The organism is Bacillus cereus group sp. BfR-BA-01383, assembly GCF_022663495.1.
GTDB classification, from domain to species: domain Bacteria; phylum Bacillota; class Bacilli; order Bacillales; family Bacillaceae_G; genus Bacillus_A; species Bacillus_A cereus_AU.
On the sequence record NZ_JAKUFP010000021.1, the window covers coordinates 1 to 56,938 of the forward strand.

The following is a 56,938-nucleotide window of genomic DNA, read 5'->3' on the forward strand; positions in this document are numbered from 1 at the left end:
TGAAGTTCCCAGAAAAGGGTAAACACAAGGAAATGTTTGCGGGATTAGATGATCAGGCAAAAGAAAAAGCGAAATCAATCTTTGAGCAAGAAAAGTCCGGTAAATTAACACGTGAGCAAGCGAAAGAAGAATTAACAAAACTAGGTGTGAAACTTCCAGGGAAAGAGAAGCATGAAGACATGTTTGAGGGGTTAGATGAAGCGACAAAAGAAAAAGCGAAAGCAATTTTAGAAAATGAAAAGAAACAATTAGAGGAATTAAATGTGGATTTTCCGCATCATAAATTTTTTATGAAAAAAGAAGATAAATAATGGAGTTATGTATCTTTCGTAAGGGCAACTGAAAGGTACATATGCGAGGGGGCTGTCTTTGAAACAGCCTCCTTTTATTATTGTCGTTTTCGGTTGGTAAATCGGTATATTTCGGAAATCGTGGATATAATTTTTTTACAACCATATTGCTCCGAAGAGATGAGGGAATTAGAGAAATGTTGTAGCTTCTGTTATAATATAAGAAGAGAAAAATTTCTTATGTTATATAAAAAAATATATTGATTTTTTCTAACAATTCAATATAATGAACAATAACTACAAAATTCGACATCAAGAAGTGATGATGAGGACATGATCAATTTTTTACGATTCTCAGAGAGGGAAGCCTTTGGCTGTGAGCTTCCTAATACGGAAAAATGGATTACCACCTCTGAACTGCAGCAGTGAACGGATACCTAGTAATTGCTTGCCGGCAAAAACCGTTATTTAGACTTGAGAAATTGGTGAAGTGTGCAACTTTACGAATTGAAACAAGGGTGGAACCACGAATACAACACTCGTCCCTTTTTTAGGGAGGAGTGTTTTTTTATTTCATTTTTGCATCACACTAGGATTGGAAGGAGGATACGCAGCATGCATCATGATGAGAAGAACAAAATTGGTTTAACAGTAGCACTTTCTATCGTAGTAGGAACTATCATTGGATCTGGTGTGTTTATGAAACCAGGGAGCGTATTAGATTACTCGGGGAGTTCTAATATGGCTATTCTTGCTTGGGTAATTGGTGGTCTGTTGACGTTAGCAAGTGGTTTAACAGTAGCTGAAATTGGAGCGCAAATCCCGAAAAATGGTGGGTTGTATACGTATTTAGAGGAGATTTATGGAAGTTTTTGGGGGTATTTATCAGGCTGGATGCAAACAATTGTTTATGGACCAGCTATTATTGGAACATTAGGTTTGTATTTTAGTTCTTTAATGATCAATTTTTTCTCTTTAGATAAAGTATGGAATTTACCAATCGCAATTGGAACAGTTGTGTTCCTAGGCGTTGTAAATAGTATGGGAACAAAGTATGGAGGTATCGTCCAAACGGTTACAACGGTTGGGAAGATGATTCCGATCGTTTTAATTGTTGTGTTAGGTTTTTGGAAAGGGAATAGTGATATCTTTAACGTAGTTGTACCGATATCAGAAAATCAAAGTATCGGGATGGCAATATTAGCAACGTTATTTGCTTATGACGGCTGGATTTTACTTGCTTCGATTGGCGGAGAGATGAAGAATCCGACAAAGTTATTACCGAAAGCAATGACAGTTGGGATTTTAATTGTAACGGCTGCTTACGTATTAATTAACTTAGCGTTATTAAATGTATTGCCAGCAGCGAAAATTGTAGACCTTGGAGAAAATGCAACAGCGACAGCTGCGGGCATGTTACTTGGAGAATATGGCGGGAAAATTATTAGTATTGGTATTATTATTTCTATTTTCGGTTGTTTAAACGGAAAGATTTTAACGTTCCCACGTATTCCAATGTCAATGGCAGAGCGTGGACAGCTTCCATTTGCTAAGTTTATTGCAAAAGAAAATTCGAGATTTAAAACACCAGCAAATGCGATTACTGTTGAAATCATTTTAGGAATTATTTTAATGCTTATTAGTGATCCGAATAAGCTATCTGAGATTTCCGTATTCATTATTTATATTTTCTATGTAATGACGTTTATTGGTGTCTTCATTTTAAGAAAACGTAATAAGAATAAAGAGCGTGCATATAGTGTACCGTTATTCCCAATTGTACCAATCGTTGCGATTTTAGGTTCGTTCTTTGTAATTGGTAGTGCGATTATTAACGATCCGGTAAGTTGTTTCTTATCAATTGGAATTGTATTCACTGGGCTTCCAGTGTATTGGTATTTAAATAGGAAGAAAGAAACTGAATGATGGAAGGGTAGGCGTATAATACGTCTACCTTTTTTGCTGTAAAAAAATTGTACTTGCTTCCACTTTCCTTTTTGGTTACTATAGTCGTAGTAACCAAAAAGGAAAGTGTGGGGAAAGACTTGAATTTTCGTGTGTATATTTTAGCTATCGCGGCTTTTGTAGTCGGAACGGTTGAGCTAATTATAGGAGGAACGCTCGATTTAGTTGCCAATGACTTAGGAGTATCTATTAGTGCAGCTGGTCAGCTTATAACAATATTTTCAGTAGTATTTGCTTTGTCAGGTCCAGTTTTATTAGCAGTAACAGGGAAAGTGGAAAGAAAAACATTATATATTGGGGCATTATTAATTTTCTTAATCGGAAATATCATTTCAGCATTTAGTGTGAATTACGGAATGTTAATGTTCTCAAGGGTTATTTGTGCGGCGAGTGGATCGCTTATTATTGCACTATCTGTAACACTTGCATCTAGTGTAGTAGAGCCACATTTTCGTGCGCGTGCAATTGGAATCATTTTTATGGGGATTAGTGGATCGCTCGTACTTGGAGTACCACTTGGTCTTGTACTCGGAAATGCATACGGATGGCGTGCGCCATTTGTATTAATTTCGGTTTTAACTGTTATTGCGATCGCTTGTATTTCATTGTTCTTAACGAAAGTACCAGCGACATCGGTATTATCAATAAGAGAACAAATCGCTACGTTAAAAGATAAGAAAATTGTAAGTGCACAGTTAACATCATTCTTATTTTTAACAGGTCATTTAACACTATATGCATATTTAACACCGTTTTTAAAAGATGTCATGCATGTTGAAGCGAATTGGATTAGTGTGTTTTACTTTATTTTCGGAATCGCAGCGGTAATTGGAGGCGGCTTTGGAGGCTGGCTTGCTGATAAATGGGGATCGAAGAAAAGTATTATTTCCATCATTATCGTATTTGCTTGTGCAATCTTTATTTTACCAATGATGACATTCTCATTCCCGCTCTTCATTATTATGATGGGACTTTGGAGTATGCTTAGCTGGGCTATTTCACCAGCACAGCAAAACTATTTAATTGAAATTGCACCAGAATCAGCTGGTATTCAGCAAAGTTTAAATAACTCTGCGCTTCACTTAGGAATTGCGCTCGGTTCAACAGTAGGCGGAGTTGTTATTGAAAAATCATCTGTTATATATAACGCTTGGGTAGGCGGTGGCTTTATTATATTAGCACTGCTTTGTGCGATTTTCTCAATTACGAGAGGACGCTCGAATCAGTTTGCGAAAGAAGAATCTATCGTTTGATAGGTTCTTTTTTATTTGTAAAAAATTGCAGGTTTTAGTAGAGAAATGGAGAAGGGTGTATATAGCGAGGTGATAGTATATGGATTATTCAATTATTGGTTTTATATTCACAGTACTTCCATTATTTGTAGTTGTTTTTGTTTTTAGATGGGTTCGCTTCATCTATCAAAATTCAGAGAAACAAGTAGAGCAAAATGAGAAAATTATTGAGCTGTTGATGGAGATAAAGGAACAAAAAAAGCCTTAATATAGCCGATTTATTTGAGTGTAAACTTTACAAAACGTACACATTATTTTGTGGCTCCTTCTGTTATATTTAGGAAGATTGTATTTTTAGCTAGGAGGGTTACAAATGGGTTTATTTGATATGTTTAAAGGTGACAAAACTCGTACAGAAAATGGGATGGAACCACACTTTGCATTTGCTACATCTTTACTTTATATGATGGGTGCAGATGGAGAATATGATAATGAAGAATTAGGACAATTATTATCTGTTTTAGGTGGTAAGAATAAAGGCGGCACGATTTATGTAGGTGGAAATAACGATGACCTACTTGAGAAGGCTATTAAGTATATTCGTAAAAACAGTTTAGATACATTTTTACAAGAAGCAGCACCTTCTCTTACAGATGCACAGAAAATGTGTATTCTTGTTAACTTAATCGATTCATCTCTTTCTGATGGAGAGGCTGAACGTGAAGAACAAGTAATGTTCGGTAAGTTTTTACAAGCTTTTGATATTTCAGAGGAACGATTTAAGCCATTCTTTGAAGTAATTGTATTGAAGAATGACCGTTCTGTATTTACAAATCAAAACCATCCGAAAAACAAACTACATAAAGTTGAATTAGCGAAAGCATAAAAAAAAGAGCTGTACCAAAAGAGTATATAAAACTCCTTTTGGTACAGCTCCTTTTGTATGCGGAATTCCTTTTGGAATGTGTTAGTACCTCAACTTCATCAACAAACTCTTAATTTCCTCATCTTCCATAAAGAGATCATGGTGTTTCTGGGTAATCTTTGCAAGTGCAACGTCGTGATAGAAAAATTCTGTAAAGAACTTTACGAAAGGTTGTGACATTGTTTTCATTGCTTGCCATGATTCTTGCTCTACACCAGCAAATAAAATTTCTCGGTCGTCAACAATGAGTAGCAAGTAGCGCTCTAATGCGTTAGGTTCTTCGGTTGGGATTAGAAAATGCATGTTTTCTAACTCTGTTTCTACTTTTCCAACTATGAGGGACTCGATTTGGACACCTTGTTTTGCTTTTTGTTCTAGTAAAGGAAGATATTCTAAAAGAGTGTCATTCCAAGCTGAAATTCGGATGGATTTTGTAGCACCTTCTATAAGTTCTTTACTTTGTACTTTAATAGAAGATTGCATCTTTAAGCTCCACACACGATCATCAGTAAATGATTTTTTTGATATATTCGTTTCCAGTTCTTTAATATTTGATTGGAATTCTGTCGTTAATTTTTCAATTGCTAGCTTTAGTGGTAACGCTGTATATAACTTTTTCTTTTCTGAAACAGAATCCATTACCATTCCTTTATCGATGAGGCGTGCCAGCACTTCATATATTTTTGCTTTTGGAACACCAGAGTGTTTCACAATTGTTGTGGCATCTAACGGTTCATTACTTGATGCGACAACTTCATAAGCTTGGCTTTCATATTGTGAGAAACCGAATTTTTGTAACATAGTTCCCTCCGAACGAATGTGATTATATAGTTTAAGGATAATGAACTATTTGTTTTTGCACAAGTGGTAGTAGCTTTTCTAATCAGATTGAGATGAGAATTAATTTCAATTTTTTAATTGTATCTATTATACTTAATATAGTGATTAATATGATTACAATACAACGAGAAGGTGATGCTTTGGGGAAGATGTTGAGAAGTTTACGTTTAAAAATTGCAGTAGTATTTTCGGTACTTATTTCTATGATGTTTGTCATACTAGGTACAGCTGTGTATCAGCTACAGAAGGAGAAGGAAACGCGTTCCCTCGATCAGTATTCTCAAAATACGATGGATCTTGTAACAGAGCAGTTAACTGCATTTATGCAGCGAATTGAAGAAGACATGGGGCATTATGGGAGTCATGATGATATTCAAAACATGTTACAAGATGGAGTTACTCCAGAAGAGGGGAGTTTTATTTTAAAAGAATTTTCAAGATTTAAAAAGAATCATCCTGATATTTTAGATGTATACATTGGGACGAAAGATAAAAAAACGTTAAGTGCAAACCTTGCTGACGGAGGCAAAGTACCAGAAGGATATGATCCAACAAGTCGTCCATGGTATAAAACATCAGAAGCAGATACAAAATCGATTATTTGGGGACAACCACAATATGAAATCGCGACAGGTAAGTTAAGTATTGGAGTTTCAAAAGCCATTGTCGGACAAGATGGTTCAGTGTTAGGGGTTGTAGCGATGGATGTATCACTAGGAACGATTCAAAAGCTACTCCATAATATTCAATATAATAATGGCGGAGAAATGTTTATTGTAAATGATAAAAATATTGCCATTGTATATCCAGAGAAAGTAGGAAAAGATGTTTCAAAAGAACCACTTGTAAAAAGTTTAAATAAAGATGAAACGGAATTTGTGGTGACGACATTGGATGGGAAAGATGTAGTAGCCTATAGTCAAGTGTTTGATAAGATGAAATGGAAAATTGGGATTGTATATCCGAAAGAGTCAATTGATAACTTACTCGTAGAAACAAGAACTACAGTTATTATAATGGCATGTATAAGTTTATTAATTGGAATAGTAGCTTCATACTTATTCTCAAGAAGATTAGCAAGACCATTACAATTATTAACGAATCACGTTCAAAAAGTAGCAGAAGGTGATCTAACGCTGCAAATGAAAGTTACAAGTAAAGATGAAGTTGGAGAGCTGACGAAGCATTTTAATCATATGGTTGAGCAAATGAATGAAATGGTAAGTAAAATTAAAAATAGTGTATCAACAGTGCAACAATCAACGAATAATCTACATTATTTAACGAATGAAACGGTAGCGGCTAGTAGAGAAGTTTCAGGGGCAATGGATGATGTGAGCGGAGGAGCTTCTACTCTTGCTAATAGTGTAGATGAAGTTTCAGCGCAGCTCGAGAACATGGCGCAGTCAGTAGAGCAAATGGATAGATCTGTTGGGGAAATAAAAGGAGTGGCCGGCAAAGCGGAAGTAGCATCTAAACAAGGATTAAATACGATGCAGAATCTAGTTCGCACAAGAGAAGACTCATCCTCTATCGTTGTTCATACAGAGGAAGCATCTGGTAGGTTAGAGCAAAGAGTCGGGTCAATTCAAAATGTTGTAGAGCTTATAAAAGGTATTTCGGATCAAACGAATTTACTAGCTTTAAATGCGTCGATTGAAGCAGCGCGTGCGGGTGAGCAAGGTAAGGGATTTACGGTTGTTGCTGACGAAGTTCGAAAATTAGCTGAACAATCGAAAGAGGCAACCGGTGAGATTGCAACAATGATTAGCGATGTACAATTAGAAGTAACACGAGTTGTAGAAGTCGTGAGCAAATTGAAAGATATTGCTGATATACAAAATAAAGTGACGACAGAGGCAGAGGCTGAATTCCGTACAATTATGTCAGTTGTAAATACTATTAGTACTTCAGTTGAAAAAATTGTAGAAGAGGTAAATAATATAGGCCACGAGCAAGGAGAAATTACAGAGGTAATGAACACCATTGCTGGTACAAGTCAAGAAAGTGCAGCTGTTTCTGAAGAGGTAAATGCTGCAACTGAATCCCAAGTGAATCATCTAGAAAAGGTAGCTCATACGATGGAAAGTTTGACAGAGAATATGAGGGACTTAGAAAGATTAGTTGAGCAGTTTAAAGTAGAGGGATAACATATTATTAAAATGATAAAGATTTTGGTAAAATAGACAATGGATATATTAAGAAGCGATTTATAGGAGGCAAGTTACTATGGCAATTGTTGACGTATCGATTATTCCAGTAGGAACAGGTAATCCAAGTGTTAGTGAATATGTAGCAGAAGTACAAAAGGTGCTAGAGAAAAATGCAGATCGCGTGAAGTATCAATTAACACCGATGAATACAGTTATTGAAGGAGATCTTCCTGTCATTCTAGAAGTAATTCAACAAATGCATGAAGTTCCATATACGAAAGGTGCACAGCGCGTTGCGACAACAATTCGTATTGATGATCGTCGTGATAAAGTAAGCACAATGGAGAAGAAATTAAACTCTGTTCGATCAAAATTATAAGAAAAAGCAGCGATCTTCGCTGCTTTTTTCATATGGGAGGGAAATAAAATGAATGAAAAATTTAACGAGCAATTTGACGGATTGCTAGAGAAATACACGGAGCTATTACTGGGAGAAAGTAGTGAAGAGCGAAAAGAGCAGGTGCAGAAATGGGCACTGTATTCTTATATCGCTAAGACGATGCCAGCTTTAGTGAAGCATTGGAATGAGACGTATCCGGATGCGAAAGAAGAGATGGTACAGTTAATTACGGATATTAAAAAGCTGAATGAAGAGAAGCGAAATGAGCAGTAAGAAAACCCAAAGGTGAATGTTACCTCAAGTTTTCTTCATTAATATCCTTATATAATTTACATGGAATATAAAGGGTTTTATAGGCATGTCGAATATTTTCGGCATGCCTATTTTGGGCCTAGTAAACCCGTTTTTTCTAAATGTCGAAAAATATTTTCTTCATATTTACAAGCGAGAATATAAGGTTTTAAATATTTTTATAGTATTTTATAAATTATCTAAATAATTATTTGTATCAAATAATTTTAAAGAATGATATAATTTTGAAGAGGGGTAAAAAACAGATAAAGTACAGTCATAGGGGTGAATTACATGGAACAATTAATGCGAAATTCGTTTCTTTTCTTGTCAAAAAATAAAGCGCTAACAAAACTGGCTAAAAAGTACGGTTTGCGCTTTGGTGCAGGTCGTTTTGTCGCAGGGGAGACGATTGAATTAGCGACAGCTGCAATTCAACAATTAAACAAGCAAGGTCTTTGTGTAACGATCGATTATTTAGGTGAATTCGTTGATAATGAAGCAGAAGCAAATGAAATGGCTTCCCAATCGATTGAAGCGATCCGTGCAATTGGAAGAGAAGGTCTTGATTCGCAGCTTTCTTTAAAAATGACTTCTATGGGATTAGATATCTCTGATGAAATCGTAATGAACAATATGCGCCGTATTTTAGAAGCTGCAAAAGAAAATGGTGTGTTTGTTACAATTGATATGGAAGACTATACACGTTGCGGAAAAACAATTGATATCTTTAAACAATTAAAATCTGAATACGATAATATTGGTACTGTTATTCAAGCTTACCTATACCGTACAGAAAAAGATATTGAGGACTTAAACGCTTATAACCCTAATTTACGTCTTGTAAAAGGGGCTTATAAAGAACCTGAAGAAGTGGCGTTCCCGGAAAAGAAAGATGTAGATGACAATTATAAAAAAATTATTAAAATGCACTTATTAAATGGAAATTATACTGCAATTGCTTCACATGACGAAGCGATTATTGAATATACGAAAAAACTTGCCGAAGAACACAACATTCCTAGGGATCAATTTGAATTCCAAATGTTATTTGGTATTCGTACAGAGCGTCAACTTGAGCTAGTAAAAGAAGGCTACAAAATGCGTGTGTATGTGCCTTATGGAAACGACTGGTATGGCTATTTCATGCGTCGTCTAGCAGAGCGTCCAGCAAACGTTGCGTTCGTATTAAAAGGTATGATCAAAAAATAACCAAGGAGACTATACTCCTTGGTTATTTTAATTGCTGAAATGCGTAATGTGCCATTTTCTTCGTATCAGGATATAGCTGTGTACGAGTAGATGATAATACGACGTTAATGACGCGTTTACCGTCTTTTTCATCGACTGTTACGACCGTATATTTTCCGAGTGTTGATAGACCGCTTTTACTTCCAATCGCATATGGATCGTTATATAGTTCTTCTCGTCCATAGTTTGCGATTTTTGGAGAGCGTTCTGAAGTATGTAGAGTTGTACGTGTTGAATTCATATATTCTAAAACAATCGGGTACTTTAATGCTTCTTTCGTAATAATAGCAATGTCATATGGTGATACTTTATTTCCGATTGCATCAGCACCGCTTGCATTTTTGAAAGTTGCATGTTTCGTACCGAGTTCCTTCGCTCTGGCATTCATCATTTTCACAAACTCATTTTTTGATCCTGCGATATGTTCTGCAATTGACTCGGCAACTGGGTCTGCACTAATAATAAGCATAAGTTTTAATGCCTCATTACGCTTTAATTTTTCACCCGCGTGGAGCTTAATTTTCGCACTTTGACTTTCTGTTTTAATCGCGTTTTCTGTAATTGTAATTTCTTCATCTTCTTTTACATTCTCTAGTAAGAGAAGAGTTGTCATCATTTTGGCTATACTAGCCGGATAAGAGCGTTCGTCTTCACGTTTCCCATACAAAATCTCACCTGTGTCTGCATCGATTGTAATGCCGTATTGCCCTGTAATAGTAGGTTGATCCGCTCTTACGGTTTGTTGTCTTTGTGCATAAGAGAAGAAAACCATCCCTGTAAATAGTGTAGCAATCATTACAATCATAACTATTGTTCTTTTCATCATCGTTCCCTCTTTTGTTTTCCATATGTACAAATAAATTGGGCAGAAAAAGCAGCCATTAATCATTATGCCACGTTCTCTGCCCAAAAATATAGCGTTATTTTTCGCCCATATTATGCTTTTTATATTGTTGGTTATTGCCTTGACGGCCTTTTTCCACACCGTGATTATGCGGACCTGCGTTTCCAGTTACGCTTGCTGCACTAATTCCAGCTTTTGAGGGGTTCTTCTTAAGTTTTGCCATATATATTCCTCCAATTTCGTCAGATTATAAAAAGGAAAAGTGCATTGTAGTGAAGAAAATACACATGTATAGCATAGCCAAATGAAAGAAATATATTTATTTCAGAAAATTTTATCAATAAATATATTGCGAAAATTCAAACGTTATCATATATTTATTAGTAGAGGCTCACTCATTGATTGCGACTTATGTCGAAAAATTGAATGAGCATTCATTCAAGAATAGGGGGAGAAATGGATGTTCCAAATTAAAAAGGCTGCTGTTCTAGGTTCAGGTGTAATGGGTTCAGGAATTGCGGCACACTTAGCTAATATTGGTATTCCGACATTATTGCTTGATATTGTACCACCGGCGCTTACGAAAGAAGAAGAAGCGAAGGGACTTACATTAGAACATAAAAGTGTGAGAAATCGTTTTAGTAATACGGCTTTGCAAAAACTATTAAAGCAAAAACCAGCTCCTCTGACAGTGAAAGGTAATCTAGCACTGATTGAAGCAGGTAACTTAGAAGATGATCTTGAGCGTCTTGCTGATGTAGATTGGATTATTGAAGTAGTAGTTGAAAACTTAGATATAAAGAAGAAACTATTTGAAAAAATAGATGTTGTTCGTAAACCAGGCTCAATTGTGAGCTCAAATACATCAGGCATTTCAGTTGAGAAAATGGCAGAAGGTCGTTCAGACGACTTCCAGAAACACTTCTTAGGCACACACTTTTTTAACCCACCACGATATTTAAAACTTCTAGAGGTAATACCGACGAAAGAAACAGATCCACAAGTATTAAGCTTCATGAAACTATTTGGCGAAGACGTTCTTGGAAAAGGCGTTGTTATCGCAAAAGACACACCAAACTTTATTGGAAACCGCATTGGTACGTACGGTTTACTTGTAACTCTTCAAGAGATGATAAAACGCGGCTATAGCATTGGGGAAGTTGATTCTGTAACGGGTCCATTAATTGGTCGTCCGAAGAGCGCAACGTTCCGTACATTAGATGTTGTCGGTTTAGATACATTCGTACACGTTGCAAATAACGTATATGAAAACGTACAAGAAGAAGAGCGTGATGTATTTAAAGTACCAGCGTTCATGCACGACATGCTTGAGAAAAAATGGCTTGGAAGTAAAACAGGTCAAGGTTTCTTCTTAAAACAAGGAAAAGAAATTTTAGAGTTAAATCCTGAAACGATGGAATATGAAGCGCGCAAAAAATTAAAAGCTGCATCCGTAGAGTTAAGTAAGCAAGAAAAAGGATTAGCAAATAAATTGAAAGCGCTTGTATACGCAAAGGATCGCGCAGGAGAGTTGTTATGGAACATTATCACACCAACTCTTTTATACTCTGCAAAGCTTCATAAAGAAATTGCTGACGATATCGTTGCAATTGACCAAGCGATGAAATGGGGCTTCGGATGGGAGCAAGGACCATTTGAAATTTGGGATGCAATCGGCGTTGAAAAGTCCGTTCAAAAGATGGAAGAAAACGGCGTAGTCGTTCCTACTTGGGTGAAAGAAATGGTAGAGAAAGGTTTTGCCACTTTCTATAAACATGATAATGGCGATAGCTACTATTACGATAATGGTGAATATAAGCTAATTGAACGTAACAAAAAAGTAATTTCTCTTAAGCAATTAAAAGAGAAAAATGGCGTATTAAAGAAAAATAGCGGAGCGAGCTTAATTGATTTAGGCGATGGCATCCTTTGCTTAGAATTCCATTCGAAGAGCAATGCAATCGGTATGGATATTACGCAAATGATTAACTACGCTGTTGATGAAGTAGAGAAAAATTATAAAGGTCTTGTTATCGGTAACCAATCGAAGAATTTCTGCGTTGGTGCAAACCTTGCAATGATCTTAATGGAAGCACAAGACGACAACTACTTTGAAATTGAGTGGGTTGTGAAAAACTTCCAAGATGCAATGACGAAAATTAAGTACTCTTCGAAACCAGTTGTAGCAGCGCCTTATGGTATGACGCTTGGCGGAGGTACAGAAGTATGCTTACCAGCTGCTAGCATTCAAGCATCTAGCGAAACGTATATGGGCTTAGTAGAAGTTGGTGTTGGCTTAATCCCTGGTGGAGGCGGTAACAAAGAGCTATACATTAAACACTTAAATAAAATGGCAAACGGCGTAGAATTCGACTTACAAAAAGTTGCGAATAAAGTATTTGAATCCGTAGCGATGGCGAAAGTTTCTACATCAGCACAAGAAGCTGTATCGAACAACTTCTTAGGCGATAAAGACGGTATTAGTGTGAATGGTGATCACTTACTATACGATGCGAAGCAGAAAGCACTTGCTTTATATGAAGCTGGCTATAAAGCGCCGATCCGTAAAAAGATACCGGTTGTTGGTGAAACAGGATATGCAACTCTTGCACTTGGTGCAGAAGCGATGCATTTATCTGGTTACATTTCAGAGCACGATCTTCACATTGCGAAGAAACTTGCATATGTCATTGCGGGCGGAAAAGTGCCATACGGAACAGAAGTTGATGAGCAGTATTTATTAGATGTAGAACGTGAAGCATTTATTAGCTTAGTAAGTGAGATGAAATCACAAGCAAGAATGCAGCACATGTTAGTAAAAGGAAAGCCATTACGTAACTAATAACGAGGGGAGATATCGTTCATGAGAGAAGCTGTCATTGTTGCCGGAGCAAGAACACCAATTGGAAAAGCAAAGAGGGGTTCATTAAAAACAGTTCGTCCTGACGATCTAGGGGCGTTAGTAGTAAAAGAAACGTTAAAGCGTGCGAATTATGAAGGACCAATCGACGATTTAATTTTCGGTTGTGCGATGCCAGAAGCAGAACAAGGTTTAAATATGGCTCGTAATATCGGCGGGCTAGCAGGACTTTCTTACGATGTTCCAGCTATTACGATTAACCGTTACTGTTCTTCAGGTTTACAAAGTATCGCTTACGGAGCAGAGCGTATTATGCTTGGTCACTCTGAAGCTGTACTATCAGGCGGAGCGGAATCAATGAGTTTAGTTCCAATGATGGGACACGTTGTTCGTCCGAATAGTCGCTTAGTAGAAGCGGCTCCAGAATATTATATGGGCATGGGACATACAGCAGAGCAAGTTGCTGTGAAATATGGAATTTCTCGTGAAGAGCAAGATGCATTCGCGGTAAGAAGTCATCAACGTGCTGCAAAAGCATTAGCTGCAGGGAACTTTGCTGATGAAACAGTATCTGTAGATGTAACGTTACGTACTGTTGGATCAAATAACAAACTGCAAGAAGAAACAATCATTTTCGCACAAGACGAAGGTGTAAGAGCAGAGACGACGCTAGACATTTTAGGTAAATTACGTCCAGCATTTAACGTTCGCGGTTCTGTAACAGCTGGTAACTCTTCACAAATGAGTGACGGAGCAGCATCTGTACTATTAATGGATCGTGAAAAAGCAGTGAGCGATGGCATGAAGCCACTTGCGAAATTCCGTTCATTTGCAGTAGCTGGCGTACCACCAGAAGTAATGGGAATCGGCCCAATTGCTGCAATTCCAAAAGCGTTAAAACTAGCAGGATTAGAGCTATCTGATATCGGCTTATTCGAACTAAATGAGGCATTCGCTTCTCAATCAATCCAAGTTATTCGTGAACTTGGTTTAGATGAAGAAAAAGTAAACGTAAACGGTGGTGCAATCGCACTTGGACATCCACTAGGCTGTACAGGAGCAAAACTAACACTATCTCTTATTCACGAAATGAAACGCCGCAACCAACAATTTGGTATCGTAACAATGTGTATCGGCGGCGGAATGGGAGCAGCGGGAGTGTTTGAATTACTATAAAAAAAGGTGCAGGTGACTCGTTCAGAACAGGAGGGCGTTGGAAGCCCTGACGAAGAGGCGCTTTTTGCCTCACAGGAGGCGGCTCGTTCAGAACGAGAAAACGCTAATACAAAGAATGGAAGCAACAAAGGTTTATAAAAAATAAATGGGAGAGCCAGCTTCTTTCAAAAAGAGAGAAGCGGCTCATGAAAATATGAAGGAGGAAATTTTCATGGAAAAAACAGTAGGAAGTGCGGTTAAAGGCGGTAGCTTTTTAGTTGATGAGATTACGATTGATCAAGTGTTTACGCCAGAAGATTTTTCATCTGAGCATAAAATGATTGCAAAAACGACAGAGGAATTTATCGTAAATGAAGTTCTTCCAGAGCTTGAATATTTAGAGCAACATGAGTTTGATCGTTCGGTTCGTCTTTTAAAAGAAGCTGGGGAGCTTGGTTTATTAGGGGCTGACGTACCAGAAGAGTACGGCGGAATTGGCCTTGATAAAGTAAGTTCAGCGTTAATCGCAGAGAAATTCTCTCGCGCTGGTGGCTTTGCAATTACTCACGGTGCTCACGTAGGTATCGGATCTTTACCAATCGTATTATTCGGTAACGAAGAGCAAAAGAAAAAGTATTTACCATTACTTGCAACTGGTGAGAAATTAGCTGCATACGCATTAACAGAGCCAGGTTCAGGATCTGATGCATTAGGCGCAAAAACAACTGCACGTTTAAATGCAGAAGGTACACATTACGTATTAAATGGTGAAAAACAATGGATTACAAACTCTGCATTTGCTGACGTATTTGTCGTATATGCAAAAATAGATGGTGAGCATTTCTCAGCATTTATTGTAGAGAAAGAGTATGCTGGCGTATCTACAGGCCCTGAAGAGAAAAAAATGGGTATTAAATGTTCTTCGACTCGTACGTTAATTTTAGAAGATGCGTTAGTACCGAAAGAAAACTTACTTGGTGAAATCGGTAAAGGTCATGTTATCGCGTTTAACATTTTAAATATCGGTCGTTATAAATTAGGTGTTGGTACAGTTGGATCTGCGAAACGTGCAGTAGAAATTTCAGCACAATATGCAAACCAACGTCAACAGTTCAAACAACCAATTGCTCGCTTCCCATTAATTCAAGAGAAACTTGCGAATATGGCAGCGAAAACATATGCAGCTGAAAGTTCTGTATATCGTACAGTAGGGTTATTCGAAAGCCGCATGAGCACATTATCTGAAGAAGAAGTAAAAGACGGTAAAGCAGTAGCAGCTTCTATCGCTGAATATGCAATCGAGTGCTCTTTAAATAAAGTATTCGGTTCTGAAGTATTAGATTATACAGTAGATGAAGGTGTTCAAATTCACGGTGGTTACGGATTTATGGCAGAGTACGAGATTGAAAGAATGTACCGCGATTCTCGTATTAACCGTATTTTCGAAGGAACGAACGAAATTAACCGCTTAATCGTACCAGGTACGTTCTTACGTAAAGCGATGAAAGGTGAATTACCACTTCTTCAAAAAGCACAAAAATTACAAGAAGAGTTAATGATGATGATGCCAGAAGAAGTAGGCGATGAGCCATTAGCACTTCAAAAATATTTAGTAAGTAACGCGAAGAAAATCGGTTTAATGGTAGCTGGATTAGCTGCTCAAAAATATGGTAAAGCATTAGATAAAGAGCAAGAAATTCTTGTGAATATCGCTGACATCGTAAGCAACCTATACGCAATGGAATCAGCTGTTCTTCGTACAGAAAAAGCAATTAAAACAACTGGTCTTGAAAAGAATAAACAAAAAGTGTTATACACTGAAGTATTCTGCCAAGAAGCATTCAACGAAATCGAAGCAGATGCGAAGGAAACACTTATCGCAGTTGAAAACGGCGACATGCTGCGCATGATGTTATCATCATTACGTAAATTAACTCGCCACACACCACTTAATGTAATTCCGAAGAAACGTGAAATCGCTGCGAAAATCTTAGAAGATGAGCGTTATACAGTTTAATAGATGAGAGGGAACCAGTAGCCTTGTGGCTGCTGGTTTTTTATTGTTGGATTCTTGAAAAGAGTTGTTTTACATATGTATTTGTAAAACGGCTTTTTTTAATGGAGGTAAAGGGGATGCAGTTAATAAGAGTAGGAACCGTTCATCAAATCGCATTTTTACCGCGTCTATTTCCAATTAACTGTTACTTTGTCGAAGAAGAAACGGGATTAACTTTAATTGATGCAGCTTTACCGTTTTGTGCAAAGAAGATTTTAGAAGCAGCGCGGAAAATAGGAAAACCGATTACGAATATCGTTATTACACATGCGCATGATGACCATATAGGAGCCCTTGATCTATTAAAACAAGAATTGCCGGATATTCCGGTCTATATTTCCAAAAGGGATGCTTGTTTACTTGAAGGAAATAAGGCACTGCAAAATGGAGAACGAAACACGCCGATAAAAGTGGGAGTGTCAAAACAGATAAATACGGTTCCGGATATTCTTCTTCAAGAGGGAGATCGAATTGGTTCTCTTGTAGCAATTGCGGCTCCAGGTCACACACCAGGATCGATGGCCTTTTTAGACACGAGAAATGATGCACTCATTGTTGGAGATGCGTTTCAAACGAGGGGAGGAGTGGCGGTTGCAGGACAGTTGAAGTGGCTTTTCCCGTTTCCTATGTTTGGGACTTGGGATGCGGAAACGGCCTTGGAAAGCGCTCAGAAATTGCTGGAATATAAGCCAACTATATTGGCGACAGGGCATGGGAAGATGATGAAAGATCCATTAGTGCAAATGCAACGGGCGATTGAAGAAGCGGAGCGGAATTTAACAAGGAAGAGCCTCAAATAATTTAGAGGCTCTTTTTTACTAGATGATATTATTTTGTGGGTTTTAAGTATGTGTATAGCGCTAATAGGAAACCGAAAAACATAAATATAAAAGGGTCTTGGCTTTGGTTAGGGGCATAGCTATCTTGCACCTTGGTAAGAAAATCATGTGTTTTCATGTTTATCTCTCCTTTTATTCATAAGGTTTGGTATGAAGTGGGAATCATGATGTGGAAGTAAGAAGTTTTCATTTTGTAATTATTATATAACAATATAATTCCTAAAACTATAGAATACAAAGCGTTCATAATATGTAAAATTGCATATTATTCTTTTTGAAAATTTCGTTATATTATCTATATATTTGCATTGAGGGATTTTTGTTGAGGTAAATGAAAACAAATGGAGGAATAGTATGAGTAAAACGGTGTTAGAAGCGTATAGTGTGGAAAGGAAAATAGATAATATAACATATAAAAATCTATTTGTAATGATAGCAATCATTTTAGGATGCGTACTTCTAGGAGGGTTATTCCTTGGTTTAGCTTTTGGGATTTATGGTGAGGAAGCGTTGCGTGATAATTTAGAAGGGTACTATTTCCTTTTATTAGATGCAGCTGTTGTTGCTATCGTTTTATTAGCTTATAAACCAGTTCTTCATTTTATTAAATATATTTGGGATTTATCCGTTTTGAAGAATGGGAAGACATATTTATATCTATTAATTGGTTTTATTGTTATTGCATTATCACAATATTTAATGTTATATGTGTTTAGTTTTGAAAGTGCAGCAGAACAACAGAAACAATTAGGGAGCTTAGAGCTTCAAAATAGCATACAAAGTATTATATATGTGTTAAGTGTTGTTATAATTACACCGGTTAAAGAAGAAATTCTATTTCGAGGTATTTTATATCGATTTTTAGAAAAGAAATATAATTTTTTAGTTGGTATCATTATTTCTTCCTTCATTTTTGGGATTCTTCATGGAGGTCTTCTAATTACGGCAACGATTATGGGGATTGTATTTGCGATGTTATACAAAAAGACGCAATCTATTATACCTAGTATTATTTTACACATTGTATGGAACTTGCTTGTGAGTATAAGTATGATTGTATCTCTATGAAATTGAATAAATAACCAGTATAAAAGATGAATGGCTTAGCTATTCATCTTTTATTTTGTATGCACGTGAAAAAGTTAATTCATGTATACAATCAAAAAAGAGCTAAATACTAACAGCGAACGAATAAAGAAAGGTAGGAGTATTCTATGCAGAATTTAACAGAACTTGAAGTGGAAAATTTACGTCATTTAATTGGTGGACACGCAACGATTATTAACAAATTGGACCAGTATGCACAGGCTTGTACAGATCCAGAGTTAAAACAAATGCTACAAAAGGATGCGCAAGATGCACGAAATACGAAACAGCAATTAATGACTTTCCTAGGATAGGAGGAAGAAAAAGATGAATGAAAAAGATATGGTAAATGATTATTTAGCAGGATTAAATGCAAGTTTAACAAGTTATGCAAATTATATTTCTCAGTCTGATAATGAACAGTTACATCAAACATTAATTCAAATTCGTAATCAAGACGAGGCGCGTCAACGTAATATGTATGAATACGCAAAGCAAAAAAGTTATTATAAGCCAGCAGCACCTGCGAATCCGGTGATTGTGCAGCAATTGAAAAGTCAATTAAGTGCGGAATAGCGTGCTGAAAAAACGAGCGAATGAAGTCGCTCGTTTTTTTTGTTTTGTACATGTCAATAAATACATAATAAATATTTTTCCAGTTGTAACAAATATGACGAAAGTTAAATATAACAATTCACAGAAAGGACAAAAGTTTGTTCGATATTTCACAAAGTATCCATGGTTTCTATCGTGAGACTCTCTATAATTAGGAGTGTAAAGAAGAAAAGAACAAAAGAAGAAAAGAACAAAAGAAGAAAAGAACAAAAGAAGAAAAGAACAAAAGAAGAAAAGAACAAAAGAAGAAAAGAACAAAAGAAATAGATTACATAATCAATTAGGAGAGATTGCTATGAAGAGAAACACAAGAAAAATTGCAATTATCGGTACTGGATTAGTGGGATCAAGCTGCGCGTATTCTATTGTAAACCAAGGAATTTGCGAAGAACTATTGTTAATTGATATAAATCATGAACGTGCAGTTGGGGAAGCGATGGATTTATCACACTGCATTAACTTTACAAATACAAGAACAAAAGTATATGCAGGAAACTATGAAGACTGCAAAGATATGGACATCGTTATTATTACAGCAGGGCCAGCACCAAAGCCTGGACAAAGTCGTTTAGACACTTTAGGAGCAAGTGCAAAGATTATGGAAAGTATTGTTGGCGGCGTAATGGAAAGTGGATTTGATGGTATTTTCTTAATCGCATCGAACCCAGTTGATATTATTACATATCAAGTGTGGAAACTATCTGGATTACATAGAAATCGTGTGATTGGTACAGGTACATCATTAGATTCTTCTCGCTTAAGAACAATTTTATCTGAAATGTTACATGTAGACCCTCGCAGTATTCATGGATATTCACTAGGAGAGCATGGGGATTCTCAAATGGTTGCTTGGTCACATGTAACTGTTGGAGGAAAGCCAATTCTGCAAATTTTAGAAGAGCAAAAAGAGCGTTTCGGTGAAATAGATTTAGATGAAATTGTTGAGAAGACTGCGAAAGCAGGATGGGAAATTTATAAACGAAAAGGTACTACTTATTATGGAATCGGAAATTCTCTAGCATATATTGCTAGCTCAATCTTTAATGATGATCACCGTGTAATTGCTGTATCAGCTATTTTAGATGGTGAGTACGGTGAATACGGTATTTGTACAGGAGTACCAGCTATTATTACTAGAGATGGTATGAAAGAAGTTGTAGAACTAAATTTAACTGAGGATGAAGAATCTCGATTCGCAAAATCAAACGATATTTTACGCGATTATATGAAAACAATTGGCTACTAACTTATAGGAGAAGGTGAAACAAATGAAGGAATATATAATGTCTCGTGTATTTAAAGCATCCGCTGGAATCGCACAGGGTATTTTCGTATCCCTCGGAATTGGTTTACTGATCGAAAATATAGGAAGAATTGTTGATATCCCATTACTTATTACAATCGGAGTTGTTGCAAAATCACTTATGGCACCAGCAATTGGAGCCGGGATTGCTTTTATGCTCGGTGCGAACGGGCTCGTAATCTTTTCGGCGATGGTAGCAGGAGCAATTGGAGCTGGTTCAATTTCAATTACTGAAGCTGGTCTCATCATTACAACAGGTGAACCAATCGGTGCATTATTAACAGCGACTTTAGCAGTTTATATTGGCAAACGATTAAGTGGAAAAACTGCTTTAGATATGATGCTCGTTCCATTTGCAGCAATATTAGGTTCTGGTATAGTCGGTATTTGGTTAGCACAAAATATTAGCCCAGTTTTAAATACAGTTGGAGCATTCATTAAAGATAGCTCAGCTGGTAGCCCGTTCATCGCTTCTGTCGTGATTGCTGTAGTTTGGGGGCTGTTACTTATCTCCCCAGCTTCATCAGCTGCGTTAGCGATAGCGCTTAGCTTAGATGGCCTTGCAGGAGGTGCAGCACTTGCAGGATGTGTTGCTCAGTTTATCGGATTCTCTGTTATTTCAGCAAAAGAAAATAATTTAGGTGGCATATTAGCTCAGGCACTTTGTACTCCAAAAGTACAGTTGCCGAACATTACTAAAAATCCAATGATTCTCGTCCCAACTGTCGTCGCCAGCGCTATAGTCGGCCCAGTATCAGCATTAATTTTCCACCTGGAAGCAGGGAAAGAAATTGCAGGTCTTGGATTAAGCTCTCTTATCGCACCAATTAATTTAATTTCCAGCCAAGGATGGGAAGTTGTCCCAGCGATGATAATCACTTATGTCATCATTCCAGTAGCTGTTTCTTATATACTTTACATCGCTCTTAAAAAAGCAGGTCGTATTCACTCTGGTGATATGACTGTACCGCAATCTTAATTTGAAAATCTCCTTAATAATAGATAAAAGCAGACTGAAGAAGCCACAGTCTGCTTTTTTGTTATGTTACATTTTATAGTTTTGTTTTACTGGAACTCTTATTGGTTCTTTTGCTAACAATAGCTGAACACCGAAGTATAATATGCTTGCAAGCGTCATTCCAGAAACGGCATCTACAAATGCGTGTTGCTTCGTAAATAGCGTTGATAAAATGATAAGTGTACCGAAGAAAGTAAGAATGTAATATTCAAAAGCATGTTGTTCTCTACGTTTAAAGGCAGCTAACATAATCACAAATGTAGTAAGGACGTGAATGCTAGGGAAACAGTTTACTGGTTGATCGATACTATAAATATAGCGGACTAGTTCGGAAAATACGTCTGTTCCAACGACGGTTGGACGAGGTACAGTTGTTTGCCAAAAATAATAAACAGAAAAACAAGCAAGCTTACCAAGAACTACACTACTTAAAGTAACGTAATATTGCTTTCTATCAGCAAAACAATAATAAATAAGTGCACCGTATAAGTATGGGAACCAAAGTAAATAAGGAATAATAAATGCTTTCACAAATGGAATCCAATCATCTACTACTGTTGTGACGTCTACTGCGTGAACAGCTGATTTATTTAATACATCGTAAAGGGGACTTACGAGTACGAGTAGAAATATATAACTTAACGGAAGAAAAGATGAAAGTTTAAATTTCTTCATGACAATCTCCTATGTTTTTTAGTAATGTAAGTAAATTCAATTGATTATAATATAGAAACACGAATGGAGCTATCGATTTTACTTACATTTTCTTGAATTCACCTTACGTTTTTGTCACTTGACTAAAAGAAGGGGAGGGTGCTAAATGAAGCGTTTATCATATTTCTTAGTTTTTATATTGTTATGCCTAGTCAGTGCTGGATGTGCAAAGGATAACGAAGGAGAGAAATTAGAATATAACGGGAGAGCACTAGTAATTGGAGTTGTTGGTGAAAAGCCGAGAGATACGTTTAGAAATATAAAATTTGAAAGTGTAAAGTTAGAAGAGATACAGAAGAAATCAGCAAAAGTTGATGGATTTCTAATAATGAAGGAGCACTTTCAAGAAGCTTCAAAAGAGCAGTATAAAGATTTATTTTCATCTTTAAAGAAACCAGTATTTTTTATCGGTTTACAAGATAAATCATATTCAATTTTTATCACAAAAAATGTAGAGTATAAAAGCGCACCAAAAGATATAAATGCTATGTATACGCAAGGTTTTGCGAATATTGGGAGTGGTGAAGGGCAACAATGGGGAGTTGGTTTATCAAATGGTGGAAATACAGAAGAAAGTATTCATAATATGTATATCGTAGTATTTCAAACAATTGCAGATTATTTGAATAGATCATGAGAAGCCTTTATGTAGAAGGCTTTTTATTTTTTTAATAAACGTTTGTTTAAGAAGTATGTTCGGTAAAAAGAAGGAATGCAGTTTAAGGGGGATATAGAAAAATAGGAAATTAATCAAACGTTTGTTTAAGGTGTATGTTCGGTAGGAAAGAATCGATGTAGCTCAAGGGCTACCATAGGAGACTAGGAAATTAATCAAACGTTTGTTTAAGAAGTATGTTCGGTAGGAAAGAATTGATGCAGCTCAAAGGTGCACATAGAAAAATAGAAAATTAATCAAACGTTTGTTTAAGATATATGTTCGGTGTAGTTGGCGAAAAGATTCTAAAAAAAAATTATATGTTTATTTTCCCTTGAAAATGGCGGAAAAATAAGAAAAATTCGCAGGATTATTAAAATTTATCACGAAATAAGTAAAAGTTTAGCGAATAATCGTTTGAAATAATAAAACGTTTTCTATATGATAAAGGTAAAGGTTAGTAAAAAAGTAGGTGAATTTATGACAGTAACATTTTATTCATATCCAAAGTGTGGCACATGTCAAAAAGCAAAGAAATGGTTTGAGGCAAACGATGTAGCATATGAGATGATTCATATTGTTGAAAATCCACCGTCAAAAGAAGATATACGTAATTTACATGAAAAAAGTGAATTACCATTAAAAAAATTCTTTAATACAAGTGGAATGCGTTACCGCGAACTTGGTTTGAAAGATAAGTTAAAAGATGCAAGTGAAGACGAAATGTACGAACTTTTAGCATCTGATGGCATGTTGATTAAACGTCCAATCGTAACAGATGGAACGAGTGTAACACTTGGTTTTAACGAAGAGCAGTTTGAAAGTGTGTGGAAAAAGTACCAATAAGGTATTTTTACATAATTAATACATTCACTGGAGGTACAGTCATGAGCATTCCAAATAATTTACGTTACTCTGAAGAACACGAATGGGTAAAAACAGAAGGTAATGAAGTTGTTATCGGTATTACTCACTTTGCACAAGGTGAGCTAGGCGATATCGTATTCGTTGAACTTCCTGAAGTAGGTGCAACAATTGAAGCTGACGAGCCATTCGGAAGCGTAGAATCTGTTAAAACAGTTTCTGAATTATACGCACCTGTAAGTGGTAAAGTTGTAGCAGTAAACGAAGAATTAAGTGACCAACCAGAACTTGTTAACGAATCTCCATACGAGGGTGCATGGATGGTTAAAGTTGAACTTTCTGATGCAAGCCAAGTTGAGAAGTTATTAACTGCAGAAAAATATGCAGAAATGACGAACCAAGACTAATTATAGTCGAATAAAAAGGACAGCCTTTGTGCTGTCCTTTTTATTTTGTGTTACATAATGAATTTGAAAGCACATATATATTAATTATTATATAGGAGAAGGTTTTTGAAAAAAGTTTTTTCACTGAGGATGCGATTCTTCCTATGAAGAAAAAAGCATCTTCTGTACGAAAGAACCTTAGCCAACAGGGCTGAACAGTCGCCTCCGCTTTTCTTTTGCAAAAATAAACAGGAAACAACATGAAAATAACGAATATACTATATACTAAGTTAAAGGTTGTATAGTATATGGTGATCGGGTGATGACATATGATTTATGTAGAAAAAGTCATTATTGTAGAAGGTAAATCAGACAGAAGAAAGATTGAATCTATTATTCGTGAACCGGTGGAAATTGTTTGTACAAATGGTACAATTGGTTTATCGAAAATGGATGAGCTCATTGATCAGTTTTTTGATAAGGAAGTGTATGTACTAGTGGATGCTGATGATGCTGGAGAAAAGTTAAGGAAACAATTTCGCAAAGAATTTCCACAAGCAGAGCATATTTATATTGATCGCTCGTACCGAGAAGTGGCAACTGCGCCGTCTTCACACTTAGCAAATGTATTATGGGGAGCTGACATTGACGTTTATACAGAATATTTACGGTAAGGAATGATAGAAGTGATTGACTGGACAGGAGCCGAAGCTACAGCCCTAATAGAAAATGAAGAAAAAACAGTGTTATATGTGTATACTCCAATGTGTGGAACATGCCAATTGGCAAAAAAGATGTTAACGGTCGTTGAGATGACAATTGAAGATTTGAAAATTGGAATGTTAGATTTAAATTATGCCCCGCATTTAGCAAAAGAGTATGGGATCGAAAGTGTACCGTGCTTACTTGTTTTTGAAAATGGGACACTAATGAAGAAGATATATGCATTTCATTCGGTTGAATATTTATATACGGAATTAAAGTAGGCGGCAAAGTTTTTGCCGCCTCGACATATTTCTTGGGAAATATGTCGAGAACCAGGATGGTTACAGTATTTGTCGAGCGAAAGTAACAGGATTGCTCTTTAGTAAGAGGGAATGGTATGTAATAGAAAGTGATATGAAGGATGTGATTTAGGGTGAAATTATATTCTTTGCTGCAATCATTTGTAAATTACGCTAATGGTCAATATCATTTAGAACCGCTTTTAAGACAAGGAGAAAAAACTGTTAATTTTCGCTTTGGAGATGAGAGTTATTCATTACAAATTTCAAGAGACTATATAGAACTGTTGAAAGAGGAAAGAGGAACGGAACAAATTGTTTGTGTGGATGAAGAGGATGTAGAGCAATTGGTGAACGGAAATGTACGATTGCAAATGCTAATAAACGATGGACGTGTACAATATTTAGGAACATATCGAACGATGCTATTGGTTGAATCGATGTTCCATATATGTAAACCGATGTCAGTAGGTGCTTAAAATTCTGAAGGTTCATTTTTTGCGAAAATTTCTGTTGACATGGTGTGTGGATGTTGATACAATTCAATTCATAAAATATAGACAATTTCATAAATTACAAATCAGACGAAAATTAAATCTGATTTCTCTTATCAAGAGAGGTGGAGGGACTGTGCCCTGTGAAGCCCGGCAACCGTCAACTTATGTTGAAATGGTGCCAATTCCTGCAAAGCAAATGCTTTGAGAGATGAGAGAGAGGGATAATGTTGTTATATACGCATATAAACCTTTCTGCTTCTCTAAAGCGGAAAGGTTTTTTTGTTGTTTGAATGTGGAGGACATTCAAATAATAAAAGGAGTTATAACGATGGACTACACGCATCAAAAATAAAAAATTGCGGAGTCGATCTAAGGTTTTATGAAATCTAGCTCCAGCGGCTAGAACAGTCGGTCGTTTCATCCCCTCCTATGAGGCAAAAAACGCCTCTACGTCAGGGATTCCAACGTCCTCTTGTTCTAAACGAGCCGCTTGCGCTTTTTATTTAAAAAAGGGGTGAACATCATGATCTTATTAGAAAATGTAAGGAAAATATATAAGGCAAAAAGCGGTGATGTCACTGCTGTAGATAACGCCAATTTAAAAATAGAAAAAGGCGAGATATTTGGTGTTATCGGATATAGTGGCGCCGGAAAAAGTTCTTTAATCAGGTTGTTTAATCAGTTAGAGAAACCAACTTCTGGCCAAATTACAATTGCAAATCGTGTCATTTCAGCAATTACAGGAAGTGAGCTTCGGAAGGCAAGGCAAGAAATCGGAATGATTTTTCAGCACTTCAACTTACTTTGGTCACGAACTGTGCGGGAAAATATCGCATTCCCACTTGAGATTGCAGGCGTTGATAAGGAGAAGAGAAGAAAACGTGTTGATGAGTTAATTCATCTTGTTGGGTTAGAGGGAAGAGGGGACGCATACCCATCTCAGTTAAGTGGTGGACAAAAGCAACGCGTCGGGATTGCAAGAGCATTAGCTAATAATCCACAAGTACTTTTATGTGATGAAGCAACGTCAGCTCTTGACCCAGAAACGACGGATCAAATTTTAGATTTACTTCTAGATATTAATAAGCGTCTCGGTTTAACAATTGTACTAATTACACATGAGATGCATGTAATTCGAAAGATTTGTAATCGCGTTGCCGTAATGGAGAGAGGAAAGATTGTAGAAACGGGTCCAGTACTTGACGTATTCCGTAATCCGCAGCAGGACATTACGAAACGATTTGTACAGCAGTTAACGGATTCTGAAGATACAAATGAAACGATTGAAAGTTTAATTGAAAAATACCCAGATGGAAAAGTGATTCGCTTGCAGTTTATCGGTGAAGCTGTAGAAAGACCGGTACTTCAAAGATTAATGCAGCGCAGTGATATAGAAGTGAGCATTTTGCAAGGAAATATCGCACAAACGAATAACGGTTCTTACGGTAGTTTAGTCGTTCATTTAAATGGTGAGGAAACTGCGATCCAGCAAGCGATAGAAGGAATTCATCAAGATCAAGTAGAGCTGGAGGTGATTGCACATGGATAAGTTACTCACAAATGTTGATTGGAATCAAATGTTAGAAGCAACTGGTGAAACGTTATATATGACGGCAATCGCAGCTCTTGCCACATTTGTTTTAGGACTTATTTTAGGATTGTTACTTTTCATGACAGCGAAAGATAATTTATGGGAAAACAAATCGATTAATACGGTGATTGGAGCGTTCGTAAACATATTCCGTTCTATACCGTTTATCATTTTAATTATTTTATTAATCCCATTCACAAAAATCCTTCTTGGAACAATTCTTGGAGCGAGTGCGGCATTGCCAGCTTTAATTATCGGAGCGGCACCATTTTATGCAAGAATGGTTGAAATCGCACTTCGTGAAATTGATAAAGGTGTAATTGAAGCCTCAAAAGCAATGGGGGCAAAAACAAGCACAATTATTTTGAAAGTGTTAATTCCAGAATCATTACCAGCCTTAGTATCTGGTATTACGGTAACGACAATTGCTTTAGTAGGCTATACGGCAATGGCGGGAGTTGTTGGTGCTGGTGGCCTTGGGACACTTGCTTACTTAGAAGGGTTCCAACGAGGAAATAACGATGTAACAATCGTTGCAACAATTTGTGTATTACTCGTTGTATTTTTAATTCAATGGATTGGTGATAGTGTAACGACTCGAATAGATAAAAGATAATAAAAAACGGGAGGGCATTTCAAATGAAAAAATTATTACTTACGGCACTTATTTCAACTTCAATTTTTGGGTTAGCTGCTTGTGGCGCGAAAGATAAAGATGAAAATAAACTTGTTGTTGGTGCTTCTAACGTACCGCACGCTGAAATTTTAGAAAAGGCAAAACCGTTACTTGAGAAAAAAGGAATTGAATTAGAAGTGAAAAAATTCCAAGATTACGTGTTGCCAAATAAAGCGTTAGCGGATAAGGAATTAGATGCAAACTACTTCCAGCACATTCCGTATTTAGAAAAAGAAATTAAAGATAAAAAATATGATTTTGAAGTAGCAGGAAAAATTCATTTAGAACCAATTGGTGTGTATTCTCAAAAATATAAAAGCTTAAAAGAGCTTCCAGACGGGGCGACAATTATTATGAGTAACTCTGTTGCTGACCATGGACGTGGTTTAGCAATTTTACAAAAAGAAGGTATTTTAAAAATTAAAGACGGAGTAGATCCAGTTAAAGCAACTCCAAAAGATATTGCAGATAATCCGAAAAACTTGAAATTCAAAACGGATATCGAGCCTGGTTTACTACCACAAGTGTATAACAATAAAGAAGGCGATGCAGTTTTAATTAACTCGAACTATGCGATTGATGCGAAATTAAACCCAGAAAAAGATGCAATTGCGATTGAAGGAAATGATTCACCGTATGCAAACGTAGTAGCTGTTCGTAAAGGCGATAAAGATAAAAAAGAGATTAAAGCTCTTGTAGAAGTGCTGCATTCTAAAGAAATTGAAGATTTCATTAATAAAGAATATAAAGGGGCAGTTGTTCCTGTAAAAGAATAATCGTTTGAAGAAGGGCTGGTGTATGCCGGCTCTTTTTTCTAACTACATAAATATAGGGGAGAAGGGGACATCATATGAAAAAGATTATACTGTCAGTTGTTACAGCACTATCTGTATTTACATTAGCTGCCTGTGGTGGGAAAGATGAGAATAAGCTTGTTGTTGGAGCTTCTAACGTGCCACACGCTGTTATTTTAGAGAAGGCACAGCCGATATTAGAGAAAAAAGGTATTAAGTTAGAGATTAAAAAGTTCCAAGATTATGTGTTACCGAATAAAGCGTTAGCGGATAAAGAAATTGATGCGAACTACTTCCAGCACATTCCATATTTGGATAAAGAAATTCAAGAAAAAGGATATAAAATTGTAAATGCAGGAAAAATCCATTTAGAGCCAATGGGCATTTATTCTAAGAAGTATAAAAGCTTAAAAGACCTTCCAGATGGCGGAACAGTTATTATGAGTAATAACGTAGCAGAGCGTGGCCGTATGCTAGCCCTATTACAAAAAGGCGGCGTTATTAAATTAAAAGATGGTGTAGATGTTGTTAAGGCGACAGTAAAAGATGTTGTGGAAAATCCGAAAAACTTAAAGTTTAAAACAGATGTAGAACCTGGACTTTCACCGAAGCTGTATGAAAATAATGAAGGCGACGCTTTGTTTATTAATTCAAACTATGCAATTGATGCGAAATTAAATCCAACAAAGGATGCAATTGCGATTGAAGGATCAGACTCTCCGTATGCAAATATTATTGCCGTTCGTAAAGGTAATGAGAAGAAAAAAGAGATTAAAGAACTAGTAGAAGTACTACATTCAAAAGAAATTCAGGACTTTATTAATAAAGAATATAAAGGTGCTGTACTCCCGGTAAGTGAATAAATATAAGGGAAGGACTGGTAATTTCCCAGTCCTTTTTTCTTTATATAAATAAGAAGAAAGGTGTATCATATAAAGGTGAGAAGGAAATACTTATATACATTTGTGAAAAAATTGTTACTTTTTTTCGTCGTTTGCGATATCATTTTATTTGATATAAAATTAGAATGAGAATAAAATGAGAATATGAACGTTTTAGGAATTTTTAAAATGTATATATAGGATTAATGGAGGTATTGAGATGGCTGGTTCTACATTAACGGTTAAAGACTTACACGTATCAATTGACGGCAAAGAAATTTTAAAAGGTGTAAACCTTGAAGTAAAAGGTGGAGAAATCCACGCAATTATGGGACCTAACGGAACAGGTAAATCAACTTTATCTTCTGCGATTATGGGTCACCCAAAGTATGAAGTAACAGAAGGTAGCATCATCATCGACGGTGAAGATGTATTAGAAATGGAAGTAGACGAGCGCGCGCAAGCAGGTCTATTCCTAGCAATGCAATATCCAAGTGAAATTAGCGGAGTTACAAACGCTGACTTCTTACGTTCTGCAATTAACGCACGTCGTGAAGAAGGCGATGAAATTTCTCTTATGAAATTTATCCGTACATTAGATAAAAACATGGAATTCCTAGAAATGGATCCAGAAATGGCACAACGTTACTTAAACGAAGGTTTCTCTGGCGGTGAGAAAAAACGTAACGAGATTCTTCAATTAATGATGATTGAGCCAAAAATTGCAATCTTAGACGAAATCGACTCAGGTCTTGATATCGATGCATTAAAAGTTGTATCTAAAGGTATTAACCAAATGCGCGGCGAAGAGTTCGGTTGCCTAATGATTACGCATTACCAACGTTTATTAAACTACATCACTCCAGACTTCGTTCACGTTATGATGAACGGTCGTATCGTTAAATCTGGTGGCCCTGAGCTTGCACAACGTCTAGAAGCTGAAGGTTACGACTGGATTAAAAAAGAATTAGGTATTGAAGACGAAACAGCAGAGCAAGAAGCGTAAGAGAGGAGCATAAACATGACAATCGGTACATTACCTTTCGATCAAGAAACAATCCGTCAGCGCGCAAGCGAAGTAAACGAAGCTGCTTGGTTGACTGAGTTCCGCTTACAAGCTCTTGCACAAGCAACTGAACTTCCAATGCCAACGCCTGATAAAACGAAAATTGAAAAATGGGACTTTATCGGAAAAGGCGACGCTGCTAAGCAAGAGCCTGTAAGTTCTTTAACAGAGCTTCCAGAAGCAGTGAAAAACTTAATCGATGAAAATAACAGCGTATTAGTGCAACGTACTGGTACAACTGCGTTCGTTTCTTTAGCAGACGAAGCAAAAGAAAAAGGTGTTATTTTTACAGACATCATAACAGCTGCAACAGAGCATGTTGAACTAGTACAAAAGTACTTAATGAAAGACGGCGTGAAGGTAGACGAGCATCGTCTAACTGCACTTCATGCTGCATTAATCAACGGCGGTGCATTCGTATATGTTCCGAAAAACGTTGTTCTTGAAACTCCACTTCAAGCTGTATTCTTAGTAGACGGCGAAGAAGCTAACGTATATAACCACGTATTATTCGTAGCTGATGCGAACAGTACTGTAACTTATGTAGAAAACTACGTTGCAAATGAAAATGCTAAAGGTATTGCAAATATCGTAGCAGAAGTAATCGTGGAACAAGGCGCACAAGTGAAATTCGGTGCGGTTGATCTATTAGCAAAAGACGTAACAACTTACGTTAACCGCCGCGGAGTAGTAGGACGCGACGGCCGCATTGATTGGGCTCTAGGTCTTATGAATGACGGAAACACAATCTCAGAGAACGTTACGAACTTAATGGGCGACGGATCATATGCTGATACAAAAACAGTAACAATTGGCCGTGGTAACCAAACACAAAACTTTACAACTAAAGTTGTTCACTTCGGTAAACACTCTGAAGGTTGGATCTTAAAACACGGTGTACAAAAAGATAGTGCAACATCTATCTTCAACGGAATTGGTAAGATTGAACACGGTGCATCTAAATCAAATGCACAACAATCTTCTCGCGTTCTTATGTTAGACGAAAAAGCTCGCGGTGATGCGAACCCAATTCTTCTAATTGATGAAGATGATGTAATGGCAGGTCACGCAGCTTCAGTAGGCCGCGTAGATCCATACCAATTATACTACTTGATGAGCCGTGGTATTCCAAAACGCGAAGCAGAACGTTTAGTCATCCATGGATTCTTAGCACCTGTAGTAAATGAGCTTCCAATTGAAGGAGTAAAGGCACAGCTTGTTGAGGTAATTGAAAGGAAAGTTCGCTAATGAATATTCATGAAATACGCAAACAGTTTCCAATTCTTGATCAAAAAGTGAACGGCAAACAACTTGTTTATTTCGATAGTGCAGCAACTTCTCAAAAACCAATTCAAGTCATTGAAACGTTAGAACGTTACTATAAAGAATATAATTCTAACGTGCATCGCGGTGTTCATACGCTCGGTACGAAAGCTACCGACGCGTATGAAGGTGCACGTGAGAAAGTTCGCAAGTTTATCAATGCGAAATCAATGGAAGAGATTATTTTCACGCGCGGAACGACAACTGCATTAAATACAGTAGCGGCTAGCTATGGTCTTGAAAATGTAAAAGAAGGCGATGAGATCGTTATTTCTTACATGGAGCACCATAGTAACATCATTCCGTGGCAACAAGTTGCGAAGAAAACTGGTGCAACGTTAAAATACCTTCCGCTTCAACCAGACGGTACAATTTCTTTAGAAGATGTTCGTCAAACAGTTACACCGAACACAAAAATCGTTTCTATTATGCAAGTATCAAACGTACTTGGAACGATTAACCCTGTAAAAGAAATCGGAGCAATCGCACATGAAAACGGCGCAATTATGGTCGTTGACGGTGCGCAAAGTACACCTCATATGAAAGTGGATGTACAAGATTTAAACTGTGATTTCTACGCATTATCTGCTCATAAGATGTGCGGACCTACAGGTATCGGCGTATTATATGGTAAGAAAGAATTGCTAAACAATATGGAGCCAATTGAATTTGGCGGTGAAATGATTGATTTCGTAGATTTACAAGAATCTACTTGGAAAGAGCTTCCGTGGAAGTTTGAAGCAGGTACACCGATTATCGGTAATGCAATCGGACTTGGTGCGGCAATTGATTTCCTAGAAGAAATCGGTCTTGATAATATTGAAAAGCATGAGCATGAATTAGCGCAATACGCTTTAGAAAGACTATCAGAAGTAGATGGCGTTACAATTTATGGTCCAAAGCATCGCGCTGGTCTTGTTACATTTAATATTGAAGACGTACATCCTCATGATGTAGCGACTGTATTAGATGTAGAAGGTATCGCGGTTCGCGCAGGACACCACTGTGCACAACCGCTTATGAAGTGGCTAAAAGCTTCTTCAACAGCACGTGCGAGCTTCTATTTATATAATACAAAAGAAGAAATTGATACATTTGTTGAATCGCTAATCAAGACAAAGGAGTATTTCACAAATGTCATTTAATAATTTAGATACGTTATACCGTCAAGTTATTATGGATCATTATAAGAATCCTCGTAACCATGGCGTGTTAGAAGATAGTGTTACCGTTAACTTGAACAATCCAACTTGCGGCGATCGTATTCAACTTACGATGAAAGTAGAAGAAGGTATTGTACAAGAGGCGAAGTTTGAAGGAGAAGGATGTTCAATCTCAATGTCTTCAGCTTCGATGATGACACAAGCAGTAAAAGGAAAGAAAATCGAAGAAGCACTTCAGCTTTCGAAAATTTTCTCTGACATGATGCTAGGAAAAGAGTACGATGACAGCATCGATTTAGGAGATATTGAAGCATTACAAGGCGTATGCAAGTTCCCAGCACGTATTAAATGTGCAACATTAGCGTGGAAAGCGTTAGAAAAGGGCTTAAACGAAGATAAGTAATGTTAAAGGTTCCTAAAAACGAGGTTATCTAAGGAGGGACACACCAACATGGCGAAGCAACTGCCAGATATCGGCGATTATAAATATGGTTTCAAAGACAAAGACGTTTCGATTTTCCGTGCTGGACGCGGTTTAACAAAAGAAATCGTAGAAGAGATTTCACGTATGAAAGAAGAACCACAGTGGATGTTAGACTTCCGTTTAAAATCACTGGATAAGTTCTATGAAATGCCAATGCCACAATGGGGCGGCGACTTAAACGACTTAGATTTCGATGAAATTACGTACTACGTAAAACCATCTGAGAAATCTGAGAAGTCTTGGGATGAAGTACCTGATGAAATTAAAGCGACATTTGATAAATTAGGTATTCCAGAAGCTGAGCAAAAATATTTAGCTGGTGTATCTGCACAGTACGAATCTGAAGTTGTATACCACAACATGAAAGAAGACCTAGAAGCTCTAGGAATCGTATTTAAAGATACAGATAGCGCATTAAAAGAGAACGAAGACATTTTCCGTGAGCATTTCGGAAAAGTAATTCCACCAACAGACAACAAATTCTCTGCATTAAACTCTGCAGTTTGGTCTGGTGGATCATTCATCTACGTTCCAAAAGGTATTAAGGTGGATACACCACTTCAAGCGTATTTCCGTATTAACTCTGAAAATATGGGACAATTCGAGCGTACGCTTATCATCGTAGACGAAGGCGCACACGTACACTACGTAGAAGGTTGTACAGCACCTGTTTACACAACTAACTCACTTCATAGTGCGGTAGTAGAAATCATCATTAAGAAAGATGCATATTGCCGTTACACTACAATCCAAAACTGGGCGAACAACGTATACAACCTAGTTACAAAACGTGCGGTTTGTGAAGAAAACGCAACGATGGAATGGATTGACGGTAACATCGGATCTAAATTAACGATGAAATACCCAGCAGTTATCTTAAAAGGCGAAGGCGCTCGTGGTTTAACATTATCTATCGCGATTGCTGGTAAAGGCCAACACCAAGATGCTGGTGCGAAAATGATTCACTTAGCACCAAACACGTCTTCAACAATCGTTTCTAAATCGATTGCGAAGCATGGTGGTAAAGTAACTTACCGTGGTATCGTACACTTCGGACCAAAAGCGAAAAACTCTCGCTCTAACATCGAGTGTGACACGTTAATCATGGATAACCAATCTACATCTGATACAATTCCTTACAACGAAATCAAAAACGATTACGTTTCACTTGAGCACGAAGCGAAAGTATCGAAAGTATCAGAAGAACAATTATTCTACCTAATGAGCCGCGGTATTTCTGAGCAAGAAGCTACAGAAATGATCGTAATGGGCTTCATCGAGCCATTCACTCGCGAACTTCCAATGGAATACGCAGTTGAAATGAACCGCCTAATCAAGTTTGAGATGGAAGGTTCTATCGGTTAAATAGAAATGAGAAAGCGTCCTGCTATGCAGGGCGCTTTTTTTATGTTGTGTGGGTTCGGCTCGGGAGGACAGATACCCAGGTGGGTGTTTAACTAAATATATCAACGCTTTTTCAAATATATCGATCACAACTCGGAATATATCAACGATTATTTCAATATATCGACGTTTCGACAAGGAATATCGATTTGCCAACAAATTACGACAAAAGAAACACCTCATATACCCCTCAACATGCGAAAATAGGAGAGGAGCACCTATATGACTAGAAGCAAGGCAAAGATACTGACAAATCCACAGAAGAATCCACAGAAGAACCTCCCAACAAACTCCCTGAAAAATCTCCCTCAAACTAATCAACAGATTAGAAAAAGTAATATAAGATTTCTCATATTAAAAGGGCAATCTTTTGCTTTTTCTCACAATGCGAGTACAATGTAAAATAGCAAGAAAAGACGAAAAGTATTTACAGGATTATTGCGTACGTATAGCGTAAATGGCAGTAAGGAACTGAGAGGAGGTTTTTTCTCTGAATATAAATAAAGAAACAATCATCCACCTTTATCATACAAACGATATACATAGTCATTTTGAAAATTGGCCGCAAATTTCTCGGTTTGTACAAGAGGAGAAAAAGCGAAGACAGGCAGCGGGAGAGACTGTTTTAACTGTGGATATTGGCGATCATGTGGATCGTTTTCATAGTATTTCGGAGGCGACAAATGGGCTTGGAAATACAAAGCTTTTAAATGAGGCGTTATATGATTATGTAACGATCGGAAATAATGAAGGAATTACGTTGGCGAAGGAGCATTTGAACCGTCTGTATGATGATGCTGGGTTTGAGGTTCTAGTCGCGAATTTATTTGAAAAAGAAGGGATACGTCCAGCGTGGGCGAAGCCTTATAAATTGCATACAACGACAGATGGAATTACGATTGCTTTTATCGGATTAACGGTAGCATATCCCGAGTTTTATCAAATGTTAGACTGGCACATTGAAGATCCAATCGAGCATTTAGAATCCATTTTGGAAGAAGTGAAAGATGAGGCACATATTACTGTTGTACTTTCTCATCTTGGAAAAAGCATGGATGAGTATATGGCGGAGCATTATGATATAGATGTGATTTTAGGGGCACATACGCATCATTTATTTGAGCGTGGCGTTCTAATGAATAATACTTTACTTTGTTGTTGTGAAAAGTGGGGACGTTACGTTGGTCACGTGCAGCTTACTGTGGATAAAGAGACGAAGAAGCTGTTGAAAAAAGACGGTAGAGCGATTAAGACAGAACGGTTAGGTGCTTATAGCGAGTCGTTATCCACAATTGAAATGCTACAGGAAGAAAGTAAGCATATTATGGCAGAGCCTGTCGTTCATTTAAAAGAGTCATTGCCGGTAGAGTGGTTTCATGAGACGACGTTTGCACACATGTTAGCAAGTGCGCTGAAAAAATGGTGTGGTGCAGAGATTGGAATGGTGAATGCTGGTGTACTTCTTGAAGGATTAGGAGAAGGTGTTGTAACACGAGGAGATATTCACAGAATTTGTCCACATCCAATTAATCCATGTGCGTTGAAAGTGCCAGGGAAGACATTAAGAGAAGTGATTTTGAAAGCACGCCGCCCGAATATGGAGAATCTTGAGGTGAAAGGATTCGGGTTTCGTGGAAAAGTAATGGGGAAAATGATTTATGCTGGTGTAGAAGTAATTCCAGATACGATTCCTGGGAATAAAATTTTACTGGAAGATGTATTGATTAACGGAGAATCGCTCGAATTAGATCGTATATATACGGTAGGAACGATTGATATGTTTACATTTGGATACTTATACCCAGAGCTATCCACACTTTCCCATAAGCAATATTATATGCCAGAACTACTTAGAGATGTGTTAACAGACATGTTGATAACTCATACATCTTCTGTGAAACTATAGGCTAGTTAACTTGTAACACTCATTTTTCTCTTTTCATACAGATAAGAAAGAGAGGAGTGTGAACTATGGTTAATGTAGAGCCTATTATAATTGATAACTATACGTTTATTGCGGTTAGCGTCAAACTCCCAAAGACGAATTTGCTAGCTGTAATGAGCGATAAAGGATATATTATGTGTGGTGCATTAGATGTAGGTCTTTTAAATGAGAAGTTAGGTGATCGAGGTATTATTGCTGGTCGTGCGGTTGGTGTAAGAACGATTGAACAACTTCTTGAAGCACCATTAGAATCGGTAACGACTGGAGCGGAAGCGTTAGGCATTCCAGTAGGAACGATTGGAAAAGAAGCATTATTAAAAATGAGATAAGCATATATCGTCCCTCCTTCTTGCATAGAAATGATATAAGAAGGAGGTTTTTTTTATGAGTATATTTCGCTTGAGAAATTCGCGGTTTCGAAGGGGGCCTATTTCCTTTCGGTACATACTGCTTATGTCGTTTATTCTTTTTGTGATATTACTTGTGCAAGGAGTATGGATTGTGAATAGCAGCATTCAGCCGACCTTAATTAAATATGGGGAAGTAGAGACGCATAAAATGGCAACAGCGGTTATGACGAAGGCGGTAAAAGACAGAATTAATGAAGGATTCGATGTTGATTCATTAATGAAAGTACAAAATGATAAAAACGGGAAAGTATCCACAATTAATTTAAATACAAAGCAAGTAAATGAAATCGTCACATCAACGACCACATACATAGAAAAATATTTACAGCAAGTAGAACAAGGGAATTTGAAAGAACTAGGTCTTTCTGAAAAAAACGGAGCGACGATGGCAGTTCCTTTTGGTCGTGTAACGGATAATGCGCTTCTTGGTAATATAGGGCCAGATATTCCAATTGACTTCACTACAATTGGTCATGTGAATACGGATATAAAACAAAAGATTGAGCCGCACGGGATCAATACGACAGCGATTCAAATTGTTATGGAGATGGAAGTAACATTGCAAGTCATTATTCCATTTCATACGAAAGAAATAACGGTGAAGAAAGATGTCCCAATTGCAACGCGTATCGTGCAAGGGGAAGTGCCTACTTATTACGGAAGCGGCGGAGTTGTTGTACCGGATAAAAAGAAAACAGATAGTTAGCTGTATATAAAAAATAACCGTAGCAATATGCTACGGTTATCGTTTTGTATTCGCTCGTTCTTTTCGTTCCCAAAGACTTAAGTGCATGTATGGATCGAAAGCCCATTCTGTATAACCATTGTCTTTATACATGCCGAAATGTAAGTGAGGTGGGAATTTTCCAGCTGTGCCGGGAGGTCCGTAGCCGGTACTACCAACAAATCCGATTACTTTTCCTGGCTCGACAATTTGTCCGAGCTGTATTTCTTTTGAGAACCCGCCTAAGTGAGCGTAATAATGGTAATTATTATGAAGGTCACGAATGCCGATGCGCCATCCACCAAGACGATTCCAGCCTTTCGTTTCAATAATGCCATAGCAAGTGGACCTTACTGGTACACCATATCTAGCGAAAATATCTGTTCCTTCATGAATACGTCTTCCGCCAAAGCTTCTACCAGCACCAAAAGTACTACGGTAGCTGTGGTCACTATGAATCGGGAGAGGGAAGGCATTTCCTTCCAAATTAATACGTCCATACTGTTTATAAATTCGGGCGTATTCGGTAATTAAATCAACTGTTTTTGCACGTCTATAATATTCCCAAAGCATAATTTTAATATGGTCTTCTGACGTTCCTTGTTTCTTTAAAATAGTCGCTGCTGTATGCAGAAGATCACGGTCGTTATTTGCATTTGCTAAACCATCTTTATCACCATCTAAACCAATTCCCCCGAATAAAGAAATGATGTGGGGGAGTGTGTCATTGTTATTAGCAGGTCCAGCCCAAATTTCTGGTTTGAAATAAAGGGAAATGATGGCATCTGGTTTTTTCGGAATATCTTTTCTTACGCTCCGGATATTTCTTTCATATTGATCCATTGCAGCTAAATAATACCAAGGAATGCCTGAAGATTGCTCTGTTTCTTTATATAGTGCCATGCGCTTTTCATATATGCTTTGCTGATTATCTTCACCGTAAGCGATGTTTTGGTGGAGAAGAAAGCAAATAGAAAGCAAAAGAGAAATTTTTCGAAGCATGAAATAGACTCCTTTCACAACATCACTCTTTTTAGTGTGGGATATACGGAGTATTTCATTATAGGGAACGATTGGAAAAAATCTTAGAATCTTCATTTGAGCAAATCGCTTTCATACGTTAGAATAGATATGTTACATTGAAAGAAGCGAACACGGTAAACTATTTCATATTGTGCGGAGTTGATAACCATGACAAAACAAACAGAATATAAGCGCAAGCCCGAATGGTTGAAAATTAAGTTAAACACGAATGAAAACTATACAGGCTTAAAGAAAATGATGCGTTCTAAGAATCTTCATACCGTTTGTGAAGAGGCGAAATGTCCGAATATTCATGAGTGCTGGGCTGTAAGGAAAACAGCAACATTTATGATCTTAGGTGCGGTTTGTACACGTGCTTGTCGTTTTTGTGCAGTTAAAACAGGCTTGCCAAATGAGCTTGATTTACAAGAACCAGAACGCGTAGCAGATTCAGTAGTACAAATGGGCTTAAAGCACGTTGTTATAACAGCGGTTGCACGTGATGATTTAAAAGACGGCGGAGCAGCTGTTTTTGCTGAAACAGTACGCGCTGTACGTCGTAAAAATCCATTCACGTCTATCGAAGTATTACCATCTGATATGGGTGGGGTAGAAGAAAACTTAAAAATGTTAATGGATGCAAAACCAGATATTTTAAACCATAACATTGAAACGGTACGTCGATTATCTAACCGAGTTCGCGCTAGAGCAAAATATGACCGTTCATTAGAGTTTTTACGTCGAGCAAAAGAAATGCAGCCTGATATCCCAACTAAATCGAGCATTATGGTGGGCTTAGGTGAAACAAGAGAAGATTTAATTGAAGCAATGGATGACTTACGTGCAAACAATGTGGATATTTTAACTCTTGGACAATACCTACAACCATCTAAGAAGCATTTACCAGTTCTTAAATATTACCCACCAGCAGAATTTGCAGAGCTAAAAGAAATTGCACTTAGCAAAGGATTTAGCCACTGTGAAGCTGGCCCACTTGTGCGTTCTTCTTACCATGCGGACGAGCAAGTACGTTCGGCAAAAGAAAAAACAGCAGAAGCGAAATAATGAAAAAAGAGAGCTAATCATTAGCTCTCTTTTTGTTTGTACTCTAAAACGGTATTTGGGCATGTTAATAAAATCTTTTTTAATTCTTCTGTGGATAATTCAATTGTAAATTCAGGTACACCAGGTGTAATTAAAATTTTAGTATACGTATAAATGGAACTGTCCACAATAATCGTTACATCTTGTGAATAACCGAAAGGAGCTACACATCCTGGAGTACAACCAGTTTCCATTCTTAATTCATCAGGAGAACAGAGGGATAAGTGTTCCCCAGTTATTTTTTTCATCTCTCCTCGGTCAAGCCGAGCTCCCTCTAACGTAAAAAATACGTAATAATCTCCAGATTTTGATTTTAAAAATAAGCTTTTACTTGGAGTGCCTTGTAAGCCAAGCCTTTCACGCACGATACGATCTGTCTCATAATCGAGTACCGGCTCGTGTTCAAACTTTTCGTAAGAAACATTTGTTTTATGTAGTAAAGCAAGTACGTCTTCGTACATATGGAGTGATACCCCTTTCTATTATTAGTACAGTCTCTTCTCGCGGCGTCAACTGAATGTTTTGGAAAGGGATATTACTTGGATGATTCGTTCCATAATCGTTTTATGATATAGTGCTCATCGATTGTAATTTCGTACATATCAGGATTCGTTAAAGTTTTCCATTCACTAAAGCCGATGGTAGAATCGAAGTGCTTTAAAATTAGTGTAAGTAAGTTTCCATGTGTAATGAGTAATGTTGTGTCATGCTCCAGTTTTAAAATGTCTTGAATAAGCGATATGGCGCGATCCATCGCTTGTTTTGTTGACTCTCCGCCTGAGAAGGCAATATCTATATTTGTAAAAGTAGATTCTAGTTTTTGCATCCAATCATCCATTGGAGCATCGCTTAATACCCGCTCGGCTAACCGTTCATCTTCTTGGATAGATAGTTTAGTTTGGAGCGCATAGGGCCGAATAGAATCGATAGCTCGGACAAATGGGCTTGAAATAATATGATCTATTTGTAGATGATTTTCTAAGAGGAATGTAGCAAGGATGTTTGCTTGATTTTTTCCGGTAACCGTTAATTCGGCATCACGTTCTTGGCCCGTTGCTGAACAATGTCGTATTACAATAATTTTCTTCATAATTCATCCCCATCTTTCAAGTTGACGCTATATACTTCGACAAATGTGGAAAAAATTCCTTTTTCTTGGAAAGGGCATAGTGATTTAAGTATGTGGAAAAGTAATGTGGATAATGAAAAGTTGAGGTGCGATTATGAAAAAAATGATATGTATTGTATTCAGTATTTGTTTTCTCGCACAATTATCCACAACATATGCAGAATCTAATCAAAAATTAGAGTACCCGAGCAATCAAAATAAATCATTCGTTCGTGAGGATGTATTTTATGAACAGTTAGATAAGAAAATCTATAAAGAATATAACAATGCAGCGTATAGTGTTCGTAAAAAAATCTTATTTAAAGAAGTGGCTGATGAGGAATTTATTTTTAGGCAAAAAACAGCTGTCGGCTGTCGTAGTAGAGTGGTGCTTCAAGATTTGTTTATTCATCCTAATCGCCAAGTATACTTTTTCGCTTCTTTTTCTCAAAATGAAGTAGAGGAGTTGCATAAATATATCGTTATAGATGCAGAAACAAAGAGGGAGCTGCAAGGGGGCAAAAGTTATCATCATTGCGATAATCCATATGAAAAATAACCCACCAAATGGTGGGTTATTTTTACTCCGGCACACTCACTAATTTCGCTTTCATTTTTCGAATAAGAACGACAGCGCCAATTGTACAGAGAAGTGTAATTCCTTCCGCAACAAAGATATTGATTGTTTTTGTTTGATACAGTGCCGCGAAAAAGTCTACAAATGCGTGGAATAGTATAGCGTACGCAAGGAAGATATATTTCTTCTGTTTTACTGCGTATAAGACAAGCATTGTAAAGGCGATTTGCAGTACTAGTGCCATAATTCTTTCTAGGCTACCAAGGAGGTATAAATAAGCAGGCTGCTGAATTAACATGTCCTGTAGACGACCAAGCTCCGGCATTTTTTCAACCATTTGAGCGAAGCTACCGTTGTTAATTGAATTCGCAAATATAAGTGCTTGCAAAGCAGAGAATCCACCGATTAAAATGGACTCTATTCCGCCATGACCAAGTCCGTAAGCGAAACCGTCTTTATATTCTTGATATTTTTTCAGTAAGTAATAAAAGGCAACGAAGCGTCCTAATTCTTCAAAAATACCAGCAGTTAATCCGCCATATATTGCAAAAATAAATGGGTTTTCTAAAAATGGAGCTATCGCTGGATTTCCACGCATAAATAGGTGGAATGGTGTTTCGAGAATTTGGGTGAATCCGATAAAGATAAGGACACCAACTCCAACAACCTTCCAATTAATATGATATTTTTTACGAAAATAAACGAGCGCAATAATTGGTACCAGAACCGAAAGCACAAGCTGAATTGTGATACTGGCAATTACCGTATTTGAAACCATACTTTCACCGCTTTCTAATATATGTACATATCTATTATGCATGAAATATAGGTGAGATGAAACTTTTAGCCTTCACCAATCGAACGTTTACTGCCCAGCAAATAGCGAGATAAAATGAATTTACTTATTGACTCTAACGTTGCGTCATACTTTATCGTATGTACTAAGGGGGAGATACACATGCCAATGAGGGTAAAAGAAGTAGCTAGTTTAGTTGGGATTAGTGTGCGCACACTGCATCATTATGATGAAATTGGGTTGTTAACCCCAGACGAGACGACAGAGTCTGGATATCGTCTGTATTCCAATGAAAATTTAGAGACATTGCAGCAAATATTGTTTTTTAAAGAGCTTGGCTTCCCTTTGAAGAAAATTAAAGAAATTATCATGAGTCCATCATTTGATCGTGAAGAGGCACTAGAGCTTCATAAGAAAATGCTTCTTGAAAAGCGGGCTAGGTTAGATAAAGTAATTGCGACGATTGATAAAACTATTCAGCATACAAAAGGAGAGATTGAAATGACGAACAAAGAGAAATTTGAAGGATTTGATTTCAGCCATAACCCATATGAAGAAGAAGCACGTGAAAGATGGGGGGACGCAGCTGTAGATAAAGCGAATGATGCTGCAAAAGGTATGTCAAAAGAGAAACAAGAAGAGTTTAATACTATTTATAGAAATTTAGCGGCACTTAGACACGGTGCACCTGATTCTAAAGAGGCGCAAAAAGCAATTGGAGTATGGTACGATTACTTGCAAAACTTCGGTCACTATTCGTTAGATGCTTTTAAGGGATTAGGTCAAATGTACGTCGCTGATGAGCGCTTTACGAAAAATATCGATAAGTTTGGTGAAGGTTTAGCGCAATTTATGTGTGATGCGATGGAGGTTTATGCGGATTGTAAGAAATAGTAAAAAAGGTGGAGGTTTTCTCCACCTTTTATTTTTTAATCATATTATTCAAAGTTTGATCCCCTGTATTGTTCAAATGAGGATTTTTACTCATTTCACGTTTTAGCATATCAAGACTTTGTTCATATTCTTTATCGTTTAATGCACCGGATTGCAGACCTTGAATTTGAGAAATCAACTTTTGGTCTGTCGATACATATGCTTTATAATAGCGAGGGACGATGGACAAAGCTGTTTTATATACTTGATCTGCTACGAGTTTCTGATCCGTTGTGTTTGCACGATATACAACGAACACTTCATCATCGGTAACGAGTGTAGCAGCGTTTGTAACGTCAGGAAGTTTGACTGTCATGCTTGTGATCATTTCAGCAACTTTCTCACGGTTAATGGCCCCTACTTGTTTGTTAGATACTTCATGTTTTTGTTTGGATGAATAGCCGACTCTTGTGAGCCTTGTATTTGTATTTTCTGTATGATACATGTCGTTTTTATTAGAAACAAGAACACGGCTTCCTTCTTCGCGTTCCATTTCGGCTTTATTAGTTGATTGGCAGCCTGCAAATAGGGAAAGAGTGAGAAGGGAAAGGGCAATTTGTTTTTTCACGATGTATCACCTCCTTCTCCATAGCATGTACTAATTTGCAATTTTTTGTATTTGAAATTGTTGGTTGTTATGCTTTGTGATACGATAAAAAGAAGAATGCTTAGAGAGGAAGTTAATGATGGAGCAAAAGCAAGAGATTCATGCTACGGTGAGCGTTAATAATGTTCAGTACGAAGTAATTAAAAACTTTCGTGATGGTTTTAGTGAAGAAGCATTTAAAGAGCGATATGCAGAAATTTTAAATAAATATGATTATATCGTTGGGGACTGGGGTTATGAGCAACTTAGATTGCGTGGTTTCTTTGATGATAGTAATCAACGTTCGACATATGATACGAAAATTAGTACGTTATCAGAGTATTTATACGAGTACTGTAACTTCGGTTGTGCACATTTTGTACTACGAAAAGTGAAGAAATAAAAAAGCCTCTTACGATTGTAAGAGGTTTTTTTCATATTCTCGTTTATAAACAAATCGAAATAGAATCGCCTTCAGAAAGTAATGCGTTTGGTTTCATTTGTTGTCCGTTCAATTGAATATCCCCATTTTTAATTTTATCCACAATGAGTGTACGGCTCCAATCTGAAATATATGTGGATAATGCTTTATCGATTCGGTGGGAACCGAAAACGATGTCTAATACGATTGTTATTTCGACTATATGACTTTCTTTGTATTGTTTAATGGAAATGGTAGTACTTGATTCTGTTTGGTCTTGCAGAGCCATATCGACAGTTTCAACATGATCAGTAAATGATTTATAAATGCGCAGTTTTTGATTCCACGTATGATCGTTCGGGCATTTATAAATGGCAAATCGGTATATGTTTTTTCCATTGGCGTTATGCCTACGAATATTCGTATCGGTAAATAGGGTAGTACGTCCGCAATTTTTACAATATTTTTCGATTGTGTGTTGCTGATTTTCATATAAACCCCAAGAAAGTTGTACTTTCTGCATTTTCCTTCACCTCTTATATTAGTGGCAAAGAAACGTAATACAGCTATTTGGATGTCTTGTAGTATGAAGACATAAGAAAGAGACAAAAATAAAAGGAGATTCCTCCAAAGAGGAACCTCCGTAAACATCATACTACAGATGCGTTACGTTCCTTTGTAATGGGAATGGGCAGACTACTCCCTTGAAAAAGCACGGTGCTTTTTTGAGAGTAATGCTATCCAATTGCTGGTCCATTACAAAGTAAATGTTGGCATACGTAGATAACGTCCTTTCTATCCAAATAGATTTGTTCATAAGTATACCATAAAAGTTTGAAAATTCAAAATTATTACTGTAAAAAACACCAGCTAACATAGCTGGTGCATAAGATAAATTATATAAGTTCAAATAAAAATGAGCGTAATTCTTCTGCAATTTCTTCAGACATAGAAAATGCGTGCTCTAAGTAGCCTGATTCGTTTAAATCGTCAGGACCGATGATAGCGAATTTATTGCGCTGCATATCAAGTACAATCGTTTTACCGTAATGACGATCGGAGTATAAAAGCGCTAAATCATGACGCTCATTTTCCCCCATAAAGCTAACGAAACGAGTTCTTGTAGCGACTGTATCGTCGTACAGAAAGAAACGTTCTTCCATACACATGGCTCCTTTTATTAAATATCTAAGTTTAAGTGTGGTTTATGATCTAAATGGTGATGCGTTTTAATGAATCGTACCGTTCTTGTTTTGTAACGCATAACGATAGAATATGTTTCAGCTAAATCTCCGCCAAGGAATTTCACGCCGTCTAATAACTCACCAGCAGAAACACCTGTTGCTGAGAAGATTGCATCATCACCAGCTACTAAGTCATCTAACATAAGAAGTTGACGAGGATCTTCTAATCCCATTTCACGACAACGAGCTTCTTCTTCTTCATTCATTGGAACTAAGCGAGCTTGCATTTCACCTTCAAGGCATTTTAATGCTGCTGCAGAAATAACGCCTTCTGGAGCTCCGCCAACACCTACGAATAAGTCGATACCTGTTCCTGGTAGTGCTGTTGCGATTGACGCACCAACATCTCCATCACCAAATAATTTTACGCGTGCACCTTTTGTGCGAACACGGTCAATAATATCTTGATGACGTTCACGTTCTTGGACGATAACTGTTAGATCACGAATTTTTTTATTGTTAGCTTCTGCTACAATTTCAATTGTTTTTTCAATTGGATCATCTAAGCTGATTTTACCAGCTGCTTTTGGACCAACCGCGATTTTTTCCATGTACATATCAGGAGCATGAAGAAGGTTTCCTTTATCTGCGATTGCGATAACTGCCATTGCATTTGCAAGACCTTTTGCAACGATGTTTGTACCTTCTAACGGGTCAACGGCGATATCTACTTCTGGACCGTTACCTGTTCCTAGTTCTTCACCAATATATAACATCGGTGCTTCATCAAGTTCTCCCTCACCAATTACAACTGTACCTGCCATGTTTACTGAATCGAACATATCACGCATAGCTGTAGTTGCTGCATCATCTGCTTCATTCTTCTTTCCGCGGCCCATCCACTGTGCGGATGCTAAGGCTGCTGCTTCTGTTACACGGACAATTTCTAGTGCGAGTTCACGTTCCAAGGTTGCATTCCTCCAATTTCAAAAATCATACAGGTATAACTATAACAAATAATGGAGAAAAGGTGAATTCGAAAAATTGTCGATTTTTTCAGAAGAAAGCGTTACAATTAAAATGTAAATGCTTTAATTTCCAGGTAGGTGACATGAATGTACTTCGTAGACAGAAAGAAAATAGAACAAATGCTAGTATGTTTAGAACGAGCAACAAATACATTTCAAGAGAAGAAGATATATGAAACCGAGTTTGAATTTTATGCATTAGAGCGCATAGCCCATCTTATGATTGATTGTGTATTAGATGTAGGCAATGCGATGATTGATGGATTTATTATGCGCGATCCAGGAAGTTATGAAGATATTATCGATATTTTAATGGACGAGCGAGTGATAAGTGCAGAAGAAGGAGTAGGAATAAAAGAAGTGATCCTTCTTCGAAAAATGCTTACGCAAGATTATATTCAAATGAATCATGATGAATTATATAAGACGATTCAAAAACAAATTGCAGTGGTAGAAAAATACCCAGCAAATATTCGCAGTTATTTAGAAAAGGAATTAGGACCTGTATCTGCATTTGTACCAGAATAATTATGCTTATAAGATCCCCGGGGAATGCCTTTTGGGGATCTTATATTGTATGTGAGAAAGAAAAGGGAGAAGGGTGAAGCATGGGGGAAGCACGCACTACGAAAGAAGAGATTATCCAATTGTTGAAAGTAAAGGGAGAGCATACGGTAGCAGAATTAGCTGAAGTTTTAGAGATTACGGAAATGGCGATCCGAAGGCATTTAAGTAATCTTGAGAAAGATGGACTTATTTATTCTAAGATGGTAAGACAACATGTCGGAAGACCAACTTATTTGTATGGATTAAGTGAAAAGGGAGAAGATACATTCCCAAAAGAGTATAAGCAATTTGCAATTGATATGCTTGAAGATTTAGCTCGAATGGGCGATGAAAAAGTACTTCGTTACGTTTTAAAAGAGAGAACGAAGCGAATGGAAGAAACATTAGAAAAGAGAGTCAGTAATCAAAAGAATTTAGCATATAAAGTGCAAGAGATAGCCGGTATGCAAGAGAAACATGGTTATATGGTTCAAATAAAGAGAGATGGGGAGAATTCTTTTATACTTGAAAAGCAAAACTGTCCGTTAAAGGAAATTGCAGAGAGGTTCCCTCAAGTGTGTGAAGATGAAAAAGAGATGTATAAGCGTTTATTTGTAGATGCAAATGTGAAGACATTAACGAACATGTGTGAAGGCGATTGTAATTGTTCTTACCAAATAAAAGAGAAAAAATGAACGTTATAGGGCGCTTTAAGGTAAAGCGTTTTTTTCTTTTGGAAAAGCGGGTAATATAAGAGTGGTATGATAGATGAGAACGTTAGCATAGAAGGAGAGACATAATCGATGTATAAAGGTTACTTAATTGATTTAGACGGTACGATGTATCGCGGAGAAGAACAAATTGAAGAAGCAAGCGACTTCGTAAAAGCATTGGGAGAGCGCGGTATTCCGTATTTATTCGTTACGAATAACTCAACTCGTAAACCAGAACAAGTGGCAGAAAAACTTGTTCGTTTCGATATTCCAGCTAAAGCCGAGCAAGTATTCACAACGAGTATGGCGACAGCAAACTTCATTTATGAGCGTAAACAAGATGCAACTGTATATATGATTGGTGAAGAAGGCTTACACGATGCACTTGTGGAAAAAGGATTTGAACTTGTGGATGAAAATCCTGATTTCGTTGTTGTCGGTTTAGATCGTGACATCACATATGAAAAATTGGCAAAAGCGTGTCTTGCTGTGCGTAACGGTGCAACGTTTATTTCCACAAATGGGGACATTGCCATTCCGACTGAGCGCGGATTATTACCAGGTAACGGCTCATTAACATCAGTTGTAGCAGTATCAACAGGTGTGGATCCAATCTTTATCGGAAAACCAGAATCAATCATTATGGAACAAGCGTTAAAAGTGCTTGGCATAGAAAAAGATGCGGCATTGATGGTTGGGGATAACTACGATACGGATATTTTAGCGGGGATAAATGCTGGCATGCATACCCTTCTTGTCCACACTGGAGTAACAACTGTGGAGAAGTTAACAGGATATGAAGTACAACCGACGCAAGTTGTGCATAACTTGACGGAGTGGATTGCGAAGATGTAATGAAATGCAGGTAACCGGAAGAGGTTGCCTGTTTTTTTTATGCATAATTGCATATGTACTATAGTTATATAAAATGTAAAATTTATATGTGGTGATATAAAAGGGGGAGGGAATAAGAGTGTATTGGATGTCATGTATTATGTTTGTTTTTACATTATGTGTTTTGTTCTTTGTTCTATGGAAGATATATAAAATAAATGAAATGAAAAAAAGCGCGGGAAAACTTATTGCAACATATCCTCGGTTGAAACGACGTTGGATTGCATTACTTGGACCAGCGTACTTCATCGGACAATGTATGTATATATATGCTCAGTACGTAAGTGGTGATATTGGTACAATTGAACAGTTTCTCATTCAGTTAGGTATTCATGCTGTAGCAAGTTGTTTTATGACTTTAATAGCTATCCATCTTATTAAAAGTGTACAAATATATGAAAAAGGTGTAATAGACGGATTGAACTTTTATTCATACGAAGAATTAAAGGGCTATAAAACATCAACATGGGAAAATCCGAAAGAAAATATATTTTTATATCGCGGGCGAGAAAAAATGAATGACAATGTGAATTTACTGATTAGACAGGAAGATATGAATGAATTAGAAAACATTCTTCAAAGATATATTCCGAAATTGATGATGAAATAAAAACTCCGGTTGTTATAACCAGAGTTTTTTTATTAAAACGCACGATTCACTACGTCTTTCACTTCTTCAAGATATTGTTTACGCACACTATCATCCACAGAAGGAACACTTGTATAGAATGTATGCTCAAGTGTTTCAATGCCTGTAAATTCAAAAATACCAACATCAGCTGTTTTCTTCATTGCGTCAAACATACCGCCTGCTATGTATGCTTCTTTTGTATTTCCCATTGTAGATAATAATAAGCCTTTTTTACCGCTTAATAACTTTTCAATACCATTTTCACCGTAAGCATAAGCGAATCCGTGGCTAAATACACGGTCAACGTATCCTTTTAAAATAGCAGGAAGTCCCGCCCACCAAACTGGGTAAATGAATGTAATGCTATCAGCCCAAGAGATATGTTCTTGTTCTTCTTTAATATCTTCTGGTGTATTTCCTTGAGAAAATGAGATGAAATCGGAAGCGCCTAATACTGGATTGAAGTTTAATTCATATAAATCACGAACGCGTACTTCATGACCTTTTCCTTCTAATTCACTTTTTACAGTTGCTAAAATAGCATGGTTGAAGCTTTCTGTATTCGGGTGTGCATAAACGATTACATGTTTCATTGTTCTTCCTCCTATTTGTGGATATGTGAGTAGTTTTTTTGTATTCGTGTAACAAGTATGATTACTTTCATTGCGAGGGTCAACTTTTCTAACGTGAGAAATAAAGTAGAAATTTAATTAGCTAATGCGGGGTACATGTTAGTATGTGACAAAAAAATACAAAATAGTAGGGATTTTGCATTTTTGAATAGAATATATAGATTGGCAAATAGAGAGAGAAGGGGATATCGTGATGAATATTATTGAAATTGAAAGGTTAGAAAAATCGTTTGATATTGGGGATAGTAAAGTAAAGATATTAAAAGGTATCAATCTTCAAATTCAAAAAGGAGATTTTGTTTGTATTATGGGGGCAAGTGGATCAGGTAAAACGACCTTACTTCAGTTGTTAGGTGGATTAGATATTCCATCGGTAGGTAGTATTCGAGTTGATGGTACAGAGATTTCAACATTAAAAGAAAAAGAGCTCGCTTTATTTAGAAGGCATAAAATCGGTTTTATTTTTCAGCAGTTTAATTTAATTCCGGTGTTTAGCGCGGAGGAAAATGTAGGATTGCCTTTACTGTTAGATAATGTCTCGCAAAAGAAGGCAGCGGTGACAGCAAATCGTTTATTAGATCTCGTTGGGCTAAAGGGAAAAGAAAAGCATTTACCAGCACAGTTATCAGGTGGGCAACAGCAGAGGGTTGCGATAGCAAGAGCTTTTGCAAATGAGCCAGCTATCATATTAGCCGATGAGCCAACAGGGGCATTAGATTCAGAAAATAGCAAAAATATAATCGCGGCACTTCGCAATGCATGTGATGAGTTAGGACAAACAGCTGTTATTGTAACGCACGACCCATTCGTAGCGGCCCATGCTGATAAAGTCGTTTTCTTATTAGATGGTGAAGTGATTCATGAACATGCTGAAAGTAAAGGATGGAAATTTCGAAATATCCCGCAACAAGTTACTCAAATTCAAGAGATTATGAATCGTCACTTTAAAGTAGGAGGTAAAGGTGATGCGATGGGTAATTAAGTATGCGATAAAATCGATGAAACAAAATTGGTTGCGAAATATGTTGATTGCCCTCGGTGCAGCTTTAGGTGTTATGTTAGCGACGATGTTATTACTAGGCAATCAATCAGTAGAGCAAAGTGTGAAAGAACAAGTGGTAAGTCGGTATGGAGATTATAATTTACAATTTGGCTATATAAAAAATGATATGTATTTAAATAATGAAAGTTTAAAAGGAATAGATGGCTTAGAAAATGCTGAAAAAATATCGAAAGTACTTATACCTTATCCTTTTCCAAATTATAAAGAGTTATCGGGAAAGCCATCCTATTGGGGTGTTGAGCAAGATTCTCCAGAAATGCATTCTTATAAAATATTAGAAGGTCGATATCCGAAAGAAGGGGCTGAAGTAGCACTGACAAAAGGGTATACAGACCGTGAAAATATACGGGTAGGAGATATGATTAAACTACCATTCCCGCAGCATGGAGAAAAGACTGTGGAAGTCGTCGGGATTTTAAATCCACCGCTAATGGCGGCAATGGGGCATAGTGCTTATTTTCCAATCCACTGGCTTCAAAAAGAATTAAATCTACCAAATCAATTCAATCTCGTTCAAGTGAAAACAACCGATGTAAATGTGAAGAGAGCAATTGCTCTTGATGTAAATAAGAAGATAGAAAATATAAAGGTGGACCAACGTACTTATGTTGATAAGGCATTTGAACGACTAAATGTAATGAAGCCGTTAATTTTTAGTTTAGGTGGTATTGCCTTATTTGTTATAGCCCTTTTAATAATGGGAAGTTTCTTCTTATCTGTCAGAAGTCGATTTAAGCAATGGGCATTATTACGTGCACTCGGTAGTAACCCAAATCAAATTATATTAGTCGTTTTATTAGAGGCTTTATGCATCGGAGCGATTGGATCGCTAGCAGGGATTATTCTTGGAGCAGGTACGCAAACAATCGCGGCATCATTCATTAATAAATGGGTGAATATTGAGAGTGCAGGGAAAGAATCATTCTCGATTTCAGGTGAGATTTTACTCATTACGTTTTTACTAGGGATTGTTATGTCTGTCATAGGGGCCATTATACCAGCTTTCATGGTTAGAAAGATTCCACCAGTTCAAGCACTTCGACCAGGGCTTCCTAGTAATGAGAAAAAAGAAAAAAGATGGAGTGCTTTTAGTTGTAGCATTTTAATTGTTGGTACTGTTATTGGACTAGCAGGTAACGTATTAGAGCAGTATATCGGTTTTAATCCAAGTGCCGTAGGAGCGCTGTTATTTGCAGTTGGTTTGTTGCTTGCGATTCCGTTATTTATTCGTATGATAGCACCAGTGATTGCAAAACCGTTTCAAATGATATTACGAATTGAAACGACGATTAGTAGCCGGAATGTAATTCGTTATCGGAATAAGGCAGCTGTGTCAGTTGCTATACTAGCATTTGGTTTTATGTTAGCACTTGTTGGAACGATGTATGTAAATTCTATGTATGAAGGTATGAAAAAAGGATTACAAAAACATTTACCAGCAGATTTAGTGATAAGAATTCCAGTAGAGTCACAAGGAATAGAAACGTTACCGTTTAGTTGGATGGAGAAGGTTAGAAAAATTGACGGTGTAGAGGCGAGTGCCGGGAATGCTACTGATTTTACAGCAAAGCTTGTAAATTATGATTTTAAAAAAGCGAATCAAGAATGGTATGAATACGCGAGGAAAAATAATTTTGAACCTGATTTGATAGAAGTTGTGGGGAATGATATTGTCGCGTATCAAAAAATAACAAAGGCGAAAGTGATTGCAGGGCAAGGTCTAAATAAGCCATTACAAGATGGTGAGGGAGTCGTGACGAAGGAAACGGCTAAAAATTTAGGGCTTCAGTTGCATGATACGATTGAAGTACAAGGTAAAGGGAAAGAAAAGCAAACAATTAAAGTCGTTTCGATTATTGAGCAAGGATTAAGGTTAAGAGGATCAGATATTTTTGTAAATGAACAATGGGCCCGTGATAAGTTTCACGTGCAAGGATATGAAGCGCTTCAAATTATGACAAATTCTAATCAATCATTTGAAGCGATTAAGAAGCAAGTAAAACAAATTACAAATAATAAAGAGAATGTAGAAGTTATAAACAGTTATGATTTATTGAAAGAACAAGAGCAATTATTATCGCAAATGATGATGTTAATTCGTTTGTTAGTTGTAATTATTTTCATTATTTCTGGTATAGGATTAATGAATGCGATTGTCGCAAGTTTACATGAAAGACGTGCTGAAATTAGTATGATTCGTGCGGTAGGAGCTATTCCTAAGCAAATGAGACGGATTGTTTTATTAGAGGGAACTTTACTTGGAGCGATAGCTGGTTGTATTGGCATTTTTGGCGGAATTTTGTTTAGTTATATTGTGTTATCAAGCTTAGAGTTAACGGTTATTATCATTCCGTATAATCAAGTTTTCATATTGGCTCTAGCTAGTGTGATTCTTGGAGCAGGAGCAGCAATGATTGCTTCATTACAATTAAGAAAGTTCAAATTAAGTGATACTTTAAAGGAGTTATCAGCATAAAAGATTGCTATACCCCGCTCATACAAAGAACAAAGAAGACAAATAAAATAATGACAATACCAATGCCGAAGTTAAATACGAGAGTACTATCCATATATGTAACCTCCTTGTTTGAAAGTAAAAAGCACTCTAGCCAAGAGTGCTTTTTTATTTTGAATCCAAGTCACAACTTTTAGAAAGGGATACATGCGTGTAAAGAGTTACATTATTTTATGCGTTTATGTTTTGGAATGAGTCAGTCCTTTTGATATATAGAAAAAAAGACACTCTTTCGAATGTCTTTCGTGATGACAAAATGTGTCAATTGCTTGAGGTCGATAAGACGCTAATTTCCGTTTTAACGCCTTTTCTTTAATCAAGAAGTGTAGCAACAGCGATTCAAATAAATTTTAGCATTTTTAAAATGAGTGTGCGTATGTAATTATGCATATTACGATTAAAGGGAAATTGGATGTGAAAAATGAATGAGTACATATATAAAATATTTGATAAGGAGCGAGAGAGATGGATATACATAAGTTAACAGAAGAAGAAGCGATGGAGATAACTATGTGGACGTACGAGGAGCCGTATAATTTATATAGTTTCTCAGGAGGGTCTGAAGTAATAGAAGAGCTATTGGATGGGACGTATTATGGCTGTTGTGACGATAATGGGGAGCTTATCGGCTATTTTTGTTTTGGAGAAAATGCACAAGTGCCAGGTGGAAGAGATGCTAATTTATATACGGGAGGAAATGTAGTCGATATAGGACTTGGCATGAAGCCAGCTTTAACAGGGAAAGGCATGGGGAAAACATTTTTTCAAGCTGGGATAGTGTTTGCTGCGAAAGAATTTAAGTCGAAACACTTTCGACTTAGTGTAGCAACATTTAATACAAGGGCGATTACGCTATATAAAAACATAGGATTTCAAAAAGGACCTATATTTTTGAGCCGCGGAAGAGAATTTATGCTTATGGAATATGAAAGGCCGTCAGTATGAAACTGACGGCCTAGACACTTTATTCTGAGTGCTCAGCTCGGTGCGCTAAACGGCTTGAAGCAGCGGCAGCGATTCCACCAACGATATCGTCAAGGAATGTATGCACTTTTCCAGATGATTTATCATTTAAGTATTCTAAAATACCAGGTTTTAATTTATCGATATATCCAAAGTTCGTGAAACCGATAGAGCCGTACACGTTAACGATAGAAAGTGCGATAACTTCATCAATTCCGTATAAACCTTCATCACGTTTTACGATATCTTGTAACGGTTCACTTAGCATTCCTTTTTCGGCGAGGACATCAAGTTCAATACCAGTAATAAGTGCGTTTTGTACTTCGCGTTTTGATAGTACACGCTCAACGTTATAACGGCATTCTGACATCTCTAAATTTGAATGATATTTTTTTTGTAGAAAATGAACAAGTTCAGCAATGTCGTCAATAGTTACACCACGTTCTTGTAATAGTTGTAATGCTCTTTTTTGTAGTTGATTTGATTCTTTCATGTTTATCACCTTTTTTTCTTTTTAGTATTTGTATACGTTTCGTTGCTTTATCATGTGCATAGGAATGAAAGGCGAGCACAAGCTCATATATATAAAGAAAAACCATAGGTGGCGACTACGATGATTCATCATATTTATGAGCATTATCACATGCATGTTAAAGAATTAATCCCCCTTGGCCCCTATAAAAGCTTTTGGATTCGCAACAAAATTTATGTACTTGTTCCAATTGGAGAAATGGAGGAAGAAGTACTTGTAGAGATGAAAAAGCTCAGTGATTATATGAACCAGCAAGGGGATATAACTGTAGCGACTTTCGTTCCGACTATACACGGCTACTATGTAAGTGAGATAGAAGAAAAAAATTACTGCTTATTAAAAGGTATGCGTACGTTAGAACGACATGCTACGTCATTAGGAAGTGAGCTTTCTATATTTCATAAACGAGGTGCATTCTTTCCAGAAGAAATCGATCAATTAAGCCGCATAGGTGAATGGAAAGCGTTATGGGAAAAAAGGCTCGATCAATTAGAAAGGTTTTGGCAAGCACAAGTGATGAACCACCCTACAGATGTATTCGATCAATTGTTTATTGAATCCTTCCCGTATTACTTAGGAGTTGCAGAAAATGCAATTCAATATGTTGTTGATACAGAGATGGATGATACCCCGCAAATGACCGATGCGGCAACAATTTGCCAAGAACGATTTACACCTTTATTATGGCAGCAAACGAAGCGTCTAAAACTTCCTTTTGATTGGGTGTATGATCACCCTAGCCGAGATATAGCAGAATGGATTCGCCATATGACGATAGAAAAAAAGAAAGACTGGGAGCAAATAATCGTTCAATTTGTTACAGATTATGAACGAAATTATTCGCTATCCTCATTTGGGTGGCGCTTATTATTCGCTAGGCTCCTGTTCCCGCTCCACTATTTTGAAACAGTCGAACGATATTACCAAACTGGAAACGAAGAACAAAAAAGTATATATAGAGATCGCTTAGAAGCCATTTTACACGATGTAAACCGCTCTGAGCAATTTATGAAGCATTTTTATGGATCACTTCGTTTACCAGTTGATAAGTTAGGGATTAGGAAATTAGATTGGCTATCTTAAAAGTATAAAAAAGAGACCGATTGAGGTCTCTTTTTTATATACCACAATTGTATGTAATAAATTATGCTCCTACCTGTTGATCTGCACATATATGTAAAATGAATTGATGTCTTTCGATTTTTTCATTTACTTTACTCAATAATTCTTGCTGGATTTCTTTAAATAAACATTGATAGCTTGTATTCCATGTCGGTATAACAGATGAAAGGCCTAATAAATATTCTTTTTTCTTTTCTAGTTCTTGAATTGTTAAAAAAGCGTTCCCCATTTTTGGCATGTGTCGTCCCCCTATGTTTTTTACTTTATATGTGTGAACGATTCACTATATAGTACTAATTATCGCATTTTTTGAGAGGGATTTCCAATTTTGTTTTATGATGTTAAAGGATAAGTGCGATTTGAACAAAAAAAGAGACCAATTTTGGTCTCTTTTTAGGAAGCGATTCTGAACGAGCCGCTTCCGCTTTTAGATTAAAATACTTGTTCTACTTCGATAACGCCTGGTACTTCTTCAAGTAACGCGCGCTCGATACCAGCTTTTAGTGTGATTGTAGAACTTGGGCAGCTTCCGCATGCACCCATAAGGCGTAATTTTACGATACCTTCTTCAATGTCTACTAATTCAACGTCTCCGCCATCGCGAAGTAAGAATGGACGTAATTTATCTAATACTTCTAGTACTTGTTCTTGCATATGTGGGTTTTCCATTTTTATCGACTCCTTTCATCAGTTTTATTATAATCAAGATAGAGGGGAAAATCTATTTTTTCTGTTCTTGTTTTATTGTCGAAATATTGTATCATGTTTACAACGTGTTTTTTCAGTATAGGGGTATGGAATAAGTTTGTAAAATGATGTGCTTATGTAATAAGACATCTGAATATACTGTTAGAACAAGAAGT

63 protein-coding genes, 1 pseudogene, 1 riboswitch and 1 other annotated feature are annotated in these 56,938 nt (G+C 37.0%); of the genes and pseudogenes, 48 read left to right on the forward strand and 16 right to left on the reverse strand.

Going from position 1 to position 56,938, the window contains the following annotated elements:
* The 5 genes and pseudogenes from MR065_RS18010 to MR065_RS18030 all read left to right on the forward strand — a co-directional run.
* Positions 1-311, forward strand: a pseudogene (locus tag MR065_RS18010) (hypothetical protein); the annotation flags it as partial.
* A gap of 292 nt (positions 312-603) precedes the next feature.
* Positions 604-840 (forward strand) — a binding site (T-box leader).
* 65 nt (positions 841-905) lie between these two features.
* A complete protein-coding gene (locus MR065_RS18015) occupies positions 906-2,216 on the forward strand; it encodes an APC family permease (RefSeq protein WP_097904229.1) in 1,311 nt (436 codons plus the stop codon).
* Positions 2,217-2,323: 107 nt separating this feature from the next.
* Positions 2,324-3,508: an MFS transporter gene (locus tag MR065_RS18020; protein ID WP_242214608.1), complete on the forward strand. Its 1,185-nt coding sequence runs from the start codon at positions 2,324-2,326 to the stop codon at positions 3,506-3,508.
* Between the two features lie 79 nt (positions 3,509-3,587).
* Positions 3,588-3,755 carry a hypothetical protein gene (locus tag MR065_RS18025; RefSeq protein WP_242214609.1) on the forward strand — a complete coding sequence of 56 codons (168 nt, stop codon included), beginning with the start codon at positions 3,588-3,590 and terminating at the stop codon, positions 3,753-3,755.
* A gap of 105 nt (positions 3,756-3,860) precedes the next feature.
* On the forward strand, positions 3,861-4,373 hold the full coding sequence (locus MR065_RS18030; RefSeq protein WP_242214610.1) for a tellurite resistance TerB family protein: 513 nt from the start codon (positions 3,861-3,863) through the stop codon (positions 4,371-4,373).
* 81 nt (positions 4,374-4,454) lie between these two features.
* Here the strand turns inward: MR065_RS18030 and MR065_RS18035 are convergent, their stop codons facing one another.
* The gene (locus MR065_RS18035) at positions 4,455-5,213 is read right to left on the reverse strand and encodes a TrmB family transcriptional regulator (protein WP_242214611.1); all 759 of its coding nucleotides are present in this window, start codon (positions 5,211-5,213) and stop codon (positions 4,455-4,457) included.
* 188 nt (positions 5,214-5,401) lie between these two features.
* Here MR065_RS18035 and MR065_RS27915 point away from each other — a divergent pair, with 188 nt between their 5' ends.
* From MR065_RS27915 to MR065_RS18055, 4 genes are all read left to right on the forward strand, one after another.
* Positions 5,402-7,402 (forward strand): methyl-accepting chemotaxis protein, encoded by a 2,001-nt coding sequence (locus tag MR065_RS27915; protein WP_242214660.1) that lies wholly within the window; start codon positions 5,402-5,404, stop codon positions 7,400-7,402.
* A gap of 79 nt (positions 7,403-7,481) precedes the next feature.
* Positions 7,482-7,784, forward strand: a complete 303-nt coding sequence (locus MR065_RS18045; protein WP_001018862.1) for an MTH1187 family thiamine-binding protein — start codon at positions 7,482-7,484, stop codon at positions 7,782-7,784.
* A 48-nt stretch (positions 7,785-7,832) separates the two neighbouring features.
* Positions 7,833-8,078 (forward strand): YusU family protein, encoded by a 246-nt coding sequence (locus MR065_RS18050; protein ID WP_097904233.1) that lies wholly within the window; start codon positions 7,833-7,835, stop codon positions 8,076-8,078.
* 312 nt (positions 8,079-8,390) lie between these two features.
* On the forward strand, positions 8,391-9,308 hold the full coding sequence (locus MR065_RS18055) for a proline dehydrogenase family protein (protein WP_000436786.1): 918 nt from the start codon (positions 8,391-8,393) through the stop codon (positions 9,306-9,308).
* A gap of 22 nt (positions 9,309-9,330) precedes the next feature.
* On the opposite strand, the gene MR065_RS18060 is transcribed toward MR065_RS18055, so the two are convergent.
* Both MR065_RS18060 and MR065_RS18065 read right to left on the reverse strand, forming a co-directional pair.
* Complete coding sequence (locus MR065_RS18060) at positions 9,331-10,170, reverse strand: D-alanyl-D-alanine carboxypeptidase family protein (RefSeq protein WP_242214612.1); 840 nt, start codon at positions 10,168-10,170, stop codon at positions 9,331-9,333.
* A gap of 97 nt (positions 10,171-10,267) precedes the next feature.
* Positions 10,268-10,414 (reverse strand): YuzL family protein, encoded by a 147-nt coding sequence (locus MR065_RS18065; protein WP_001096344.1) that lies wholly within the window; start codon positions 10,412-10,414, stop codon positions 10,268-10,270.
* Between the two features lie 237 nt (positions 10,415-10,651).
* Here MR065_RS18065 and MR065_RS18070 point away from each other — a divergent pair, with 237 nt between their 5' ends.
* The 9 genes from MR065_RS18070 to MR065_RS18110 all read left to right on the forward strand — a co-directional run bounded on the left by MR065_RS18070 (position 10,652) and on the right by MR065_RS18110 (position 21,084).
* The gene (locus MR065_RS18070; protein WP_242214613.1) at positions 10,652-13,033 is read left to right on the forward strand and encodes a 3-hydroxyacyl-CoA dehydrogenase/enoyl-CoA hydratase family protein; all 2,382 of its coding nucleotides are present in this window, start codon (positions 10,652-10,654) and stop codon (positions 13,031-13,033) included.
* Positions 13,034-13,054: 21 nt separating this feature from the next.
* Positions 13,055-14,227 carry an acetyl-CoA C-acetyltransferase gene (locus tag MR065_RS18075; protein ID WP_001206343.1) on the forward strand — a complete coding sequence of 391 codons (1,173 nt, stop codon included), beginning with the start codon at positions 13,055-13,057 and terminating at the stop codon, positions 14,225-14,227.
* A gap of 211 nt (positions 14,228-14,438) precedes the next feature.
* On the forward strand, positions 14,439-16,223 hold the full coding sequence (locus tag MR065_RS18080) for an acyl-CoA dehydrogenase family protein (protein WP_242214614.1): 1,785 nt from the start codon (positions 14,439-14,441) through the stop codon (positions 16,221-16,223).
* Positions 16,224-16,339: 116 nt separating this feature from the next.
* Positions 16,340-17,062, forward strand: a complete 723-nt coding sequence (locus tag MR065_RS18085; RefSeq protein WP_242214615.1) for an MBL fold metallo-hydrolase — start codon at positions 16,340-16,342, stop codon at positions 17,060-17,062.
* Between the two features lie 393 nt (positions 17,063-17,455).
* The gene (locus tag MR065_RS18090) at positions 17,456-18,169 is read left to right on the forward strand and encodes a CPBP family intramembrane glutamic endopeptidase (RefSeq protein WP_242214616.1); all 714 of its coding nucleotides are present in this window, start codon (positions 17,456-17,458) and stop codon (positions 18,167-18,169) included.
* 146 nt (positions 18,170-18,315) lie between these two features.
* Entirely contained in the window at positions 18,316-18,501 is a 186-nt protein-coding gene (locus MR065_RS18095; protein WP_002112687.1) for a hypothetical protein, read from the forward strand.
* Between the two features lie 13 nt (positions 18,502-18,514).
* Entirely contained in the window at positions 18,515-18,763 is a 249-nt protein-coding gene (locus MR065_RS18100; protein WP_097904241.1) for a spore coat protein, read from the forward strand.
* Positions 18,764-19,097: 334 nt separating this feature from the next.
* On the forward strand, positions 19,098-20,048 hold the full coding sequence (locus tag MR065_RS18105) for an L-lactate dehydrogenase (RefSeq protein WP_472927167.1): 951 nt from the start codon (positions 19,098-19,100) through the stop codon (positions 20,046-20,048).
* A gap of 22 nt (positions 20,049-20,070) precedes the next feature.
* Positions 20,071-21,084: a PTS sugar transporter subunit IIC gene (locus MR065_RS18110; RefSeq protein ID WP_242214617.1), complete on the forward strand. Its 1,014-nt coding sequence runs from the start codon at positions 20,071-20,073 to the stop codon at positions 21,082-21,084.
* Between the two features lie 66 nt (positions 21,085-21,150).
* Here MR065_RS18110 and MR065_RS18115 read toward each other — a convergent pair whose 3' ends face one another.
* On the reverse strand, positions 21,151-21,798 hold the full coding sequence (locus MR065_RS18115; protein ID WP_242214618.1) for a phosphatase PAP2 family protein: 648 nt from the start codon (positions 21,796-21,798) through the stop codon (positions 21,151-21,153).
* A gap of 145 nt (positions 21,799-21,943) precedes the next feature.
* On the opposite strand from MR065_RS18115, the gene MR065_RS18120 reads away from it, so the two are divergent.
* The 18 genes from MR065_RS18120 (at position 21,944) to yunB (ending at position 37,686) form a co-directional block, all read left to right on the forward strand.
* On the forward strand, positions 21,944-22,474 hold the full coding sequence (locus tag MR065_RS18120; protein WP_242214619.1) for a hypothetical protein: 531 nt from the start codon (positions 21,944-21,946) through the stop codon (positions 22,472-22,474).
* A gap of 498 nt (positions 22,475-22,972) precedes the next feature.
* Positions 22,973-23,338: an arsenate reductase family protein gene (locus tag MR065_RS18125; protein ID WP_002112671.1), complete on the forward strand. Its 366-nt coding sequence runs from the start codon at positions 22,973-22,975 to the stop codon at positions 23,336-23,338.
* A 41-nt stretch (positions 23,339-23,379) separates the two neighbouring features.
* On the forward strand, positions 23,380-23,763 hold the full coding sequence (gcvH, locus tag MR065_RS18130; protein WP_000026896.1) for a glycine cleavage system protein GcvH: 384 nt from the start codon (positions 23,380-23,382) through the stop codon (positions 23,761-23,763).
* A 308-nt stretch (positions 23,764-24,071) separates the two neighbouring features.
* Positions 24,072-24,416, forward strand: coding sequence for a toprim domain-containing protein (locus tag MR065_RS18135; RefSeq protein ID WP_000640866.1), 345 nt, complete (start codon positions 24,072-24,074; stop codon positions 24,414-24,416).
* A 3-nt stretch (positions 24,417-24,419) separates the two neighbouring features.
* Entirely contained in the window at positions 24,420-24,728 is a 309-nt protein-coding gene (locus MR065_RS18140; protein ID WP_002008881.1) for a thioredoxin family protein, read from the forward strand.
* Between the two features lie 152 nt (positions 24,729-24,880).
* The gene (locus MR065_RS18145) at positions 24,881-25,225 is read left to right on the forward strand and encodes a hypothetical protein (protein WP_242214620.1); all 345 of its coding nucleotides are present in this window, start codon (positions 24,881-24,883) and stop codon (positions 25,223-25,225) included.
* Between the two features lie 125 nt (positions 25,226-25,350).
* A riboswitch (SAM riboswitch) is annotated at positions 25,351-25,458 on the forward strand.
* Between the two features lie 308 nt (positions 25,459-25,766).
* Positions 25,767-26,792 (forward strand): methionine ABC transporter ATP-binding protein, encoded by a 1,026-nt coding sequence (locus MR065_RS18150; RefSeq protein ID WP_242214621.1) that lies wholly within the window; start codon positions 25,767-25,769, stop codon positions 26,790-26,792.
* Positions 26,785-27,450, forward strand: coding sequence for a methionine ABC transporter permease (locus tag MR065_RS18155; RefSeq protein WP_141436391.1), 666 nt, complete (start codon positions 26,785-26,787; stop codon positions 27,448-27,450). The genes MR065_RS18150 and MR065_RS18155 overlap by 8 nt, the downstream gene beginning before the upstream one ends.
* Before the next feature lie 23 nt (positions 27,451-27,473).
* The gene (metQ, locus tag MR065_RS18160) at positions 27,474-28,286 is read left to right on the forward strand and encodes a methionine ABC transporter substrate-binding lipoprotein MetQ (RefSeq protein ID WP_098268360.1); all 813 of its coding nucleotides are present in this window, start codon (positions 27,474-27,476) and stop codon (positions 28,284-28,286) included.
* 74 nt (positions 28,287-28,360) lie between these two features.
* Positions 28,361-29,167 carry a methionine ABC transporter substrate-binding lipoprotein MetQ gene (gene metQ, locus MR065_RS18165; RefSeq protein WP_242214622.1) on the forward strand — a complete coding sequence of 269 codons (807 nt, stop codon included), beginning with the start codon at positions 28,361-28,363 and terminating at the stop codon, positions 29,165-29,167.
* A gap of 238 nt (positions 29,168-29,405) precedes the next feature.
* Complete coding sequence (gene sufC, locus MR065_RS18170) at positions 29,406-30,191, forward strand: Fe-S cluster assembly ATPase SufC (RefSeq protein ID WP_000929162.1); 786 nt, start codon at positions 29,406-29,408, stop codon at positions 30,189-30,191.
* A gap of 15 nt (positions 30,192-30,206) precedes the next feature.
* Entirely contained in the window at positions 30,207-31,499 is a 1,293-nt protein-coding gene (gene sufD, locus MR065_RS18175) for a Fe-S cluster assembly protein SufD (protein ID WP_242214623.1), read from the forward strand.
* Positions 31,499-32,719 (forward strand): cysteine desulfurase SufS, encoded by a 1,221-nt coding sequence (gene sufS, locus MR065_RS18180; RefSeq protein ID WP_001020767.1) that lies wholly within the window; start codon positions 31,499-31,501, stop codon positions 32,717-32,719. Before sufD ends, sufS begins: the two co-directional genes overlap by 1 nt.
* The gene (gene sufU, locus MR065_RS18185) at positions 32,709-33,140 is read left to right on the forward strand and encodes a Fe-S cluster assembly sulfur transfer protein SufU (RefSeq protein WP_000009523.1); all 432 of its coding nucleotides are present in this window, start codon (positions 32,709-32,711) and stop codon (positions 33,138-33,140) included. The genes sufS and sufU overlap by 11 nt, the downstream gene beginning before the upstream one ends.
* A gap of 48 nt (positions 33,141-33,188) precedes the next feature.
* The gene (sufB, locus tag MR065_RS18190) at positions 33,189-34,586 is read left to right on the forward strand and encodes a Fe-S cluster assembly protein SufB (RefSeq protein ID WP_001118824.1); all 1,398 of its coding nucleotides are present in this window, start codon (positions 33,189-33,191) and stop codon (positions 34,584-34,586) included.
* 553 nt (positions 34,587-35,139) lie between these two features.
* Positions 35,140-36,531: a bifunctional metallophosphatase/5'-nucleotidase gene (locus MR065_RS18195; RefSeq protein WP_313895165.1), complete on the forward strand. Its 1,392-nt coding sequence runs from the start codon at positions 35,140-35,142 to the stop codon at positions 36,529-36,531.
* A gap of 65 nt (positions 36,532-36,596) precedes the next feature.
* Positions 36,597-36,899 carry a YunC family protein gene (locus tag MR065_RS18200; protein WP_000248467.1) on the forward strand — a complete coding sequence of 101 codons (303 nt, stop codon included), beginning with the start codon at positions 36,597-36,599 and terminating at the stop codon, positions 36,897-36,899.
* Between the two features lie 55 nt (positions 36,900-36,954).
* Positions 36,955-37,686 (forward strand): sporulation protein YunB, encoded by a 732-nt coding sequence (gene yunB, locus MR065_RS18205; RefSeq protein WP_242214624.1) that lies wholly within the window; start codon positions 36,955-36,957, stop codon positions 37,684-37,686.
* 36 nt (positions 37,687-37,722) lie between these two features.
* On the opposite strand, the gene MR065_RS18210 is transcribed toward yunB, so the two are convergent.
* A complete protein-coding gene (locus tag MR065_RS18210) occupies positions 37,723-38,706 on the reverse strand; it encodes a M23 family metallopeptidase (protein WP_242214625.1) in 984 nt (327 codons plus the stop codon).
* 189 nt (positions 38,707-38,895) lie between these two features.
* Between MR065_RS18210 and lipA the strand changes: the two genes are divergently transcribed.
* The gene (lipA, locus tag MR065_RS18215) at positions 38,896-39,792 is read left to right on the forward strand and encodes a lipoyl synthase (protein ID WP_097904259.1); all 897 of its coding nucleotides are present in this window, start codon (positions 38,896-38,898) and stop codon (positions 39,790-39,792) included.
* Between the two features lie 20 nt (positions 39,793-39,812).
* Here the strand turns inward: lipA and MR065_RS18220 are convergent, their stop codons facing one another.
* Positions 39,813-40,292, reverse strand: coding sequence for a YbaK/EbsC family protein (locus MR065_RS18220; RefSeq protein WP_242214626.1), 480 nt, complete (start codon positions 40,290-40,292; stop codon positions 39,813-39,815).
* 74 nt (positions 40,293-40,366) lie between these two features.
* The gene (locus MR065_RS18225) at positions 40,367-40,921 is read right to left on the reverse strand and encodes a histidine phosphatase family protein (RefSeq protein ID WP_097904261.1); all 555 of its coding nucleotides are present in this window, start codon (positions 40,919-40,921) and stop codon (positions 40,367-40,369) included.
* A 133-nt stretch (positions 40,922-41,054) separates the two neighbouring features.
* On the opposite strand from MR065_RS18225, the gene MR065_RS18230 reads away from it, so the two are divergent.
* On the forward strand, positions 41,055-41,498 hold the full coding sequence (locus tag MR065_RS18230) for a hypothetical protein (RefSeq protein WP_242214627.1): 444 nt from the start codon (positions 41,055-41,057) through the stop codon (positions 41,496-41,498).
* A gap of 22 nt (positions 41,499-41,520) precedes the next feature.
* Here MR065_RS18230 and MR065_RS18235 read toward each other — a convergent pair whose 3' ends face one another.
* A complete protein-coding gene (locus MR065_RS18235; protein ID WP_242214628.1) occupies positions 41,521-42,336 on the reverse strand; it encodes a YhfC family intramembrane metalloprotease in 816 nt (271 codons plus the stop codon).
* Positions 42,337-42,474: 138 nt separating this feature from the next.
* Here MR065_RS18235 and MR065_RS18240 point away from each other — a divergent pair, with 138 nt between their 5' ends.
* Complete coding sequence (locus tag MR065_RS18240; RefSeq protein WP_242214629.1) at positions 42,475-43,206, forward strand: MerR family transcriptional regulator; 732 nt, start codon at positions 42,475-42,477, stop codon at positions 43,204-43,206.
* 28 nt (positions 43,207-43,234) lie between these two features.
* Here MR065_RS18240 and MR065_RS18245 read toward each other — a convergent pair whose 3' ends face one another.
* Positions 43,235-43,813, reverse strand: a complete 579-nt coding sequence (locus tag MR065_RS18245) for a YhcN/YlaJ family sporulation lipoprotein (RefSeq protein ID WP_097904263.1) — start codon at positions 43,811-43,813, stop codon at positions 43,235-43,237.
* 118 nt (positions 43,814-43,931) lie between these two features.
* On the opposite strand from MR065_RS18245, the gene MR065_RS18250 reads away from it, so the two are divergent.
* Positions 43,932-44,234 carry a YutD family protein gene (locus MR065_RS18250; protein ID WP_002174050.1) on the forward strand — a complete coding sequence of 101 codons (303 nt, stop codon included), beginning with the start codon at positions 43,932-43,934 and terminating at the stop codon, positions 44,232-44,234.
* 43 nt (positions 44,235-44,277) lie between these two features.
* On the opposite strand, the gene MR065_RS18255 is transcribed toward MR065_RS18250, so the two are convergent.
* From MR065_RS18255 to glpX, 3 genes are all read right to left on the reverse strand, one after another.
* Positions 44,278-44,775, reverse strand: a complete 498-nt coding sequence (locus MR065_RS18255; protein ID WP_242214630.1) for a cytoplasmic protein — start codon at positions 44,773-44,775, stop codon at positions 44,278-44,280.
* Positions 44,776-45,148: 373 nt separating this feature from the next.
* A complete protein-coding gene (locus MR065_RS18260) occupies positions 45,149-45,415 on the reverse strand; it encodes a DUF3055 domain-containing protein (RefSeq protein WP_097904267.1) in 267 nt (88 codons plus the stop codon).
* A 17-nt stretch (positions 45,416-45,432) separates the two neighbouring features.
* Complete coding sequence (gene glpX, locus MR065_RS18265) at positions 45,433-46,404, reverse strand: class II fructose-bisphosphatase (protein WP_242214631.1); 972 nt, start codon at positions 46,402-46,404, stop codon at positions 45,433-45,435.
* Between the two features lie 147 nt (positions 46,405-46,551).
* Between glpX and MR065_RS18270 the strand changes: the two genes are divergently transcribed.
* From MR065_RS18270 to MR065_RS18285, 4 genes are all read left to right on the forward strand, one after another.
* Entirely contained in the window at positions 46,552-46,992 is a 441-nt protein-coding gene (locus MR065_RS18270) for a DUF86 domain-containing protein (protein WP_242214632.1), read from the forward strand.
* Between the two features lie 80 nt (positions 46,993-47,072).
* Entirely contained in the window at positions 47,073-47,705 is a 633-nt protein-coding gene (locus MR065_RS18275; RefSeq protein WP_242214633.1) for a helix-turn-helix transcriptional regulator, read from the forward strand.
* Positions 47,706-47,813: 108 nt separating this feature from the next.
* Entirely contained in the window at positions 47,814-48,578 is a 765-nt protein-coding gene (locus MR065_RS18280; RefSeq protein WP_242214634.1) for a TIGR01457 family HAD-type hydrolase, read from the forward strand.
* A gap of 118 nt (positions 48,579-48,696) precedes the next feature.
* Complete coding sequence (locus tag MR065_RS18285) at positions 48,697-49,227, forward strand: iron ABC transporter substrate-binding protein (protein WP_242214635.1); 531 nt, start codon at positions 48,697-48,699, stop codon at positions 49,225-49,227.
* Between the two features lie 32 nt (positions 49,228-49,259).
* On the opposite strand, the gene MR065_RS18290 is transcribed toward MR065_RS18285, so the two are convergent.
* Positions 49,260-49,841 (reverse strand): NAD(P)H-dependent oxidoreductase, encoded by a 582-nt coding sequence (locus MR065_RS18290; RefSeq protein WP_242214636.1) that lies wholly within the window; start codon positions 49,839-49,841, stop codon positions 49,260-49,262.
* Between the two features lie 232 nt (positions 49,842-50,073).
* Between MR065_RS18290 and MR065_RS18295 the strand changes: the two genes are divergently transcribed.
* From MR065_RS18295 to MR065_RS18305, 3 genes are all read left to right on the forward strand, one after another.
* Positions 50,074-50,862: an ABC transporter ATP-binding protein gene (locus MR065_RS18295; protein ID WP_097904274.1), complete on the forward strand. Its 789-nt coding sequence runs from the start codon at positions 50,074-50,076 to the stop codon at positions 50,860-50,862.
* Positions 50,846-53,419, forward strand: coding sequence for an FtsX-like permease family protein (locus tag MR065_RS18300; RefSeq protein WP_242214637.1), 2,574 nt, complete (start codon positions 50,846-50,848; stop codon positions 53,417-53,419). Before MR065_RS18295 ends, MR065_RS18300 begins: the two co-directional genes overlap by 17 nt.
* A 504-nt stretch (positions 53,420-53,923) precedes the next feature.
* Positions 53,924-54,403 carry a GNAT family N-acetyltransferase gene (locus MR065_RS18305; RefSeq protein ID WP_242214638.1) on the forward strand — a complete coding sequence of 160 codons (480 nt, stop codon included), beginning with the start codon at positions 53,924-53,926 and terminating at the stop codon, positions 54,401-54,403.
* A 19-nt stretch (positions 54,404-54,422) separates the two neighbouring features.
* On the opposite strand, the gene MR065_RS18310 is transcribed toward MR065_RS18305, so the two are convergent.
* Complete coding sequence (locus MR065_RS18310) at positions 54,423-54,914, reverse strand: phosphatidylglycerophosphatase A family protein (RefSeq protein ID WP_242214639.1); 492 nt, start codon at positions 54,912-54,914, stop codon at positions 54,423-54,425.
* A 120-nt stretch (positions 54,915-55,034) separates the two neighbouring features.
* Here MR065_RS18310 and yutH point away from each other — a divergent pair, with 120 nt between their 5' ends.
* Entirely contained in the window at positions 55,035-56,036 is a 1,002-nt protein-coding gene (yutH, locus tag MR065_RS18315; protein ID WP_242214640.1) for a spore coat putative kinase YutH, read from the forward strand.
* Positions 56,037-56,097: 61 nt separating this feature from the next.
* Here the strand turns inward: yutH and MR065_RS18320 are convergent, their stop codons facing one another.
* The gene (locus MR065_RS18320; protein WP_097904279.1) at positions 56,098-56,313 is read right to left on the reverse strand and encodes a carbonic anhydrase; all 216 of its coding nucleotides are present in this window, start codon (positions 56,311-56,313) and stop codon (positions 56,098-56,100) included.
* 194 nt (positions 56,314-56,507) lie between these two features.
* Positions 56,508-56,744 carry a NifU family protein gene (locus MR065_RS18325; protein WP_000431159.1) on the reverse strand — a complete coding sequence of 79 codons (237 nt, stop codon included), beginning with the start codon at positions 56,742-56,744 and terminating at the stop codon, positions 56,508-56,510.
* Positions 56,745-56,938 lie beyond the last annotated feature (194 nt).

Coding starts and splice junctions, on each gene's coding strand:
- MR065_RS18110 (WP_242214617.1), top strand. CDS start 20,071: ATGAAGGAATATATAATGTCTCGTGTATTTAAAGCATCCGCTGGAATC.
- MR065_RS18255 (WP_242214630.1), bottom strand. CDS start 44,775: ATGCAGAAAGTACAACTTTCTTGGGGTTTATATGAAAATCAGCAACAC.
- MR065_RS18300 (WP_242214637.1), top strand. CDS start 50,846: ATGCGATGGGTAATTAAGTATGCGATAAAATCGATGAAACAAAATTGG.
- metQ (WP_098268360.1), top strand. CDS start 27,474: ATGAAAAAATTATTACTTACGGCACTTATTTCAACTTCAATTTTTGGG.
- MR065_RS18200 (WP_000248467.1), top strand. CDS start 36,597: ATGGTTAATGTAGAGCCTATTATAATTGATAACTATACGTTTATTGCG.
- MR065_RS18065 (WP_001096344.1), bottom strand. CDS start 10,414: ATGGCAAAACTTAAGAAGAACCCCTCAAAAGCTGGAATTAGTGCAGCA.
- MR065_RS18250 (WP_002174050.1), top strand. CDS start 43,932: ATGGAGCAAAAGCAAGAGATTCATGCTACGGTGAGCGTTAATAATGTT.
- yutH (WP_242214640.1), top strand. CDS start 55,035: ATGATTCATCATATTTATGAGCATTATCACATGCATGTTAAAGAATTA.
- MR065_RS18225 (WP_097904261.1), bottom strand. CDS start 40,921: ATGAAGAAAATTATTGTAATACGACATTGTTCAGCAACGGGCCAAGAA.
- MR065_RS18220 (WP_242214626.1), bottom strand. CDS start 40,292: ATGTACGAAGACGTACTTGCTTTACTACATAAAACAAATGTTTCTTAC.
- MR065_RS18075 (WP_001206343.1), top strand. CDS start 13,055: ATGAGAGAAGCTGTCATTGTTGCCGGAGCAAGAACACCAATTGGAAAA.
- MR065_RS18135 (WP_000640866.1), top strand. CDS start 24,072: ATGATTTATGTAGAAAAAGTCATTATTGTAGAAGGTAAATCAGACAGA.
- MR065_RS18090 (WP_242214616.1), top strand. CDS start 17,456: ATGAGTAAAACGGTGTTAGAAGCGTATAGTGTGGAAAGGAAAATAGAT.
- MR065_RS18115 (WP_242214618.1), bottom strand. CDS start 21,798: ATGAAGAAATTTAAACTTTCATCTTTTCTTCCGTTAAGTTATATATTT.
- MR065_RS18095 (WP_002112687.1), top strand. CDS start 18,316: ATGCAGAATTTAACAGAACTTGAAGTGGAAAATTTACGTCATTTAATT.
- MR065_RS18050 (WP_097904233.1), top strand. CDS start 7,833: ATGAATGAAAAATTTAACGAGCAATTTGACGGATTGCTAGAGAAATAC.
- MR065_RS18045 (WP_001018862.1), top strand. CDS start 7,482: ATGGCAATTGTTGACGTATCGATTATTCCAGTAGGAACAGGTAATCCA.
- MR065_RS18070 (WP_242214613.1), top strand. CDS start 10,652: ATGTTCCAAATTAAAAAGGCTGCTGTTCTAGGTTCAGGTGTAATGGGT.
- MR065_RS18210 (WP_242214625.1), bottom strand. CDS start 38,706: ATGCTTCGAAAAATTTCTCTTTTGCTTTCTATTTGCTTTCTTCTCCAC.
- MR065_RS18260 (WP_097904267.1), bottom strand. CDS start 45,415: ATGGAAGAACGTTTCTTTCTGTACGACGATACAGTCGCTACAAGAACT.
- MR065_RS18015 (WP_097904229.1), top strand. CDS start 906: ATGCATCATGATGAGAAGAACAAAATTGGTTTAACAGTAGCACTTTCT.
- MR065_RS18320 (WP_097904279.1), bottom strand. CDS start 56,313: ATGCCAAAAATGGGGAACGCTTTTTTAACAATTCAAGAACTAGAAAAG.
- MR065_RS18305 (WP_242214638.1), top strand. CDS start 53,924: ATGGATATACATAAGTTAACAGAAGAAGAAGCGATGGAGATAACTATG.
- MR065_RS18025 (WP_242214609.1), top strand. CDS start 3,588: ATGGATTATTCAATTATTGGTTTTATATTCACAGTACTTCCATTATTT.
- MR065_RS18290 (WP_242214636.1), bottom strand. CDS start 49,841: ATGAAACATGTAATCGTTTATGCACACCCGAATACAGAAAGCTTCAAC.
- MR065_RS18310 (WP_242214639.1), bottom strand. CDS start 54,914: ATGAAAGAATCAAATCAACTACAAAAAAGAGCATTACAACTATTACAA.
- sufD (WP_242214623.1), top strand. CDS start 30,207: ATGACAATCGGTACATTACCTTTCGATCAAGAAACAATCCGTCAGCGC.
- MR065_RS18270 (WP_242214632.1), top strand. CDS start 46,552: ATGTACTTCGTAGACAGAAAGAAAATAGAACAAATGCTAGTATGTTTA.
- MR065_RS18120 (WP_242214619.1), top strand. CDS start 21,944: ATGAAGCGTTTATCATATTTCTTAGTTTTTATATTGTTATGCCTAGTC.
- MR065_RS18280 (WP_242214634.1), top strand. CDS start 47,814: ATGTATAAAGGTTACTTAATTGATTTAGACGGTACGATGTATCGCGGA.
- sufU (WP_000009523.1), top strand. CDS start 32,709: ATGTCATTTAATAATTTAGATACGTTATACCGTCAAGTTATTATGGAT.
- sufC (WP_000929162.1), top strand. CDS start 29,406: ATGGCTGGTTCTACATTAACGGTTAAAGACTTACACGTATCAATTGAC.
- MR065_RS18030 (WP_242214610.1), top strand. CDS start 3,861: ATGGGTTTATTTGATATGTTTAAAGGTGACAAAACTCGTACAGAAAAT.
- yunB (WP_242214624.1), top strand. CDS start 36,955: ATGAGTATATTTCGCTTGAGAAATTCGCGGTTTCGAAGGGGGCCTATT.
- MR065_RS18295 (WP_097904274.1), top strand. CDS start 50,074: ATGAATATTATTGAAATTGAAAGGTTAGAAAAATCGTTTGATATTGGG.
- MR065_RS18240 (WP_242214629.1), top strand. CDS start 42,475: ATGCCAATGAGGGTAAAAGAAGTAGCTAGTTTAGTTGGGATTAGTGTG.
- MR065_RS18035 (WP_242214611.1), bottom strand. CDS start 5,213: ATGTTACAAAAATTCGGTTTCTCACAATATGAAAGCCAAGCTTATGAA.
- MR065_RS18150 (WP_242214621.1), top strand. CDS start 25,767: ATGATCTTATTAGAAAATGTAAGGAAAATATATAAGGCAAAAAGCGGT.
- MR065_RS18085 (WP_242214615.1), top strand. CDS start 16,340: ATGCAGTTAATAAGAGTAGGAACCGTTCATCAAATCGCATTTTTACCG.
- MR065_RS18325 (WP_000431159.1), bottom strand. CDS start 56,744: ATGGAAAACCCACATATGCAAGAACAAGTACTAGAAGTATTAGATAAA.
- gcvH (WP_000026896.1), top strand. CDS start 23,380: ATGAGCATTCCAAATAATTTACGTTACTCTGAAGAACACGAATGGGTA.
- MR065_RS27915 (WP_242214660.1), top strand. CDS start 5,402: ATGTTGAGAAGTTTACGTTTAAAAATTGCAGTAGTATTTTCGGTACTT.
- lipA (WP_097904259.1), top strand. CDS start 38,896: ATGACAAAACAAACAGAATATAAGCGCAAGCCCGAATGGTTGAAAATT.
- MR065_RS18155 (WP_141436391.1), top strand. CDS start 26,785: ATGGATAAGTTACTCACAAATGTTGATTGGAATCAAATGTTAGAAGCA.
- MR065_RS18140 (WP_002008881.1), top strand. CDS start 24,420: ATGATAGAAGTGATTGACTGGACAGGAGCCGAAGCTACAGCCCTAATA.
- MR065_RS18055 (WP_000436786.1), top strand. CDS start 8,391: ATGGAACAATTAATGCGAAATTCGTTTCTTTTCTTGTCAAAAAATAAA.
- MR065_RS18105 (WP_472927167.1), top strand. CDS start 19,098: ATGAAGAGAAACACAAGAAAAATTGCAATTATCGGTACTGGATTAGTG.
- sufS (WP_001020767.1), top strand. CDS start 31,499: ATGAATATTCATGAAATACGCAAACAGTTTCCAATTCTTGATCAAAAA.
- MR065_RS18125 (WP_002112671.1), top strand. CDS start 22,973: ATGACAGTAACATTTTATTCATATCCAAAGTGTGGCACATGTCAAAAA.
- MR065_RS18275 (WP_242214633.1), top strand. CDS start 47,073: ATGGGGGAAGCACGCACTACGAAAGAAGAGATTATCCAATTGTTGAAA.
- sufB (WP_001118824.1), top strand. CDS start 33,189: ATGGCGAAGCAACTGCCAGATATCGGCGATTATAAATATGGTTTCAAA.
- MR065_RS18060 (WP_242214612.1), bottom strand. CDS start 10,170: ATGAAAAGAACAATAGTTATGATTGTAATGATTGCTACACTATTTACA.
- MR065_RS18235 (WP_242214628.1), bottom strand. CDS start 42,336: ATGCATAATAGATATGTACATATATTAGAAAGCGGTGAAAGTATGGTT.
- MR065_RS18100 (WP_097904241.1), top strand. CDS start 18,515: ATGAATGAAAAAGATATGGTAAATGATTATTTAGCAGGATTAAATGCA.
- MR065_RS18080 (WP_242214614.1), top strand. CDS start 14,439: ATGGAAAAAACAGTAGGAAGTGCGGTTAAAGGCGGTAGCTTTTTAGTT.
- MR065_RS18230 (WP_242214627.1), top strand. CDS start 41,055: ATGAAAAAAATGATATGTATTGTATTCAGTATTTGTTTTCTCGCACAA.
- metQ (WP_242214622.1), top strand. CDS start 28,361: ATGAAAAAGATTATACTGTCAGTTGTTACAGCACTATCTGTATTTACA.